Source organism: Thiomicrorhabdus immobilis (assembly GCF_021654855.1).
Lineage (GTDB): Bacteria > Pseudomonadota > Gammaproteobacteria > Thiomicrospirales > Thiomicrospiraceae > Thiomicrorhabdus > Thiomicrorhabdus immobilis.
On sequence record NZ_AP024202.1, the window covers coordinates 173,014 to 230,684 of the forward strand.

Sequence of the window (57,671 nt, forward strand, 5' to 3'; positions counted from 1 at the left end):
TCAAATCTTGAATATGAATCTTTTCTGAATATGGTTTGTGTTGCCATGATTTATTTTCTGAAAATGCGATAATGAGGCAAATCCATTACGGGTAATGGCGATTCGTTTGCCATTACTCTCTTGCATATCGCTTGGTAATGCTTAGCAATGCAAAACAGTTTACGTTTTCAAAATAGCAATTGGAAGCCTAAGGTAACTCTCTTATGAACACTTCGACAACAAATATAGCTGAATCGCTTTCGGCACCACTCAAAATCGGACTTCTGATTATCGGTGATGAAGTCTTGTCCGGCAAACGCCAAGATAAACATCTGGCGCAAGCCAATAGTCTGTTACAACCGCGAGGTTTGGCTTTGAGTTGGGTGAAAATTATTGGCGATGAACCTGGGTTTTTGGTGCAAACCTTGCAAGAGAGTTTTGCCTCCGATACCGTGGTCTTCAGTTTTGGGGGAATCGGCGCAACACCGGATGACCGTACACGTCAAAGCGCCGCTTTAGCTTTAGACTTGCCGATAGAACGTCATCCTCAAGCTGTGGCGGAAATTGAAGCTCAGTTTGGTGATGCGGCGTATCCGCAACGTATCCATATGGCCGAATATCCAAAAGGAGCGGAGATTATTCCGAATTTCTATAATCGTGTTCCTGGGTTTTCAATTCGACATCATCATTTCATGCCTGGTTTTCCGATGATGGCCAAGCCGATGATGGAGTGGGTGTTAAATGAGTATTACCGTGATTTTTATCGAAGCCCAACCGTAGAAATGGGGATTAAGATTATCAATGGTCAGGAGTCGGAGTGGGTGGAGTTTATGGAATCTTTTGAACAGGCGTTTCCAAACTTGCGCCTATTTAGTTTACCGAGTATTCTTAACGATGATACTCGAACGATGGATTTGGGTGTTGAAGGCCAGGTTGAAGAAGCCCAAGCGGGTTGTGAAGCCATTATCGCGGAAGCCAACAGACGCGGTGCTAAATGGGAATTATTGTAATTCTCTTTTTTTCCTTAGAACTCAGGGTCGCTAAGTGTTGTCATGGATGAACTGAAACGTTTAAGAAAAATCCTAGGAACGAGTCATGCCGTTATCTTTTATTGGAAAGCGTTAGAAGATTGGCCGGTAGAATTCGTTTCGGACAGCATTGAGCAATTTGGCTACCAAGCCGATGACTTTTTAAGTGGACGCATCACTTACTCCCAAATCATCCATCCTGATGATTTATCTCAAGTTAGCTCCGAAGTTGAACTTTTCACAGCAAACCATATAGATGAATTTTGCCAAATCTATCGAATATTGGACTCCAAGGGAAAAACTTGCTGGATTGACGACCGTACCGTGATTGAGCGCGATGCATCAGGGCAACCACAGCATTATTTGGGTACAATAGTGGATATCACCGAGCAAAAGAAAAATGAAGCTTGGAGCGACTTACTAAGCCGGGTGATTAACGAAAGTACTGATGAATTTTATATTTTCGATGCTGAAAGCCTTAAGTTTGATTACCTTAATCAAGCGGCATTGCTCAATCTTGGCTATTCTTCCGGTGAGATAGCCAATCTTACGCCATTAGATATTAAACCTAACTTATCCAAAGAACTTTTTTTACAGCGTTTGACTGAACTTAAAGAACAACCTTGCGTGATTTTAAAAACAGAACATCAACGCAAAGACGGCAGTTTGTATCCCGTTGAAGTGAAGATTCAAAGTATTGATGTGCTTGGTGAAACCAAATATGCCGCGGTCGTTCGTGATATGAGCGAGCTTTACGCATTACAAGAAGAGCAGCAGAAAAAATTTGAATTCGTACAGAATGTCATCGACGGCATCGCTGAATCGGTGATGGTCATTAATCAGGACTATACCGTAGAATTGATGAACGAAGCGGCTCGTAAAAGCTCTACTGACAGTGTCATCGCCAACATTCGTCAACCCAAATGTTATGAAGTCTCCCATAATCGGAGTACGCCTTGCGATGGTTTAGAGCACCCCTGTCCTTTGAAAGCGGTATTGCAAAGTAAAGAGCAGGCATCGGTAATTCATAACCATGGTTCCCAAGAAAATCCTGAGTATGTGGAGTTGATGGCCAAACCATTGATCGATGCAAAAGGTGAGGTGTATGCCATTGTTGAGTCCGCGCATGACATTACCAGTTTGATTCAGACACAGAATGCATTGATTCATAAAACCACACAGCTCAATTACCAGGCCACCCATGATGAATTGACGGGATTGGTGAATCGCCAGGTCTTTCAAGACCGTTTGGAACATGCGCTTCAGCAAGCCAAACGCCAACAGAAATTGGTGGTAGTCGTATTTGTCGACTTGGATAAGTTTAAGCAAATCAATGACGGTTTAGGACATCAAGCCGGTGACGAGGTGTTGACAGAAGTGGCAAGCCGTCTACAAGGTTTGTTACGTTCTTGTGATACGGTGGCCAGAATGGGCGGTGATGAGTTTACCCTGGTGCTTGAGGATTTACACGACCTGCAAAGTGCGGAGCGTGTGTTGCAAAAAGTGCAAGAGGTGTTTGCTGAACCGATTTCAACCTCTTGTGGGGATGTTCTCATTACCTTGAGTTTGGGGGCGGCCGTCTATCCCAATGACGCAATAACTCCTTCCGAATTGGTGCGTTTAGCGGATTTGGCGTTGTATGATGTGAAGTTTAAGGGGCGGAATGGCCACCGTTTCTATCATCAGCTTAAAGCGCTGACCTACCTCTAAACCACCGCTCCGTTAACAATCAATCTTTATCATTGAATTTAAGTAACCCAAACCAAGAATCGATCAAATGCATTATCAAACAATCATATTGGGCGCAGGGGCTTCGGGCTTGATGTGTGCCGCCACCTCAGGCTACCAAGGAAAATCCGTTTTGGTGATTGACCATGCGCCTAAAGCCGCCGCTAAAATTCGTATCTCGGGGGGCGGAAAATGCAATTTTACCAATCTGGATGTCTCTCCCAGTCACTACCTCTGCCAAAACCCGCATTTTGTTAAGTCGGCTTTGTCGCGTTATCCTTCGGCGGCTTTTATTGAGTTGGTTGAACGTCACGGTCTGGAATATGAACAACGTGAGCTGGGCAAGCTGTTTTGTAAAGAGCGCGCTTCGGACTTGATTCAAATCTTACGCACCGAATGCGATTGGGCCGGCGTTGAGGTAATGACACATTGCGCCATAGACCAGGTTGCATTCACCAATCAACAGTATCTGATTAGTACCTCGCATGGAGAGTTCACAGCCGATAAATTAGTGGTGGCTACCGGCGCCTTGTCTTTTCCAAAACTTAAAGCCAGCGGAATCGGTTATGAAATCGCCAAGCAGTTTGGTTTAAATGTCATCCCAACCTCACCAGGCCTGGTGCCTTTGGTTTTTGAGGGTAAATGGCAAGAGCGTATTGCCGCCTTAAGTGGCTTGGCTTTGGATGTGAATGTTTCATGTGGAACACATGCATTCAAAGAAGCCATTTTGTTTACCCATACTGGTTTGAGCGGACCAGGGATTTTGCAAATTTCAAACTATTGGCAACTGGGCAAAACCATTGAGATTGATTTGTTACCAGGCCTGGTGGTTGTGGAGGAGCTTAAAGTCTTGAAGAAATCGGGACAACCTGTTCAAAAATGGCTCAATCAATATTGGCCAAAACGGTTTACCCAGGCCTGGTTAGAGTGGTTTCCGATTGAAAACCAGTTGTCCAATGTACCGGATGAGATGTTAATCGATTACGCACACCAACTCACCCATTGGACGCTTTATCCCAGTGATACCGCTGGGTACGATAAGGCAGAGGTTACTTTGGGTGGTGTGGATACCGATGAAGTCTCCTCCAAAACCTTTGAAGCCAAAAAACAACCCGGTCTGTATTTTATCGGCGAAGTGTTGGATGTGACGGGGCATCTGGGCGGCTACAACTTCCAGTGGGCTTGGGCGTCCGGTGTGGCTTGCGGGTTGGCTTTGTAAAAAGTTATAAGAGGAGGCCATTCCCTCAAGCTTGTGCGGGGCGGAATATGGTATCAGCCATTATTCATGTCGTAAGGCATCAATCGGGTTTAGACGTGCGGCGTTTCTGGCGGGCAGGTAGCCAAAAATGATCCCTACGGCGGCCGAGAATAAGAATGCCATAATGATGATGTTTATATCCAGTATTAACGGAATCTCCATCACGTCGCTGAGTATGGTTGAGGTGACAATCGCCACCACAATGCCAATCATGCCTCCCAGTGAAGACAAAGCCATCGCCTCGACTAAAAACTGCCATAACACCTCTTTTTCCAAAGCACCAATCGCCAAACGAATACCGATTTCGCGAGTACGTTCGGTTACTGAAACCAGCATGATATTCATGATGCCGATACCTCCGACCACCAGGCTTACCGCGGCCACCGCGCCTAACAGCATGGTCATGACTTTAGTGGTGCTGGTCAGGGTTTCGGTGATTTGTCGGGTATCTAGAACCGAAAAATCATTTTTTTGATTATCGCTGAGGTGGCGACGGTCTCTAAGCAGTAAGGTGATGGCACGATTGACGACATTGGTATCCACATTGGGTTTGACGGAAACGCGAATCATGCTGATATCGGTATTTCCTGAGATTCTGCGCTGTAAGGTTTTGAGCGGCACAATCACCATATCGTCTTGGTCGCTTCCCATCATTGACTGTCCTTTGCCTGCAAGCACGCCGATGATTTGGCAAGAGAAGGTATTTAAACGTAGCTTTTCTCCAATAGGATTGGTATCCCCCAAAAGCTCTTTGACGATGGTTTGACCGATGATACAACTCGACTTACCTGAGATGAGTTCATTGTCGGTAAATTCTCGCCCCTGTTTGAGCTCCCAATTACCGGTGATTAAATAATCGTTATTGGTGCCCACAATGGAGGTCGACCAGTTTTTATTACCAAATACCACGGTATTACTGGCATTGGCGGTGGGCGCGACCGCGGTAATGGAGTTGATCTCTTTGCGAATGGCTGCAGCATCGCTCTCTTTGAAACGTTTTACACTGATTGAGTCTCGGTTTGGGCCGCGTTGTCCTGGACGAATCATCAGTAAATTGCTTCCCAAACTGGAGATTTGCGCGGTCACTTGTGCGGTGGCGCCGTTGCCGAGGGTCACCATGGTAATCACTGCCGCCACGCCAATAATGATGCCGAGCATGGTTAAAATGGAGCGCATCAGATTACGGCGGATTTCTCTAAGGGCGAGTAGAAAGGCATTCCAAATCATGCTGAATCCCCTTGTTGTAATTGATCGCTTTCAATTTCACCATCTACAAAATGAATGATGCGTTTGGCATAAGCGGCCATTTCCGCTTCATGGGTTACCATCAATACGGTAATCCCCAACTCTGTATTTAAAGCGCTTAACAGTTCCATGATTTCATGGCTTCGGGCGGTATCGAGGTTTCCGGTTGGCTCATCGGCCAACAATACTTGCGGGTTGCTGACCAAAGCACGGGCAATGGCGACACGCTGTTGCTGCCCACCAGAGAGCTCTCCGGGAGAGTGGTCTCCCCAACCTTCCAACCCCACTTTTTGAAGTGCTTGCTGGGCGGCCTGATGTCTTGCCTGGGTGGCTTCTCCACGATAAATCAGTGGCAGTTCGACATTCTCAAGCGCGGATGTACGGGCTAATAGGTTGAAACCTTGGAACACAAAGCCTAAATAATGGCGGCGCAGTAAAGCGCGTTGATCTCTATCCAGGTTTTCAACCGCTATGCCCTGAAAGAGGTAGCTTCCCGATGTGGCCGTATCTAGGCAACCGAGTAAGTTCATTGCGGTGGATTTGCCCGAGCCACTTGGCCCCATAATGGCCACAAACTCGCCTGGATAGATTTTTAAGGAAACATCCTTTAAAGCATTAAACGCGTTGCTACCTTCACCATAAACCTTGGTGATGGCTTGAAACTCGATTAACGGGGTTGCGGCCGGATCGTGACTCATTTTGTGGGAACCTCAACGCCAACAATAATCTCGTCCCCTTCATGTAAGTCGCCTTCTAGAACTTCAATTGAAGAGCCGTTAGAGTCGCCTAGCTTGATGGATACCGATTTAAGTTCGTTATTGACCATTTTCCATATCGTTTCAGAGCCATCTTTGCTTTTAGATTTAACCAGGTTCTGGTTCGAGCGACGTGGGCGGGGCATTAGAGATTGCACAATGCTGGTCTGTTGCTGTTGGGTATTGATCAAGTCAGGGGTGAAGCGCAGTGCCGCCATCGGGATCAATAGGATATCCTTTTTCTCTTTAACCAAAATGTCGGCCGATGCGGTCATGCCCGGGCGCAACTTCAAGTCTTTATTGGACACGCTCAACAAGGTGGCGTAAGTGACAACGCCATCAAGGGTTTCTGCCCCAAAACGTACTTGTTTGATTACCGCGGGAAACCGGGTGTTAGGGTAAGCATCAACCGTGAATATTGCGGTTTGTCCTTGATTGACTTGGCCAACATCCGCTTCATCCACGTTCACTTCCAGCTCCATCGAGGTCAAGTCTTCGGCCAGGGTGAACAGAACGGGAGCGGTCATGGTGGCGGCGACGGTTTGCCCCGCTTCAATGGAGCGTTTTAAGACAATACCATTAATGGGTGAAAGCACTTTGGTTTTGGCCAAGTCCGTTTGATTTTGATCTAAATTGGCTTTAGCTTGTTCCACTTTTGCCAGAGCTGTGCTTTTGGCGGCTTGAGCGCGAAGTTGTGACGCTTTTGCAGAGCTTAAATCGGTTTTTGATGGCGCTTTACCCGCAGAGAGCTTATACACCTCCAAGAGGCGGGCATAGTTGGCATTGGCTTCTTGCAAGGTGGCTTCAGCTTCTAAAACGCCCGCTTCGGCCACTTGTAGCGACGCTTTGGTTTGCAACACTTGAGCTTGCAGCTTATCGGTGTTGAGTTCGGCCAGCAGTTGGCCTTTAGTGACTTTGTCGTTGTAATCAACCAAAACTTTTTCAACGGTTCCGGACAGTTCACTCCCCACATCGACTTTATTGGTAGGCTGCAAGGTACCTGTGGCAGAAACGGTCGCACGGATGTCGCCAATTTTTACCTTGGCGGTTTTGTAAATGGGGGCGCCACTTTGTTGCGGGAATAGCCATGTTTTCAACCCGTAACCTAAGGCGATCAATACCACAAACGCGAACACCCAATAGCCTTTTTTAAAGCGGGTTTTAGGAGATTTTTGCAATAAAGATTGCAATGCGATTTTATCGTTGTCTTGATTGGTCGTTTTCGTGTCATTTGGGGCGCTATTCATTTTCCGATTCCTCTGACTGTGGCGATGAAGCCACTTGCATTTGTTGCCATGCCCAATCTCCCATAGTGGCTTTGGTAAAGCTGATGGTGTATTCCAATAACGATTGTTGAGCATTTAATTCTTGTTGCTGAAGGCCTAAACGGATTCTTTGTGCGGTAAGCACTTCAGAAAACGCGATTTGCCCACTTTTGTACTGTAATAAGGCGAGCTCTTCTTCGCTTTTTGCCAGCGATAGCGCGGTGAGCGTTTTTTGTAGGCGCTGCCGTGCATTGTGCATTTGCGATTTTGCGAGTTGCACTTCGGATAAAGCGTTTAATACCGTGGTTCGATAACTTAATAAGGCTTGTAAAGCTTGCTCTTTTTTAATCTCAATATCGGATTTTATTTGCCCATGGTCAAACAGCGTTTGTGAAAGGCTGGCACTTAAACTCGCAATCAGTGTATTGACCGATAACAGGTCGCCAAGGTTGCTGGCGGCATTGCTTAGGCTACCGGCTAAAATGAAACTGGGATATTGGTTGGCTTTAGCGATGGCTTCTTGAAAAGCCGCAGATCTGGCACGGTGCTCGGCCGCTCTTACATCTGGGCGCTGGCGTAAGATTTCCAATGGAAGTTGGTCTGTTGCAATGTTGGGTATTGGCGCTAAGCCTTGTGTCAAAAACAGCGTTTTGGGGAGTTGCTCAAGACCTATGCCCAACAAACCAGCGAGTTGGTGCTGGCGTTGCAAAATGGCAGATTGGTATTCTGGAATCGTCGCCGCTGTTTGTGCATAGCTACGGTGTGCTTGTTCAACCGCAAGCTGGCTTTGTAATCCGGCCATGGCTTGCCACTCCACCAACTGTTGGGTCTCTTGCCAGTTCTTCAGGCTGGACTGGACTAGCTGTAATAGCTGTTGTTGTTGTCTTAAGGAGAAATAGGTGTTGGCGAATTCTGCACTTAGAGAAATAATCAGGTCGGTATAATCCGCTTGTACCGCTAAAAACAGTTCTTTAGCGGAGTTGCTCGCATTTTGCTGTTGTTTGAACACATCAATTTCCCATTGAGAGTCCAAAGCTAAAGAGTATTTGCCGGTTTGTTTTTCGGTTTCATTGGAATATTGATGGCGATAACCTGCTGATAATGACGCAGAAGGATAGCGACCAGCATCGGTTTTGTTTTGATAGGCACGAGCTTCACGAATGGCGGAAAGTGCTGTTTGGCTGTTCGGGTTGGCAGCAATGCATTGTGCGATCAAGGTGTTTAATGTCGGGTCATTAAATTTTTGCCACCAGCCTTGCTGAAGTGTTTTTTGTAGTTTGGCATCCTCAATAGGTTTTTGCGTTTGCAAGTCACTATAGGTCTTGTCGAGTGCGGGAAGGGTGGGTTGAACCGTGCATCCAGTTACCCCGCCAATAATCAGTAAAGCTAAAACCTGACGCAACATACCATTCCTTTCTGTTCTAAGTGATTGGGATTCCGCTATTCAAAACATGGTCTTAAGTAGTTGGTGAATCACTGAAAGTTATACGCCTTAAGTATAATTGAGTTCATTGGAATTTAAAGCATTTAAGTCTGTCAAAAATATGAAAATATTAAACGGCATCAATTTATTGTCCATGCTTGGCGTGAATTAAAAACCGATCCGATTTTTCGCATTCATTGTGCATACTAAAAATTGACTGTAGATAGGGTTATAATAGAAAAATTGTTACTAACGAAGACATTTACACGGATGAATTTATTGAATTTAGATGAAGCGCAACGTGCGCCTTTTGCACGTATTGCCGCAGGTTTAATCCGCGATAAGGGTATCGATCCTCGCGAGATATTTTTGAATGTATTGGAAAGCCAAGAAGCCCCGGAGATGAATTATTGGATGACCATGGTGTTGGTGCAGGAGCATTTCGTTTCCGCGCAACAAGAAGTGGCCAAAGATGCGGCTGGCGAAGTGGTCAAACCTTTGCAAGCAGCTTGTTTGTTGCAAAACGTGGGTATGGTTGCGGCGTTACTGGAGCTGGGCGGTTTTAAAGGCAGTGTGACTGATAGGGAATTTCAATTAAGCGCACGCATTGCGTCTTCACATGAAGACCAGGCCATTTTAGGGTTGTTAATGAAGTATGCTCAAGAAAAAGACGTTTTAGAACCATTTATGCGCACTTTACAGGGCTCGACACTACAATAAATCCAATGTCACCAGGCCTGGTAGATATTCGATTAGTGTAAAAATGATTAATAGGTAAAAACTATCAACTTGGTTGAAACAATCAATTTCCTTTATTAAAGGTCTTTCAGTAAACTAGGCATCAAGTTAACGAAACAACTCGTTAAAAACTAAATTTTAATCAACTAACGAACAGCGTAAAAAGTTTGTTCCAGTAGGAGTAGAAAATGGCATTAGTAAACAAAGAAGGTCAAAACGTTCCAGCAGTTACATTCCGTACTCGTCAGAATAATGAGTGGGTAAACGTGACTTCAGACGATATTTTTAAAGGTAAGACGGTTATCGTATTTTCACTACCAGGTGCATTTACGCCAACCTGTTCATCAAGCCATTTACCACGTTTTAACGAACTAGCTCCAGTATTTACTGCAAACGGTGTTGATGAGATTGTGTGTATGTCGGTCAACGATACGTTTGTAATGAACGCTTGGGCAGAAGACCAAGAGTCTGACAACGTGACTTTAATCCCAGACGGTAACGGTGAGTTCTCTGAAGGAATGGGTATGTTGGTTGATAAAACCGATCTAGGTTTTGGTATGCGTTCATGGCGTTATTCAATGTTGGTGAAAGATGGTGTTATCGACAAAATGTTTATTGAGCCGGAAGTAGAAGGTGACCCGTTTGAAGTTTCTGACGCGGATACCATGCTTAACTACATCAACCCAGAAGCTAAGCCACCACGTGTTGCGACAATCTTCACCAAGCCTGGTTGCCCATTCTGCATTAAAGCGAAAGCGATGTTGAAAGATAACGGCATTAGCTACGAAGAGATTACGATTTCTAACCACGGGCCAAGCTCTAAAACGCTACGTGCGGTTGCTCAGGCAAGTACGGTTCCGCAAGTATTCATCGAAGGTGAGCACATTGGTGGATCAGATGATCTAGAAGCGTTTTTAAGTAAATAAGCATTGTTGTAAAGACAATTTAAAACCTACCAGGCCTGGTAGGTTTTAAGCTAGAATAATTTGTATTGAGTATTTTAAAAAGCCGTAATGACAACTTACTATCGGCTTTTTTTATTGGTATGAGTCTCTTTTTTTGAGCAAAGGAATAACCATGAGTTTTGATTACGATGTAATTGCGATTGGCGCCGGTAGCGGCGGTTTATCAATTGTGGAGCGTGCGGCAGAATACGGTAAAAAATGTGCAGTGGTAGAAGCCAAAAAGCTTGGTGGAACTTGCGTAAACATCGGTTGTGTACCTAAAAAGGTGATGTGGTTTGGAGCGCACATCGCTGAGGCTCTGCGCGATGCGCCGGACTTTGGTTTTGATGTTGAACAAAAGGGATTTGATTGGGCGACTTTGGTTGCCAAACGTGAGCAGTACATCAAGAATATCACGACTTGGTATGATGGCTATATGGCTGACAAAGGTGTGGATGTATTGCATGGTTGGGGAAGTTTTGTCGATAAAAACACGGTGTTGGTCGATGGCAAGAAGTATACGGCGGAAACCATTGTCATTGCCCCAGGCGGCACCCCATTGATTCCACAAGAAACAGAAAATGCGGATTTAGGAATCAGTTCCGATGGTTTCTTTGCCTTAACCGAGCAGCCTAAGAAGGTCGCTGTTGTCGGTAGTGGCTACATTGCCGTTGAGTTGGCCGGCGTGTTCCAAGCATTAGGCACCGATACCACTTTGATTAGCCGTAAAGATTTAGTCTTGCGTGGTTTTGATGACATGATTCGTGAAACCTTAACCGACGCGATGTTGGAGAGCGGCATCACCAAAGAGTACCATTTTGCGGTGAAAAAACTAGAGCGTGCCGCAGACGGCACCTTAACAATTTACAGCACGGATGGTCAAGAGATTCACGGTTTTGACCAAGTGGTGTGGGCCGTAGGGCGTACGACCTTGGTTGAGCCGTTGGCATTAGCTAATGCGGGGCTTTCTGCAAATGGTCGTGGCTTTATTGATGTGGATGAGAATCACAAAACAGCGGTAGACAATATCTATGCGATTGGTGATGTCACTGGTCAGCCGCAATTAACGCCGGTGGCGATTCGTGCGGGTCGTTACTTGGCGGAGCGTTTATATAATAATAAACCTCACCTAAAGTTGGATTTGAGCTCGGTGCCGACCGTGATTTTCTCGCACCCTCCTGTTGGGACGGTTGGTTTGGCGGAGCATGATGCCCGTAAAGAGTACGGTCATGATAATGTTAAGGTTTACACGTCGTCGTTTACGCCAATGCGCTACGCTTTCACTCAGCACCAAATTAAAACCGCTTTAAAATTAGTGGTGGCGGGTGAAGACGAGAAGGTGGTCGGTATTCACATTGTGGGTGATGGTGCCGATGAAATGTTGCAAGGTTTTGCCGTTGCCGTGCAAATGGGTGCGACTAAAGCGGATTTAGACGCCACTATCGCCATTCATCCATCAAGCTCGGAAGAGTTGGTGACCATGCGTTAATCCATTGATTTAGTTTGGATTGATTGTTAAAAGGCCGTATATCATCGATATACGGCCTTTTTTAATGCCTGGTCAATTTAACCCCGTTGGCTATCATTTCACAATGGTCATAAACCTTGTTCTGAGATAAAAAGTGGTTAAGTGTAATTGGCCTTATTCCCTGATATAGTATCAAGATGCCCTTAACAAAATTCTTGGAGTGCACAATACCATGGTGACACATTTTCCAATACAACAAATCGAATCCGGCTGTGCGCATTGTGGTTCCACTCTGCCGTTTGATTTTACGTTTGCATTTCAGCCAATTGTGAACTTACGTCGACAGCAAATTTTTGGCTATGAAGCTTTGGTTCGCGGTGTGAATGGTGAGAGTGCGGCGAGTATTTTGAGTCAAGTCGATGATGATAATCGTTATGCCTTTGACCAAGCTTGCCGAGTAAAAGCGATTCAGTTGGCCAGTGAACTTAAGCTGGACAAAATGTTAAGTATCAATTTTTTACCCAACGCTGTTTATCAGCCTGAACATTGTATTCAAAGTACCTTGAGAGCCGCAAAAGAGTGCAATTTCCCGGTCGAAAACATCATGTTTGAGATTACCGAATCGGAAGAGGTGCTGGAAGCGAGGCATCTGACGAAAATTTTTAACTACTATCAAAGCCAGGGGTTTGTGACGGCCATTGACGATTTCGGGTCAGGTTATGCTGGTCTAAATCTATTGACGAGTTTTATTCCAAATATTATGAAACTGGACATGGAGTTGGTACGAAATGTGGATAAAGATCGTGTGAAGCGCATAATTAACCGTAATTTGATTGCTACTTGTAATCAGTTGAAAGTCACCGTCTTGGCGGAGGGTATAGAAACCGTGGAAGAGGCGCGTTTTTTTAAAGATTTAGGTGTTTACCTGATGCAAGGTTATTATTTTGCCAAACCTGGATTTAAAAGTTTACCAGAGGTTTCACCGTCACAATTTGATCCAATATTGGAGACGCCATTTTTTTAGCTGGAAGAGGTGGTTTCAAAGAATTTTGTATACTCTAGTGACTTATTTTCAATGCTGCCGCCGATGTAATATTCAAAATCCACTTCATGACAGCTCTGCACTTGAACTTTGAGGTTGACGGGAACCATGGTGTTGGCTGATTTACGTTCAAAAGTGATTTCCACGACATCATTGGCTTTTAAGGGAACCGCAGATAAAAATCCAATGCCATGAGAGGATAAATTAATAATGGTCGTATAAATAGTCCGGTCTTTGTTGATGAGAATAGATGGTAAATGAGTAGGAAGGCGAGCTTCACGACGCCGTTCTACATACTCTTGACTTGTTTTAGGAGGCTGTAAAATATTTTTTTCCATAATCTCCATAAATCCATTTTATTGTGTCATTGACTGGCATTCTAGCAAATAAAAGTCATAATAAAAACCATAGTATAAATAAGTATTATTCCGCACTGGTTTGTTTTGTTGATTAACTCATTAAGCGACTGATAATTCATCAAATAATGTTAAATATTCCTGGCTTGGCTGTTCAATACGGACTCCAATGTGGCTTTCGTGACTATAGGTGAAGCAGTGTCTGATTTCGGCTTTAAATTGAAAGGGTTTGACTTCCTTTTGATTGGTCGCGCTGTTGGGGATATCAAAATGAATTTCAATACGACTGTGTATGTCAGCCGTTTCAGAGCTGACAAACCCTATGCCATGTCGAGAGAAATCGGTCATGGTCGCGTATATGCTTTTATTGTTAATGATCATGAGAACTGGACGGCTTGATGGAAAACGGATGTTTTTACGTTTTTCGGTGCGAGGAGTGTTTGTCATTGAAAACCTTTATCTTTTTTGGATTCAATTTTCATTATAGGCCTATTTTTTGATAATCCTAATAAAGCGTTTTTGTGCTCTATTAATGGAGTTTTATGTGTTTACTGTTTACCTTTTACAGCTTGATTTGAAACGGATGGATTACGTTTTCATTAACTATCCAAAATTAGCCTGGGCTATAATCTAGCTCAATAAGCTTAAAAATTGAGGATTTTAGATGGCAATTAGAAAATATAAATCGATCGAACCGCAGTTAGCCGACGGTGCTTGGGTAGACGAAAGTGCCGTAGTAATCGGTAAATGTGTTTTAGGTAAAGATGTCGGGATTTGGCCGAATGCGACTTTACGTGGTGATGTGAATGATATTGTGATTGGCGACCGCTCCAATATCCAAGATGGCGCAGTGGTGCATACCACTCATGAGAGTGAAATCTCTAAAGGTTCAAAATGCATTGTCGGCAAAGATGTGACTGTCGGGCATAACGCGGTACTGCATGGCTGCATTATTGAGGATGAGTGTCTGATTGGCATGGGGGCGGTTGTTTTGGATAATGCGGTCGTACAAAAGCATGTTTTGGTTGGTGCCAACAGTTTGGTGCCGTCAGGTAAGGTGCTGGAGAGTGGCTATCTTTATGTGGGATCTCCGGTGAAACAAGCCCGCCCGTTAAACGAGAAAGAGTTGGCCTTTTTTAAATATTCCGCCGAGCATTACGTAAAGCTAAAAAATGACTTTCAAGCTGAGCAATAAGGCCTGGGTTAAACGATTCAACTACGCTATTCAATGACGAAATTACACACGGAATTTTTATGATTTCACTGCAGCATGAACTTTGGGCACAACTGATTTTAATTTTGCTATTTAGTTTTTTGACAGGGTCTGAGTTAAGAGGTTATCAGCAAAAGTTTCATGCAAAAACCCAGCAACTTTTTGTGGGTACGGTCAGGACGATGAGTCTGACAGGGTTGATGGGGAGTGTGTTTTATCTAGTCAATGAGTGGTTGTATCTATTAGGTTTTTTGGCCTTGTCGATGCTGTTTGCCCTGTTGTACTGGCAACGATTGAAGCTCCATAATAGCAGTTTATTGAGCTTTTTAGTTTGGGCGTTAACCTATAGTTATGCCCCGTTGGTCATGACTCAACCGCTTTGGGTCGCCTCTGCGGTTTTTGTGACCATCGTGCTATTGCTCAACTCAAAACAGATGCTGAATGAATTGGCTCAAAAAGTCTCCAATGAAGAGTTGAGCACCTTGGCGAAGTTGGTGTTGTTGAGTGTTGTGATTCTGCCGTTGTTGCCTCAAGAAAACATCAATCACTGGGTTCCGGTTTCCCCATTTAAGGTTTGGCTCGCCGTTGTGGTCGTGTCATCGGTCTCTTACCTTGGTTATATCTCCCAAAAATATTTTGTTAAAGAGCAGGGGTTGATGGTCACCGGTATGCTTGGTGGACTGTATTCGTCTACCGCAACCACCGTGGTTTTAGCGCGAAAGTCGAATGAGATTCCACGTTTGAGTTACAAGATGACCGCCGCGATTATTTCGGCAACAGGTCTGATGTACCTACGTTTATGGGTCATAGTGGCGTTATTCATGTGGTCGGTGGCGGTTGAGCTGTTTCCGATTATGTTGACTTTGGCGGCAACCGCTTTTGTCTTGGCCTTTATCTATATCCAGGTTGAAAATCGTAATGGGGTCGATAAAACAGTTGATAGCAGCCGCGCACAAAACCCTTTGGAGTTAAAAGTCGCGTTTGTCTTTGCAGGCTTGTTTTTGGTGATGGCGGTGGCCACACAGTTGGTCATGCATTACTTTGGTGATGCCGGGGTGCGTTATCTATCATTAATTGTCGGCTTTACCGATATCGACCCATTTGTATTGTCGATATTGAATGGTGAATACCAGGTACAAGGGCGAGTGATTGGCAGTGCGATTTTGATTGCAGCGGGGTCAAATAACCTCTTGAAAGCGAGTTATGCTTTTGTATTAGGAGAGCCTAAAGCGGGACGTTATTCAGCATTATGGTTGGTTTTATTGGGGATTGTCACCATCGCGATAGGTTGGAACTTTCAATAAATTGATGGCGTAATATTAAAGAGGGTTACTAATAGTGGGTTATTAAAAAAACCAGGGCCGATAACGTTACCAGGCCTGGTTATTTGGGATGAAGCCATTTTTTATTTCAACTTGCCAGTTAAGCTGTGATGCTTTCTCTGACCTGCTGGATAACCGGTGCGGTTTCAGGGCGAACCCCTCGCCAAATATAAAAGGCTTCAGCCGCTTGACCGATCAACATTCCCAGACCATCCATGGTCTTGCAACTGGGTTGGGCTTGTTTAGCCCACTCCATAAATACAGTTGGCTTGGCACCATACATCATGTCATACACCAAACTGTGTTTGCCAATCAATGCAGGTGAAATGGGCGGTATTTTGCCCTCTAGACTTGCCGATGTACCATTGATGATGATGTCATACTCCTGCAATGGAATCTCTTCCCAGCCGCTACCGGTTATGGGTGTTTCGGTATGAAAACGCTCACCTAAAACCTGGGCGCGTTTTGCGGTGCGGTTAGCGATATGTACCAGGCCTGGTTGCTTTGCCAATAATGGTTCTAAAATGCCTTGTACCGCGCCGCCCGCTCCTAAAATCAGGACTTTTTTGCCTTTGAATGGCGTTTGGCCGTTGATTTCGATATCGTTGACCAAACCGATACCATCGGTATTCTCGCCGGAAATCGTGCCATCAGCATTGAAGGTGTAGGTGTTCACCGCGTGTGCGGTTTGGGCGCGACTGCTTAAATCATCGGCAAATTCAAACGCATCCAATTTATATGGTACGGTGATATTGATGCCTTTGTAGCCTTGGTTTTTAAGGTTCTCAATCTCCCATCTGAATGAGGTCTCTTCAGAGTCAATCAAAATCGCCTCATAAACCAAGTCTTGTTGGGTTTGCTCGGCAAACAAACGATGAATCAAGGGTGACTTAGAATGGCCGATGGGGAAGCCGACTACCGCATATTTATCTGTCATGACGATTAACCTTGCTGCACTTCTTTTAACCAAATGGCGGCAAGTTTGGCGTAATAGGTCAAGATGCCATCCGCACCAGCACGTTTACAACTTAATAGGGTTTCTAAAACCACCGATTTTTCGTCAATCCAGCCATTTTGTGAAGCGGCTTTGAGCATCGCATATTCACCACTGACATGATAGACAAAGGTCGGTGCTTTAAACTCATTTTTGATATCGCGCACAATATCCAAGTAAGGAATCCCTGGTTTGACCATCACCATATCCGCACCTTCGTTCAAATCTAAGGAAACTTCATGTAAAGCTTCATTGCGATTGGCCGGGTCCATCTGGTAGGTGTATTTATTGCCTTTACCCAGGTTCCCTGCTGAACCGACCGCATCACGGAAAGGGCCATAATAAGAAGAGGCGTATTTAGCTGAGTAAGCCATAATACGGGTATTGATATGGCCATGTTCTTCCAACAGTTCTCGAATCTCGATGATGCGGCCATCCATCATATCGGATGGTCCGATAACGTCTGCGCCAGCTTCGGCGTGTGACAAGGCCTGTTGCATCAATGCATCGATGGTGTCATCGTTTAAGACGTAACCGTCGTCGTCAATGATGCCGTCTTGCCCGTGTGTCGTGAATGGGTCTAGAGCCACATCGGTCATTACGCCTAATTCAGGGCAAGCCGCTTTGACGGCACGTACCGCACGTTGTGCAAGGCCTTCCGGATTATAGGCTTCTTCAGCGGTCAACGATTTGGCTTCCAGCGGGGTTACCGGAAAAAGTGCAATCATTGGTATGCCCAAGGCATGAATCTCTTTGGCTTCCTCCACTAAAAGGTCTATACTCAGCCTCTCAACTCCTGGCATAGATTTTACCGGTTCACGGCTATTGTGGCCTTCGATAACGAACATCGGCAAAATCAGGTCATTGGTGGTCAATACGTTTTCGCGCATTAAACGGCGTGAGAATTCATCTTTACGCATGCGACGCATACGGGTGATAGGGAATTGGCGATCAATCATGGTTTGCACCTTGTTACATTAATATGTCAGAGTAAACTGAATATGGAATCAATTGTGTATCGAATGATACCTGTCACAGCGTTAAAAATAAAGGAACCTGATTGTGGATGATTTAATGGAGTACGTTTTTTTTGATGAAAGTTTAGCCAAACGTTTTCAATTGTATTGTGAAAACCTGGGAGTCAAAACTGAATTGGAGGCGGATCTTACTCATACGGATGATGATTCTTTCACAATCAAGATTGTTGATAACTTAACTGAAGCCGTCACTGAGCAGATTGAAGAAGAGTATGGCGAGATGCTGTTCGGTGAGCAAGCGTCAATGATTGAGGGTAATGATGAAGCGGGAGCGATAGCGGATGCATGTGGTGTGCAAGTTCAGCTGCAATCGGGACAATTTACAACAGTTGCCATTCATCCTGAGATTATGAATAAGATTTTATCGGTACTTTCCATTGATGAATTGCAACAATTCTTAAGTCAAGTCGCTGAAGATATTGAAAATCCTAAAATGGGGCCTATCTGCTCTCGTAAAGACTTACCTACTATATAGTGTGTTTTTATGGATGATTATCAATCCTTATAGAAACTTGGCTTAGTGCTTATAAAAAATTTATATAAGAGATTCCTAATTTTTCTTGTGTTTAGGCTTGCAGTTGCTAATTTTAAATTTTATTATAGCCTGCTAGCAATAACTGTATTAGCCCTGGTTGTGGATTCAACTATTCGGCAATCCAGGCTATTTGGATAATGTAAACTCTTGAATCTGGGGTGTTACTCGAAGAAGTAAGGCCATCAAGGAGCAATAAATGACAGATCAAATCGTAGAAAAGGTTGCAGTTCAGACTGAAGACAGTCGCAACCAAGGTCGTCGCGCCTTTTTAAAAGGTAGTGCGGCTGTAGCTGGTGGAGTGATGTTCACTAAAGCAGCTAGTGCAGCAGAAGGTGCAGGTTATGATGCTAAGAAAGCAGTAGCCCCTTATGCTGGTAAAGAAGAAATCACAACTGTATTACAGGATCAAGCAGCTCGTAAATCTTTAGGTTTCGGTGTTCGTAAGTATCCTTACGGTATGCCTTCTCCTTTCGAGAAGGAAGTACAGCGTCGTACTCTTGAGTGGTTAACTCCAGATTCAATGGCGTCTATCACAATGACTCCATTGCACCAGTTGCACGGTATCATTACTCCTAACGGACTTCACTTTGAACGTTTCCACGGTGGTGTACCAACAATCAACCCTGATGAGCACCGTTTAGTAATTCACGGTCTTGTTGAACGCCCATTGATCTTCACTATGGATGATCTTAAGCGTTTCCCTTCAATTTCACGTATCCACTTTGTAGAGTGTCCTGCTAACGGTGCGATGGAATGGAAAGGGGTTCAGTTGAACTCTGTTCAATGGACTCACGGTATGATGTCTTGTGTTGAATACACGGGTGTACGTCTATCTGACCTACTAAAAGAAGCGGGTATCAAGCCAGAAGGTAAGTGGATCATTCCTGAAGGTGCGGATGCATCTGGTATGTCACGTTCAATCCCTCTTGAATTAGCTATGGATGACTGTTTCATTGCTTACGCACAGAACGGTGAAGCGTTACGTCGTGAACAGGGTTACCCAATCCGTTTAGTTGTTCCTGGTTGTGAAGCGAACATGTGGGTTAAATACCTACGTCGTATCATGGTTCACGATGTGCCTATGCAGCACCGTGAAGAAACTTCTAAGTACACTGAATTAATGCCTGATGGAACTGCGCAGCGTTTCTCATGGTACATGGAAGCTAACTCAGTAATCACTTATCCTTCTCCTGACTTTAAAATGCAAGGTCCTGGTAAATACTACGTTCGTGGTTTAGCTTGGTCTGGTCGTGGTAAAGTTGCTCACGTTGATGTTTCATTCGACGGTGGTAAAAACTGGAAAGAAGCACACTTTACTTCACCTGTATTAGATAAAGCTTGGACTCGTTTTGAAATCGAATGGGACTGGGATGGATCTGAAGCATTCCTAATGAGCCGTGTTACTGATGAAACTGGTTATGTACAACCTCCTATGCCTCAAATGCGTAAGATCGAAGGTACTAACAACGTTTATCACCGTACAGCTATGGTTACATGGCGTGTACACGCATGGGAAGATGGTAAAAACGGAGGCATGATCGAAAATGTTCAGTACTAAACAAACTTTAGTTGTAGCTTCTGTTACAGCATTATTCTCAGGTTCTGTATTAGCGATGTCTGGTTCTTCAGACAGCAATTCAGCATCTGGTGCAAAAATTGATGGTAAGTATGCGGCGGATTATGCAGAAATTATCAAAAAAGCTGACGGTAAATATTTAGATAAAGCCGTTATTGAAGCGATTTTAGGTAAAGATGCATCTCACGGTCGTGATGGTCTTGTTGGTAAATTAGATCCAGCTAACCCTTACTCTTTTGAAGTTGATGACAGCATCGACGGTGGTAACCACGGTAACGCTCAGTGTAAAATCCCTGCAGCATTCACTGAAGTTCACGACAGTGCTAAAGCTAACTACTTCAACGATTCCAAATTCGTAGCTAACGGATTTGGTACTCCTATCGCTGAGTCTGCTTTACAGAAGTGGAACATCACTGTAGACGGTGACGGGAAAGGTCTTCCTGCTGCTGGCGTTGGTATGACTGTAGAAGAAGGTGGAAAAATCTACGTTCAGTTCTGTGGTATGTGTCACGGTGAATTCGGTGAAGGTGCTAAAGGTTACCTACCTCTAGCGGTTGAAGAAAACTTAGTTACTTCTGACTTCTATGATCCAGCTCCAATGAAAGCAGTAGGTAACTACTGGCCATACGCGGTAACAATCTTTGATTACATCCGTCGTACAATGCCTTTCTGGACTCCAAACGCACCTTATATCGGTGATGCTGGTTACCTAGGTATGACTGGTTATATCCTTCAGTCTAACTACATCAAAATTGATGATGAAGGTAATGAGTTGGATAACGATACTTTCTTCGATTCAGCTATGCTGATGAAAATGAACAAGTATATGCCTAACCAAGGTAACTTCTTCTGTGACCACCGTCCTGTTATCCACAACGATCGTTGTATGACTAACTGTGACAATGCACAGGTTGGTGATGGTAAAGGTGATATCCATAACTATCGTCAAGCACGTAAACTACCTGATGGAACTCCTCAGTATAACGTTCCTCAGCGTATGCATGAAGATAAGCCTGGTGTAGGTCACGCTGGTATGTAATTTTTAGTGGCCGAATGGCCGCTAAGAATTACTAACTCATCGTTGGGAAATCATCACTTACATTTGTAAGCTCAGATTTCCCGCCTTGATTTAGTAAACTTAGCAACCATTCACCGCACTAAAATGACTTATCGAAAACCCGCGATTACTTTTTGTAGTCGCGGGTTTTTTTATGTCTTATTTTTGTTTTCTACTATTTCTGTCTGATCTTATTCGTGAATGCTAAACAAATAGTTGCGATAATCCATTCTAAAAAACCGCATGCTTTCTCTTGTTGTGGTGAAATTTCAAATAACCAGGCCTGGTCAGTTTATCTATCTAATTTCATTAGAAAATTTAATGGCGTTAATCTAATTATTTGCGGATAAATAATTGAATTCTAATATGTATTGCGTGTAAAATGCGTTATTCCCGATCGGCTATAACGCCTGACGAAAAAGTGAATAAATATGCGCAAAGAATTGATTGATCCATTTAACCGAAAAATTGAGTATGTACGTGTTTCTGTGACGGATAAGTGCAACTACCGTTGCGGTTATTGTATGCCGGAACAAGGCGTGCACCCAGATGGCACCCATACAGAGTATTTATCGTATGAAGAGCTAGCTCGTATTATCAAAGCCTTTGTAAACTTGGGTGTAGCCAAGGTTCGTTTAACTGGTGGTGAGCCATTGGTGCGTAAGAATTTGGCAAGTTTAGTGGAAGAGATTAGCCAATATGACGGGCTTGAAGATATCGCCCTTTCGACCAATGCTCATCACTTAGAAAGAGAAGCAGAGGCGTTAACCAAGGCTGGAATTACCCGTTGTAATATCTCGATTGATTCTTTGCGTAAGGAACGCTTTAAGAACATCACTCGTGGCGGCGATTTGGACAAGGTGCTTGCTGGTGTTGATAAAGCGCTAGAGGTGGGCATGAAACCGGTTAAATTCAATATGGTCGTTATGAAAGGTACGAATGACGATGAGATTGAGGCGATGGTCGATTACGGCTTACAAAAAGGTGTGGAAGTACGCTTTATCGAAACTATGCCGATTGGTCCTGCAGGCGTAAGCATGATGGATCAGCACTACCCTGCAGATAAGATCCTTGCAAGAATCAAGAAGCATGTTGGAGCAGATTTAATCCCAGCCTCAGGTAAAACCCATGATGGGCCATCACGTAACTTCTTGATTGCTGGAACCAATACCAAGATTGGTGTCATCTCCGCAGTATCACAACACTTTTGTGAAACCTGTAACCGGGTTCGACTAACTGCAAAAGGGGTTTTAGCCTTGTGTTTAGGTCAAGAAGACTCGGTTGATTTACGCACCCCGTTAAGGAATGGCGTTACCGATGAAGAGTTACAACAAATCATCACCGATGCGATGTTGAAGAAACCGGAAAAACACTTCTTCAATGAAAACGTACACAATATCGAATTTAGACAAATGGTTCAACTAGGCGGTTAACCGCTGTTTTGAGTAGGATAGAAAAATGGTCAATGTATTATATTTTGCAAGCTTTAGAGAGATGCTTGGTAAAGCTAATGAACAAATCAATGCTGAATACAACACGGTCGGCGCTTTGATAGAAAGTCTGGCAACACGTGGTGAAAACTGGCAAAAAGCACTTTTGGAAAACCAAAATCTACAGATTGCGGTAAACCATGACGTCGCACAAAGGGATACCTTGATCAAGGCGGGTGATGAAGTGGCCTTTTTCCCTCCGGTTACTGGTGGGTAATTGAATGAGTGATTTACCACATATCAAAATCCAACAAGAAGATTTTGATTTGACTACCGAAGTGGCCGCTTTAAGGGCTGGGCATAAAGACATAGGGGCGGTGGTCAGTTTTGTAGGTACTGTACGCGACATCAATGAAGGTGATGAAGTCAGTATCCTTGAACTTGAGCATTATCCGGGGATGACTGAAAAAGCGCTGGAAAAGATTCGACTTGAAGCCCATGAAAGATGGGCGTTGGAATCCAGCTTAATCATTCATCGCATCGGCAAAATGTACCCGACTGACCAGATTGTCTTGGTTGCTGTCTCAAGTCGCCACCGAGAAAATGCATTTTACGCCGCACACTTTATTATGGATTATCTTAAAACCAATGCCCCTTTCTGGAAGAAAGAAACCTTGCCAAATGGCGATGAGCGTTGGGTTGATGCACGCATCAGTGATAAAGAAGCTGAAAACCGTTGGGTAAAATAATCTACAATTAAAGCCAATAATATCGGCGATTACAGCATCCTGGGTACTTTAGATAAAGTACTCAAACGAGTTAATTAATACGATCTGTCTTTCCCTGCTTTAGCAGGGATTTTTTTATAAAGCGAGTTCTGAGAACCTACTATGAAAACTTTTGATGAAGCCTTGCATTACTTGTTGGCGCAAGTTAAGCAAACAGAGAACACAGAAACGATCTCCATTTTTGATGCCTTAGGGCGTGTCTTGGCTGAGCCAATTGTTTCACCGTTGAATGTTCCTCCGCATGACAATAGCATGATGGATGGTTATGCATTACATAGTTATGATTTGGAACATAATTCTGTATTTGAAGTCAGTCAAAGAATTCCCGCTGGAACCTCTCCAATGCCGTTGAAACCGGGAACGGCCGCACGTATCTTTACTGGTGCACCTATCCCCGAAGGAGCCAATATGGTGGTGATGCAAGAGGAAACCGAGCAACTTGCCGATAATGAAATCAGAATCACTGCAAGTCATAGTAGTGCTGGCCAGAATATTCGAGTAGTGGGTGAGGATATTCAGCAGAATACCACGATTCTAAAAGCAGGGCATAAGCTACGACCTCAGGATTTGGGGTTGATCACCTCGATTGGTTTTAATCAAGTCACCGTGTTTAAACCTTTAACGATTGCAACCTTCACTACTGGCGACGAGTTGCTAGAACCCGGAGAGGTTTCCCAGCCGGGTAAAATCTATAATGCCAACCGTTATGTGTTAGCAGGCCTGGTGCCGCAACTGGGCTTCAAATTGATTGATTTAGGCCGCGTTGACGATACCATCGATGCAACGGTGGAAGCGATGAAAAAAGCCGCCTCTATGGCGGATGTGGTGATTACCACCGGTGGCGTTTCAGTGGGTGAAGAAGACCATATCAAGCCTGCGATAGAACAACTGGGTTCATTGGATATGTGGAAAGTGAAAATGAAGCCCGGTAAACCGATCGCTTATGGTGATATCCAAGGTACCCCTTTTATCGGTTTGCCGGGTAATCCTGTGTCAGCCTTTGCGACTTTCAACCTGTTTGCACGTCCTTATCTATTAAAGATGCAAGGGGCTAATGTCCTTAAGGCAAAGCCCATCTGGCTTGAGGCGGATTTTGAATGGTTGAAGCCTGGTTTTAGACGTGAGTTCGCGCGTGCAAGGTTGGTCAATAAAAATCAAATAAGTGTGGTGGAAATCTATCCTAATCAAGGTTCTGGTGTCCTGACTTCGACCGTTTGGGCGGATGGCTTTGTGGTGATTCCTGAGGACAACCAAATAAATAGGGGCGATAAAGTCGCTTTTTACCCTTTCAATCCAGTGGATGAATAACATGACAGAACAACTCTTAACCCATTTAGATGAAAAAGGCCAAGCCCGTATGGTAGATGTGAGTGATAAGGCTTATACCGAACGTTCTGCGACGGCTTGCGCGACCATTTTCATGCAACCAGAAACCTTAAGCATGATTGTAGAGGGTAAGCATAAAAAGGGTGATGTGATGGCTACGGCACGTATAGCAGGGATTATGGCGGCAAAACGCACACCGGATTTGATTCCCATGTGCCATCCGTTGATGATTACCTCGGTAAAAGTCGAGCTCACCCCAAATCTTGAGAAAAGCAGTGTCGAGATTGAAGCGACTTGCAAAACCGTTGGGCAAACGGGAATTGAAATTGAAGCCTTAACGGCGGCCTCTGTAGCGGCCTTGACCCTTTACGATATGTGTAAAGCGGTTGATCGCGGTATGGTAATCGATCAAGTGAAACTGTTAGAGAAGATTGGCGGCAAGTCAGGCCACTGGCAACGGTAAAACGATAATCGTTATAACGTTTAACGGCTAAAAAACCCGCAAATTTTGCGGGTTTTTTTATGTTTGATTGATATTAAAGCAGATTGGTTTCTTCGTTATTGTGTTTAAAATTATGCTTGGCTTGATACATGTGTTGGTCTGCTAAATGTATGATTTCTTCGGCTGTTGGATATTCCACAGGGCCGGCCTGCATATAACCGACACTGATGGTTAATTCGGGTTCGTGTTGTTGGATTTCCTCAATCAAGCGTCGACTATAAATTTCAGATGCCTGGTTTTCAGTGCATTGTGGCAGTACGATACAGAACTCATCGCCGCCATAGCGAAAACACTGGTCTTCTTCACGTGAAACTCGATTAATCGCACTGGCGACGGTGCGTAAGATTTCATCACCACGCTGGTGTCCCTCTTCATCGTTAATCTGTTTAAAGTCGTTGATGTCCAGATAGGCTACCGAAACCGGCTCCAAACGACGTTGTGCGGCACGTAATATCTGAGTCAGGATTTCATTTAAATGGCGAACATTAAGTAGCCCTGTTAAGGGGTCGGTTCGTGAAACCATCTCCAACTGGATGGTACGTTCCTTAACCTTTTTCTCCAGTTCAATCGCATAGTCTTCAGATTTTTCTTTAGAGCTTTCAATTTCAGAGATCAAACTGCGAATATAAGTATCGAACACCAGCGAAATATCAAACATGAACAGTTTTTCTAAAGCCGATTGGACGAGAATACACTGCTCCGGCTGGTTGATAAAGAGTGTCTCTATCAGCTCCATCAGGAGTTTTTTGAGTTGTTGTACTGCGGAGAGATATAGCTTTGGTTCAACTCCGATACGTTTATGCACCATGCCTATGCGAAGCCGGTTGTTAACATATTCGATGTCGTAGAAGCCACTGAAAAGGTCAATGACATATTTGCGTTGGGCTGTCCGTAGTCGACCTAAAGTATCGGCATCCCCGATCAGTAAGGCGATTTCTGGAACATTGGTTTGCAGTTCATAAAATTGTTTTACTAGACGGTCAATTTCCAATTCGATTTGCGGTTTCACTCCGCTGAGAATTTCGGCATCTTCAACACTGATATTGAACAGCGTTTTGCGGTTTTCTATTTCAAGCTCAGTGATCCGCATTTGTTCAAGTAAGGTTTGATCAGTTCTATTCATAAATGCTCTCGTATAAAACAATTTGTAGTTATCTAACTTGAATGGCTGTTTTACTAGTCTGTTGAGCCATATGGCCACAAACCTAATAAGTTATGAGGACAGGATTTTAATTATAATGGTACGATAACTTAAAAATGTAAAGTGCTAATTCATTACAGCTTATAGTCTTAAGTCAATCAACAATCATTAATCAGATGTGGCTACAAACCTTTGAATTGGGATAGCGAAAATGAAAAGTCCAATCAATTTAGATCAGGTCGATTATTCAAATACAGAAAATTCATCGGTTGGTTCATGGTCGGTTTATCTATTACGTTGTGCCGATAATAGTCTGTATTGCGGTATCACCACCAATCTCAAAAAACGCCTCCGCCAACACAATGGCGAACTGGTAGGTGGAGCCAAATACACCAAAACCCGCCAGCCATGCGAGTTGGCTTATTGCGAAACTTATGACAATCGTAGTGATGCCTCTAAACGTGAATATGAGATAAAACAGCTGAGTAAACAGGCAAAAGAGCGCCTGATTTTAGATGCGATTGCTGTATGAATTTAATGTTTCCAGGCCTGGTGGGTTTTATGCCTGGATTTTAGATACAAAAAAACCCGCGTATAAGCGGGCTTTTTATTGGCAATGCTAAAGTCGATTAGCTACGTTTTGGCGCACGACGCGGCTTGCCTTTGTCTTTGCTCGGTGCGGCTTTATTGCGAGTTAAACGCTTACGCGGTTCACTTGCACTACCACCGGAAACTTCACGAATTTTAAGTTGCTGTCCACATACCCAAGCTTTGCTCAAATCTTCTCTAGCCGCTTTTGGCATATCAGATGGCAAATCAACCGTGCTGTAAGTATCTTCAATATTTAACTGACGGATAAATTCGCTGTCTAAGCCGGCTTCGTTGGCGATACAGCCGACGATGTTGCCTGGACGAACTCCGTGTTGATTCCCCACTTCAATGCGGAAACGTGTCATACCTTCATCAGGTGTTGCCGAACGTTCACGACGTGGTTTACGCTCTGGACGTTCGCCACGCCCCCCGCGATCGCCACGGTTACCGCGGTCATTTCTGTCGCTACGACCTCTATCATCACCGGCGTTACGTTCCGCACGTGGTTCACGGATCGGTTTGTCTGACATAAAGAATGGAATGTCGCCTTGTAACAGACGCGCTAAACCAGCCGCAATTTCAACTGCAGGAATGTTCTTCTCGGTTTCAATCTGTTCAATCATCTCTTGATAGAAAGCGGTGTCTTCTAGTTGAGTTGCTTCAATAATGCGAGACTTGAATTTTTCTACACGGCTGTCATTGATGTCTTGTGTCGAAGGCAAGTGCATTTCTGGAATCTTGCTTTTCGTGGTGCGCTCAATTGAGCTTAATAAACGACGCTCACGTGGGGTAACGAATAATACCGCTGTTCCTGAACGACCCGCACGACCTGTACGACCGATACGGTGAACATAAGATTCATTATCTTGCGGAATATCATAGTTGAACACGTGGCTGATACGCGGCACATCTAAACCACGGGCAACCACATCGGTAGCGACTAAGATATCAAGTTTGCCTTTCTTAAGTTGGTCAACGATACGTTCACGTTGGTTCTGGGCAATATCACCATTCAAAGCGGCCGCAGCATAACCACGTGCTTCTAGGCGTTCTGCCAGGTCAACAGTCGCTGTTTTGGTACGTACAAAGATGATTGAACCATCAATCTCTTCTTCCGCTTCTAAGATACGGGTTAAGGCATCCAGCTTGTGGCCACCGCTTACCAAAAGATATTTTTGTTCAATCGTCGTTGCGGTTGCAGTCTGTTGTTTGATAATAACCTCAGTTGGGTTATTTAGGTAATTGGTCGCAATGCGGTGAACTTCTTTAGGCATAGTTGCCGAGAAAAGTGCAATTTGACGGCTTTCAGGCGTTTGCTGAAGAATCCACTCAACATCGTCGATGAATCCCATGCGTAACATTTCATCGGCTTCATCCAAAACAAGTAGCTTTAAGGTATCAAGTTTTAAAGTTCCTTTACGGATGTGGTCCATAACGCGGCCAGGAGTTCCCACCACAACGTGTACACCACGGTTTAAGGCACGGATTTGTGTGCCATAATCTGAACCACCGTAAATAGGAAGGACGTGAAAACCTTTCATATGGTGTGCAAAACCTTGAAACGCTTCAGCAACCTGAATCGCTAACTCACGAGTAGGCGCCAAAACAAGGATTTGCGGGTTTTTTTGTTTGATGTCGGCTTGCGATAATGCAGGTAGAGCGAAAGCGGCAGTCTTACCTGTACCGGTTTGCGCCATACCTAGAATGTCATTACCTGTCATTAACGCAGGAATCGCTTGTGCCTGGATTGGTGAAGGTGTTTCATAGCCAATGTCAGTAATGGCTTTAAGTACTTCAGGGGTTAAGTTTAAATCTTTGAATGTTACATCAACAGTCATTTAGGGGTCCTTTTCTCATATTGAGAATGAAGTGCCCTTGAATAAATAAGCGTTTTTTCGGGTGAATAGCAAACAAAGCCACTTAACAAACCGGAGATTTGCTTGGCGAAAGGTCAAACTATTAACGAAAGTAGTGAGTCGTTATTCTGGGGCAAATTGCTTTAGGGAAAATTCCCTACAATAGAGCACCTTTGCATCAGAATAATCAGATCGCTTGATATTTTAGCAAGCGTAGGCAAATGGCTCTTTGAAGCATGATTTTTGTTGTGGCGTTTTTTTATCAGAAAGGCCGAAATCATTGCGAGTGCGCGGATTCTACTAAAAACCTAATGAAATTGCAAACTTACATTGGTCTTATTGCCAAAATAAAAGTTACCAGGCCTGGTAATTGTCTTTTTTTGTTAGAAGAAAAGAGGAGGGAAGGCCGCTTTGTTTACAATTGTAAGCAAAGCGGAAAAGGCGGGTTACCAAGATTTATAAGCTAGGAATTTTCCGTTCATGGTGACAACAACTCGATCCCCTGCAGGATTCTCTTCTTTGTCGATATCCATAGAGAAGTCAATCGCACTCATAATGCCATCGCCAAACTTTTCATTGATCACCTCTTTCATGGTTGGACCATATACACCGACAATTTCATACAGACGATAGATTAATGGATCGGTTGGAATGACTTGATCCCATTTCTTGGTTGGAAAGGCTTTTAAAGCTTCGGTTACTTCAGTGCCTAAACCTAACAGTTCGGTGACTTTTGCAGCCGGTTCCGGATCAAGATGGTTCATGCCTAAGCAGGCAGAGGTTACATAAACTTCACCTAATCCAGCGGCTTTGGCGATTTCACCCCAGCCAATTGATTTTTCGTATTTTGCTAAAACGATTGCTTCGGTCATTTCTACTTTAGACATCATAAGAGTGTTCTCCAATTGTATTGAAATTAAATAGTCGAGAGTAGTATTGCAAATGCTGTGCCATATTTATTAAGTGGTTGATATATATAGTAAAAAGCATTTTTTGAATGTTTTTAATGTTAACAAATGTTAACAATTTAATAAATATCTTTAAGATTGTTAACAAATATTTACCTTTTGTATGGCTGTTATTAATTAATTACATTAACAATCTAGTGTAACTATCTGTATTGGTTGGTAATATTAAAAAATGGCATCTAAGAAGCTATAGGAGAGGTAAGTTTTCGATAACCGAAAGTCTAAAAAAACTTAAATTAAATTCTTAGGAGAATTACATGTCTGAATTAATCATTCCATCTTGCTTACGTCCAATCGATACAGACGGCTTAAATAAATTAGGCGAAGCCGGTAAAGCAGCGCCTGATACGATTAAAACGCTTAAAAGTAAAACCGTTTTGGAAGGTCAGTTTAAAAACTTGAACTATGTGCGTGACTTAGAACCGATTGTTGTCGATGAGCCTCCTGTGCTACTTGGTGAAGATACTGCACCAAATCCATCTGAAATGGCATTGCTTTCATTAGGTTCTTGCTTGTCAGTCGGGGTACAGGCTAACGCGACTAATCGCGGCATCCCTTTGACTAAGCTAGAAGTTGAACTAGAAGGTGATATCAATATTACCGCAGTATGGGGTACCGGTGATTTGGATCCAAACAAAAAACTGGGTGTTACCGAAGTTAGAGCTTTCTTCACGATTGAATCACCAGGCACGCCAAAAGAGGTCTTGGAAGAGTTGGTGGCGCATGCGATGAAATGGTCTCCAGTAGCAAACACTTACTTAAATGCGGTAGATATGTCTGGCAAATTGGTCGATTAGTTCTTACCAGGCCTGGTAAGAACCAGGCCAATCTGACTTGAAAAGGAGTCAAACTCATGATTAGTCAAATTGTAAAAAACGATTTAAAACCGCTTACCCTATCCATTGACCATGGAAAATATACCACCGAAATTTTAGAAAAATTGGGTAAAGCGGGCGCTTTTCGACACCATATCCCTTCACAAAATAACGGCAAGCTCGACTTGTTTGGCACCATTGCGGACATGGCCGTGGTTTCAGAAGAGTGTATGTCTACCGGGTTTATGATGTGGGCACAAACCGTCTGTGCTTGGTATATTGAAAACTCAGACAATGAGTGGTTAAAAACCGATATTCTGCCAAAAATGGTAGAAGGTGAATGTTTTGGAGCAACTTCATTATCTAATCCGATGAAGTACTTTGCGGGTATTGAAGATTTGAAACTGTCTGCAGAAGAAACGGAAGACGGTTTTATCATTAACGGAACCTTGCCTTGGGTATCGAATCTATTGGAAGGTTCTAAAAAGCATTTCTTCGGCTCTATTTTTACGGTCCATGGGAAAAATGGTGAAGAGAACCGCGATGCGATGGCGCTTATTCCTTGCGATTTGGAAGGATTGACCATGAAGCAAATGGTGCAGTTTGTCGGTATGGAAGGTACCGGTACTTATGCGCTCATTTTCGATAATGCGTTTCTACCTAAAAAATACTTGTTATCCGATCCCGTACAACCTTTGCTTAAAAAGATGAAAGCCGGTTTTATTCTTTTGCAGACAGGCATGGCTGCAGGAGTGATTCAAGGTTCAATCAATGAAATGAATAAGTCCAACTTGACCTTGGCAGAAACCAATGCGTTTTTAGATGATTCACCAGAAGAGTTGCAAGAGGAATTGGAGGACGCTATCGAGTTTATTCAGGACTTGTGTGAAGCGCCCTATACAGAAGGTGAGGATTATATCAAATCGGTATTAGAGGCACGTTTACTCGGTGCTGAACTCTGCAAACGTTCAGCTGACTCGGTCATGCAACATGCGGGAGCTAAAGGTTATATTGTGGATGCAGCGGCTCATCGTAAACAGCGCGAAGCCTATTTTGTAATTATTGTGACCCCTTCGATTAAGCACTTAAGAAAAGAAATCGCTAGACTTGAAGAAGCGGCGTAGGAGGAATGATGAGTCAGCCATATCAAAAGTATATTTGTAAAACCTGTGGATTGATCTATGACGAAGAGTTGGGTGATCCAGATTCAGGATTGGCTCCTGGTACACGATTTGAAGATATTCCTGATGATTGGTATTGCCCTTTGTGTTTAGTGAGTAAAAGTGATTTCATTTTGGTGGATACCGCTAAAAAAATTGCTGGTGGCGAGCAAACAAAACGAAAGGTTAGTAGCCAGGCTGATGTGTTGATTATTGGATCGGGTTATGCCGGATGGCAAGCTGCGGAAGCGATTAGAAACGAAAACTCCAGTGCCGTAATCACTCTATTAACCGCTGACGATGGCGCGGTATACCCTAAACCCGCTTTATCGATGGCTTTGAGTCAGAATAGGACTCCAGAGGATTTGACCGAGGCGACCGCCAATCAAAAAGCGGCTGAACTGGAGTTGGGTGTGAAAACCCGTACCAAGGTGATGTCTATCAATACTAAGCGTAAAAAAGTGATGACAACCACCGGAAGTTTTAGTTATGACAAACTGATTTTAGCTACAGGTGCCAAAGCCATGGCGCCACAAATCGAAGGTGATGCTTCTCATGAAATTGTTACTATCAATGATTTAACGGCTTATAAAAAGTTTTATAAAGCCTTGCAACAGACTAAAAAAGTCACCCTGATTGGCGGAGGTTTGATTGCTACTGAATTGGCTGAAGATTTGCGTTCGTTTGGTGTGGAAGTGGATATGATCGTTAGGGGCGCCCATTTGATGAGTCAAATCATGCCTGAGGCGATTTCACATAATTTAGAAGAGAAGTTAAGAGCGCGCGGTGTGAATTTGATATTTAATTCCGAAGTCAAAGAGATGAATTTTTCTGAAAATGGCTATACGCTTAAAACCGACCAAGGCGAAACCTATGGTGCGGAATTGGTTTTAGCGGCTATCGGTATTGCTCCGAATATTGATTTGGCAAAAAAAGCCAAACTGGATACCAATTTAGGAATTTGTATCGACCAATATTGTCAAACCAGTGAAAAGGATGTGTTTGCAATTGGGGATTGTGCCGAAGCGGATGGCGTGGTTCAAGCCTATCTGGAGCCGATTCGACGTCAAGTGAAAGCACTGGCATCTCATCTTTATGGCAGTTCCGAAGAGTGTTTCAAAGTATTGCCAACCTTGATTAAAACCAAGACTCCCAGCCTATCTATTATGTTAAGTCCGCCCTTGCATGCAACCCATGGGCAGTGGGAATTGAATATGAATGTCGGTGAAAATCAGCGGTTACACTATACCGTTGATGGCAAAGTCTCGGGATTTGCTCTCAGTGGTGAGTTTGTTACTTCTGCTAACAAACTTTACCAGGAACTTTATTCCGCTTAATTATCCATTACCTGTCCTAATAACTCTCCAAGCCAGCAAGCCCTTTATTTAAAGGGCTTTTTTTATGCAGATTTTACATCCCCAATTTTTGTAAACGATAGTTAAATTGACGGGGAGTCATATTGAGTAATAGAGCCGCTCGGGTTTTATTGCCTCTTGCCATTTCTAGCGCCTGTTGCAAGCGCTCCTTTTCATTTTCAGAAACTTTCCAGTAAGCCCTTTTTTCATCAGGGCCAGGAATGGGGTCGACAAACTCATGAGTAGCATAGCTTTCAAGCTGCGGTGCTGGAGCGGCAATGGGTTGAGGTGATGGCACCACATTTTGTGGAATGGTCGCTGGCTGTACGTTTTCAATGTGAGTGGCGACAAATGCTGGTTGTGTAACAGCGGCAGGTGTGGTGCCGCCACGCACAATACCCCGTTCCTCTGAGATGATATGGTTAATCAGTTTTGAGGAAATCAAGCGGTTCTTATCGGCCAAAAGCACGGCACGTTTAATGATGTTTTCTAATTGACGAATGTTCCCAGGCCAGTCATAGCGCTCCAAAAATGCCATGGCTTCAGGATCAAAAATCGCGCTTGCCGAATATTCTTGGTTTGCTTGGTTGAGGAAGTGTCTGGCCAATAGTCGAATATCGCCTTCACGTTCTCTTAGAGGAGGCAACTCAATTGGAAATACGTTTAGACGATAGAATAAATCGAGTCTAAACGCCCCATTGTTGACTTGTTCGTGCAGGTCTTTGTGTGAGGCGACGATGATGCGGATATCGATTGGAATCGGTTTGGTGGCGCCTATTCTGGTTATGGTTCGGTCCTCTAGCACTCGCAATAATTTGGCTTGTAATCCCAAGTCCATATCACCAATTTCATCTAAGAATAAAGTGCCGTGATGAGCCAATTCCATTTTGCCTTGTTTGGCTTGGATGGCGCCTGTAAAAGCCCCTTTCTCATGCCCAAATAGTTCAGATTCAAGTAAATCCTCGGGAATGGCGGAGCAGTTTATCGCGATAAAAGGGCCATCCTTACGATGGGAGGCCAAATGGAGCATGCGTGAGAATCGTTCTTTACCGGTTCCGGATTCACCTTGAAGCATAACCGTCACCGAGGTGTTGGTCGCACGGCCAACTTTATTCAAAGCCGCCATTAAAGCCGGGCTTTCGCCAATGATTCCGTACTGGCTTCCTTGGCCTAAAGCCATGGATCTTAATTGCTCGTTCTCTTCTTTTAAAATTTGGGTTTGGCGTTGAATCATCGCGTTGACGGCCAATATTTCACTAATGAATAGCGCAATCAATTTGAGTAAGCCAAGGTCTTTGTCGAGCGAGCGGCGGGGGTTGGCCAAGCGGTTTACAGCCAGTACACCAATGACGATGTTGTTTCGAGTGATTGGGGTGGCAATAAATGAAACCTTGCCTTCTGGGAGGGTCGAACGGTCTACGGTGCGGAACAGGTAGTCGTCTTCTTTATCGATGTCAGAAACGATGGTAGGGGTTCCTGTGTACATAACCTTTCCTGAAATCCCTTCACTTATCGCAAAGCGACTGCGGGAAATTTCATCAGCGGTTAGGCCGTAAGAGTAAGCGGTATGTAGATAGCCGGTATCGCCATCCTGTAATAGGATGCGTCCACGATTTAAGCCCATTTGTCTTGAAATCAGACTGAGAATGGTGCGTATTGCCTTGTCAGGATCGTAGGCATTTTCAATCTGTTCGGCAGCCTCTTTAATGACAACATATTCAGTGTGATTGGCTATATCTAAATGTTCGACTTTTTTCACAAAAATTCCTGTAATTCAAGGGCTGATTGATGCTGTGATAACATTTTAAATTTAAAGGATAATTGGATTTCATAGTATCATTTTGTTACTTAAACATGAAGTTAGCAGGGGGTAAAGATGGGTATTTCATGTTCGGATTATGATTTATTGGAAATTGCCTCAATGAGAGGTGAAAAATTATCTTTATTTTTTGAAGATGTAGACAAAAATCAACAGGTTATAGAAGGTGTTGTTGACACCCTTTATACTAAGAACGGAGAGGAGTTTGTGGTATTGAAAAATGGTGATGAATATCCTCTCAGTCAATTGCGTTCTATTAAAAAAATGTAACGGATATCAAAAGAATTACGTCAGTTAGGTGCTGACGTAATTCAATGTTGTAATCAATCAAGTTTTTCGTTAAAAATTGATATTAGTCCAAATCCACAGTTTTTGAGTGTCTTTGTTGCTGGCTGTATCAGAAGAAAAATTGGCGTATTTGATACCGGCTAGGTAGTTTTTACCGAATTTTTTCGCTACCAGTAAATCGGTTTCCGAACCAATGCTGTCACTGTTTTTATCAGATTTAAAGTCATGGTAGATCGCCGCTAATTTGACGCCTGAAATCTTAGTGCCGAGTTGGGCATAAGTATCTACTAAACCTTTTACCGGAGTGGTTAAAAACTTATCTGCCCAACCGTTGTAAAGGTGCAGGGTCGCTAGAGGTGTTTGAAATGAAGAGGTTCCATCACCACCAAGCTTTTCTTGAGCAATCATCGCGCTGACACCACTAAATTTTGTGCCCAATTGAAAATGATAGTAGTCACCACCGGTCGCACTTGGCGCATCGGCATATTTGGATTGATCGGCGAATTCCGCTAGGTAACTTAAGCCAACCCCATCCGAAACCTTTACTTCACCTTTGATGCGTGCCCCAACCGTTTGGCTATCTGCTGTGCTATCGAGTTTATCGATAAAGTAGCCGTAACCGGTTAAGGTCGTCTTTGGCATGATTTTATAATCAAGTTTTACGGCGTGAGTTGCCATTGGAATCTGTAGGCCAAGAGGATTGTCCTGCTCCGCAATGTAAGCGTAATCCAAGGTCAGGCCATCGACTTCTTTCATTAAGACATGGGCACCATTGTATACCTGCTCTGTTTGACGCCAGCCAACATTTCCTAAGAAACGGTTGTCCATGATGATGCGTTGTTTACCCGCTTTGATATTCGATTTGGAAAAGCTGTAATCTATCCAGGCCTGGTTCAAGCGTGTGATAGCCGGGTCTAATACAATTCCTTTATCAACGGTTGGATTCGCATCCGGTCCTAAAGGCACTTTATATTCATCACGACCGCCAATGGCTTCCGTGCCAGACATTTCCACAAATGCGCTAAAGCCCTTGAAATCGCCTGTCTTATAGCCAATACGGGTTCGTTCGGTAATGGCGGTTCCAGATGGGGCACCATCTACGTCAACGGATTCATAACGAACGGTAATATCCACATTCGCCTTACCGCTGGTTAACGCTTCAGTAAAACTATCTGATGCAACTGCTGATTGTGAGCCGAAAAGAGCGCTAGTGATTGCTAGAGCAACTGGCGTTAAGATTTTTTTGGTTTTCAAAGACATTTTCATTGTCATGTTGGTTTCCTTTATTAAAATTTTATGGGCTGTACTTATGTTGGAAATACAAGCCTCATGAGTAATATCAACGTCTTTGTTGTATATCGTTTTTAGGGTGCTCACTGTTTTGCAAAGAGCGAGCGATCTTTGGAGAGGAGGGTTAAGTGCTATTCAACACGCCATGAATAACGTTTGATTAACATCACGGCAATGGCATCAAGCATATAGCCGATGACACCGATCACCACCACGATTGCTGCAAGAGAGTCATAGTCCAGGGTATCTCGAGCATCGTTGATTGCGTAACCTAAACCAGAGGTTACACCCAGGTATTCAGCTGGAACCAATACAACCCAAGCAACTCCTATCGCCAAACGAATCCCGGCAAATACATCTTGTGCGATGGCTGGCATAATCACACGTCGGAGCATTTGAAAACCATCCGCGCCTAGGTTTTTAGCCACGCTGAACCAATTAGGGTCAATACGTTGCACGCCGTGAGCGGTACCAAAGACGATTGGCCAAACGGTTGCCATAATCAATAGAAAGATAATGGCGTTATCCCAAGTTTCAAACGCTAATACGGCAATCGGCATCCATGCTAATGGGCTGATCATGCGTAAAAATTGAAAAGGCATATTCGCTACCTGGCGAACCGAAACGAAGTAACCGACAAGTACACCAACGGGTACACCGATCACAATCCCCCAGAATAAACCGATAATGATTCGGTATAAGCTAGAGTAAATGGTTTCCCAAATCGAACCTGTTTCGATTAGATAAGCCAGGGCGGTAAAAGCTGGCCCTGGTGCGAATCCCGCAAAGGCTTCTGTATCCGGGTTGGATTGAATGAGTATGCCTCCAATCCACCAAAGTAACAGTAGGATTCCCATTCCCCAAACCGCATTGGAGAAGTTTTGGACGCTATCAGGAAGTTTCTTAAAGCCAGTGTGCAACTGGCCAAAAGAGAACGAGGGTTTGGATGCTATTGCTGTGCTCATAATACAAAGACCTCTTCTCGTTCAGTTGGGTTGTTTGGATTGACTCCAGGCACCTTGTCCCAAACCTGGTACTTATCCATCGCATTCTTAACATACTCATAGTTCACCAGGTCTTTGACCACAAAATCGGTATCAAGGTCTTTTAGGAAATTGGTGTTACCTGCGACTAAGGTATCCTTAAGTTCATCAATGATGAATTTAGTGGCCGATGGGTAAGGGTAAGGGTTAAAGTCGATTCGACCGACACCCCAGTCTTCATGTTTAATCGCATCTGGATCGGCATAGTGCTCAGGAGCATAGTCTGTCATCGCTTTTAAAACCACTTTAGCTTTCATTGGCAGGTATTTTTTACCTTCGCGTGAAAGCATGTGAGCCACTTCTTCTTTATGCTCTTGAGCATATAAAGCTCCACGTACGACCGCATTCATTACTTTTTGAGACCACTCTTTTTTCTTGTCTACATGTTCATCGTGCATACAGACAACACAACAAGGATGGTTTTTCCAAACGTCACCGGTAAAACGTAACATTTTCGCGCCGGCTAAAACCTCACCTGCGGCATTGAATGGTTCCGCAACAATGTAGGCGTCGATTTTCTTAGCCGCTAATGCCGGTGGCATATCTGGTGGCGGCATGATTTGTAGGTTTACTTGGTTTGGCTTAAGAGGATCTGTCTGGTCTTGGATGACAGGTTCTAAACCAGCGTTTTTCAGCGCCATTTGTAGAACGATGTTGTGCATCGAGTACCAATAAGGAATGGCAATTTGTTTACCGCCCAACTGTTCAAACTTTTCAACCCCGGTGTGCTTGCCAACGACTAAGCCTGAACCATTGGTGTGCGCCCAGCTGGTGATTTTTACCGGGAATTTGTTGTTGTATCGCATCCAGATTGGAATCGGTTTTAGAAAGTGCACCAAGTTGAACTTTTTAGCCGCGAAACCTTCAATCAATGGTGACCATCCGCGAATAAGGGTGGGTTTCTCAGCTTTTAAGCCTTCGTCTTCAAAAAATCCCATTGCGTGAGCAACAAGCAAGGCGCTTGCATCGGTGATTGGAAGATAACCAATGCGCACCACTTCGTCTTCTGGCATTTCCATATTGGCGAAAGCATCTAGAGGTAAACTCATTGCCGCCGTCAATCCTCCAGCGGCAGCCATGCTGTCCAGGATGAATTCTCGACGTCCTTTTGCAGGGTTAAATTTATAATCTACTTTTGCGGATTCTTCTGTAATATCACAAAGTTGGCACATGGTAATTCTCCTTAAAGGCAATAAATCGGGTAATTAAAATTAAGAGGCTTTTTGTTCTAATTCGGCTTGTTTTGCTTGGTCGATTTTTTCAAACTCAGCAAAAAGCTGTTCTTTGAGCTCGATAAACTTAGGTGCGCTACGGTCTCTAGGGTATTCGACAGGAACTTCCAAGGAGCCGACGATTCGACCAGGGTTGTGGTTCATAATGACGACTTTATCAGCCATCGCTACGGCTTCTTCGATGTCATGGGTAACCAGCACCATGGTGATGCCTTGGTCATGACAAATTTGAGCCACTTCAGTTTGCAGTTGGGCACGGGTGAAAGCATCTAAAGCAGAAAAAGGTTCATCCAGTAGCAGCACTTCAGGCTCCGCAGCTAAAGAACGGGCTAGGGCAACCCTCTGTTGTTGGCCACCAGAAAGCTGCTGGACATTTTTATCTTTATGCTCTGTTAGCCCAACCATATCAAGCAGGTTCTCAACGCGCTCTTCATTGCCTTTGTAGGTTCCTGAAAACACGAGAGATAGAGCCGCATTTTCCCTAACGGTCATCCAAGGGTATAAAGAAGGTTTTTGAAACATCATGTTCCACTTGGCATTGGGTTTATATACCGTATGGCCGTTGATGCGGACGGCGCCTTCTGTTGGTATCAACAGTCCTGCCAACATTTGTAAAAGGGTCGATTTACCACATCCGCTTCGCCCAATTAATGCGGTTAACTGGCCTTTAGGAATGGTTAGGTTGATGTTGTCCAATGTTGGAGAGGTCTGTTTTTTATTGTAGTAATGGGTGAGATCTGAAATCCAAATATTAGAAGCTGACATAAATATTCCTAAATGAGTTTTGATTATTGAACGGTATATTGCACTTATACGGCCAATATTAGAAATAGATATGAAAATCAACTGGTTAGGGTGTGTTTAAGTTTAAATGTAAGAATTTAAGCTTAAAACTGTTCTAAAATGTATACAAAGTTAGTCAAAATGGTGCGTGTTATGTATTTTTTGGTAAGGGATAAAAGGGAATAAACTTAAAAATGCAGATAAACAGCGGGGTCGGAGTGAATAAGAATGTAAGGAATTGTAAGAATTATTTGCTATGGTTAACTAAGAAGTTCTGTTCGAACTCTAGGGCAGGACAAGGTTTGCTGTAATAGTAGCCTTGAATCAATATATCTTGATGTTGTTGGCGAATGAACTCGGCCTGTTGTTGGTTTTCAACACCTTCGGCTACGATGTTCAATGATTTGGTCTGCGCCAAGCGTACAATGGATTCGACAATCGCCATATCATCAGGATTTTCAGGTATATGGCGAATGAAACTCTGGTCTATCTTGAGCTCGTGAATTGGCAGTTTTTGTAGATAGCTCAAGGATGAGTAGCCTGTTCCAAAATCATCAATAGAGATGTGGAAACCTAAGCTGACTAAATGTTGGATTTTTTGCAGAGCCAAATCGGTATTGCGGATCAATACCCCTTCGGTCAGTTCGAGAGTGATGTTGTTGGGATTGACCAGGGTGAATTTGACCAGGCCTATGACCAGTTCTACAAAACTTTGCTCATGGAACTGGATTGGACTGATATTGATTGAGATTCGAATATCGCCATATTTTTTGTTCCAGGCTTTGGCCTGCAAAAAGGCTTTGTGCATCACCCATAGGCCAATTTTGATAATCTGTCGACCTTCTTCGGCAACGGGGATGAATTGGCCAGGAGGAACAAGTCCCAAGCTTGGATGGAACCAGCGTAATAGCGTTTCGGCACCAACGGTTTTGCCTTGTGAATCGACCTGGGCTTGGAAATAGAGTTGGAATTCATCATCCAATTCAGAGTGATTGAGTGCTTGTAGCATCTCTAGACGTTGTTTGGCGACCGCGCTGAGTTTGTCTTCAAACAGGTAAGCCTGATTGCCGCCTAGGTTTTTGGCCTCATGCATCGCGAGGTTGGCATGACGAATGATTTGATCGATATTTTCGGTTTCAAGCCCTCTGTTAAAGAGATAAACCCCGATACTTGCGGTGATGTGTAATGAACGATTTTTGATGTTGTAGCGATCAGCCAGGCTTTCTCTGATCTTGTGCGCTAAACTCAAGATATGGGTCGTGGTTTCGTCGAAATCTTGACTGACTTCTTTTAGCAGGATTGCAAACTCATCCCCATCCAAACGTGCAACTAAATCGTCGGTCGAGGTTAATGCCGAAATCTTTTGCGAGACTAAAATCAATAATTGGTCTCCAATCGCGTGCCCGAGGGTATCGTTGATCATTTTGAAGTTGTCTAGATCAAGCAATATCAACCCTGAAAAACTTTGCGATTTGGGTTGGTTGTTCAGGGTACTGACTAGGTGATTATTAAGTAATGTACGGTTTGCTAGGCCGGTTAATTCATCATAGTAAGCTAGACGTTCAATTTCATTACGGGCTTCTTGAATATCGGTAATATCTTGTAAAACACCGATAAAGTGTTCGATATTACGGTTCTCATCGGTCATCATCGAAAGACTCAGTACCGCGTGGTATTGAGAATTGGCTGAAGGGGTGAGTTGTACCTCTCCGCTCCAGCATGACTCGTCTAATAGCGCTTTCATAACCGAATCGAAAGGGACTCTAAACACCACCTGTTTTTGTAACCATTCGATATAAGTCATGCCTTGCAATGTTTCAGGCGTTAAACCGGTATAGGCAGAAAAGGCAAAGTTCGGCTGGGTAATATAGCCATGGGCATCGGTAATGAATTGGCCAGCGTAACTGGCATCCATTAGTTTGCTTTGCGCTTCGGCTTGTATTTGCAATGATTGATCCTGGATTAGAATCAATAGGCTTTCGGTTTTTTGTGCAAGCGATTGGATTTTATGGGCTTTGATGATGATCGGTATCAGGCAGGTTTTGCTATTTGTATCGGACTCACATCTTATCCATAACAAAGGGCTGGAATGAATCTCTTTACTCAGTAAATTTTCTTTTAACCACTGCTCAACATCAAACTGAATTCGGTCCCGTTTATGGCTGTAGACCTCAAGTTGTTTAAATAAGGAATCATTTTGATTGGAAAGCTTAATATAAGATTGGGCTTTCTGGTTGATTAGGTGAGGTTTGAGGTTCAATGAAAATAGAATCAAACCATCATGAAAGCTGTCGGCAATTTGCTGTTTCTGATTTTTATGTGCGAGACTTAGCTGTTCAATTAGCGAATTCATCTCGGGCTCAAATTGCGGTAATATCATGTATTTAGAGGATTCTTAATAAATTAATAAAATCTATAATACATAAATAAATGCGGGTCGCAACAACAATTATTGTGTAGGTAAGAGATTATTGTTCTAAAAATTGTTTTTCAAATTTTTTGGCAGGGCACGGTTGGCTGAAATAGTAACCTTGAATCAATATATTAGCCGACTGTTGTTGAATGAAATCAAGTTGTTCCTTGGTTTCGACCCCTTCGGCGACAATACGTAAATCTTTGGTTTTTGCAAGGTGCACAATAGATTCGACAATGGCAACATCTTCTTTGCTGTTAGGAACTCGTGAAATAAAGCTTTTATCGATTTTGAGTTCGTGAATAGGTAATCGCTGGAAGTAACTTAATGAAGAGTAACCGGTACCAAAGTCATCAATTGAAACCTTAAACCCAAGTTCGACGATGCGTGCAATTTTTTCCACGGCATTTTCTGTGTCAGAGATCAGAATCCCTTCGGTAAGTTCTAAGGTGATATTCTTGGGGTCTACCTTGGTTTCTATCATGATGGAAATGACATTCTGAATAAAGTCGGCTTCATGAAACTGGATAGGACTGATATTGATTGAGAGATTAAAGTCTGGTTTTATGCGTGTCCAAGCTTTAGCTTGAATAAACGCGTGGTACATAATCCAAGCGCCCAGTTTAAGGATTTGCTGGCTCTCTTCGGCAATTTCAATAAATTTATTGGGGGGTATGAAACCAAGTTCGGGATGTTCCCATCTGACTAAGGTCTCGGCACCATGCAGTTGGTTTCCAGATCCTATTTGAGCTTGGAAGTAGAGCTTGATTTGGCCTTTTTGGTAGGCAAAGGTTAAATCGTGTTCGAGTTGACGGCGGCTTTTTATCTCGGCACTTAAAGCGGGTTCATAGATATAGATATTATTTTTTTTCTTAATATCTTTGGCTTTACTGGCGGCTAAATCCGCTTTGATAAGCAAGCTGTCCGCATTTTCGTTCTCTTCGCGAGGGTAGACAACCAAACCGATACGGGTCGAACTGTGGAGCGTTAATTCATCGACTAAAAAGTGCTGGTTGAGTGCTTTGGCTATTTTTTGCGCTAATTTCACCGCATTGCGAGTCGCTTCTTCAGTATCCGCCGCTCGATCCTGGGTCGCAACCACAAATTCATCCCCGCCCACACGGGCGATATTGTCTTCTTCACGAAGAACGGATTTTAAGCCTAAAGCCACTTTCTTAAGGAATTGGTCGCCTGTTCTTCTGCCAAAGGCATCGTTAATGCTTTTAAAGCGATTGATGTTGATATATAACAGCGCGCTATAGGAGTTGTGACGGCGATGATTCTTAATGGTCGAATTGATGTATTCAATGGCAAGCTTTCGATTGGCAAGCCCTGTTAAGTTGTCATAAAAAGCCATGTGTTCGATACGGTTATGGGCTTCTTTGATATCGGTGATGTTTTGCAAGTTAACAATGTAATGCTCGATGTTGTATTCTTTATCGGCAATCATTGAAATACTCAATACCGCATGGAACACCATATCTTTGGTTGGGTGTAATGTCACTTCACCACTCCAAAACTTCTGTTCCAACAAGGTTTTCAGGATACCGTTGGTATCATTTTTCAAATCGACTTGCTGTTCCAGCCATTGCATCAGGGTCATTTTCTGCAACGTTTCTTTACTGAGTCCGGACATGGCGATGAAGCTGTCATTAGGTTTAATGATATAGCCCTTCTCATTGGAAATGAACTGTGCGGTATAGCTGTTGAACGCGGCTTGCATTAAACGTTTTTGTCCATCGGCTTCAGTATGAACACTACGGTCATAAATGACCAATAATAGGTTCTTGATTTGCCCCTCTTTATTCAGCATCGCTTTGGCACTGAATAATAGAGGAGTGCTCTGCAATGTCAGGGGATCGCTGTACCAAAGTAAGATTTCAGTTGGGTCTTTTGAAATCGTGTTTTTAATCTCGTTGAGCCAATGCTCTAGTTTGAACGACAGGGTGGCTTTTTTGTTTTTGTAGAGTGAGAGGCGACGATTTTCTGGATGAAACTTCTCATCGATTGAGAGTAGGAGTTTGGCTTGTGTATTGATTGTGTGGATGTCGAGTGAAGGTTTGAACACAATTATCCCATCATGAATGGCATCAAAGATTTCACGCTTGTTTTGCCGTTCTTCACGAATTCTTTCTAAAGAGTTTTCAAGCTCAGTAAGTTGGGAGTTAGTGTCCATTAAAGGAATGACATCCTATCAATAATTAGTACAAGGGCTAATGATTCTAGCCGATGTCTTGCTAGCATAAAAGCCCTATTAATGCTTAATATGGGCATTAGTCTGGTGAATTTTAATTCTCATAGATGACGCCCGGCAACCACGTCACAAGCTCTGGCCAAATAGCCAAAACACCAAGCATTCCTAACTGTATGAGAATAAAAGGAATTGAACCTTTGTAAATGTCTGTGGTCTTCAATTCTTGAGGGGCAACACCACGTAGATAAAAAAGTGCAAAACCGAATGGCGGAGTTAAAAAAGCCGTTTGTAAGTTGATGGCAATCATGATGCCAAGCCAAATCGGATCAACTCCCATCATCAATAAGATGGGGGCGACGACCGGTACAACCACATAGGTGATCTCGATGAAGTCTAAAAAGAAACCTAACACAAACATCAGCGCCATCACGATGAGCATGGCGGTAAAGACCCCGCCAGGCAAGTCGGTCAATAGTTCGGTAATCAAATCATCGCCACCCAAGCCTCTAAAAACCAAAGAGAAAAACGCCGCACCAATAAAGATTAAGAATATCATGCTGGTGACTTGTAAGGTGTTCTGCATGACTGTTTTTAGTGTTCTTAGGCTTAATTGTTTGTTGACCAGAGCTAACAGTAAAGCCCCTAAAGCCCCTAAGGAGGCCGCTTCGGTTGGGGTTGCGTAGCCACCTAAAATCGAACCCAAAACCAATAAGATGAGCAATAAAGGAGGCAGCAAGCTTTTTATGACACGACTGACCAGGCCTGGTGCCACGGGTTCACCTTGATGGCTTGGAATGCTTTCAGGTTGACTGATGGCTTTGAATACAATGTAACCCATATAGGCCACAACCAGTAGTAAGCCCGGTAATAAAGCACCTACAAAAAGGTCGCCAACAGAGAGGGTTTCGGGTGAGAAAATACCTTGGTTGAGTTGAGCTTGTTGATAAGAGGATGACAGAACATCCCCCAATAAAATCAGTACGATTGATGGCGGAATGATTTGCCCTAGGGTTCCCGAAGCGCAAATGGTGCCGCTCGCGACTTTAGGACAATATCCTTGCTTGAGCATGGTCGGTAAAGCCAGTAAGCCCATGGTAACCACGGTTGCGCCCACAATACCGGTGCTGGCCGCCAGTAATGCGCCCACGATAATCACGGCGATACCTAATCCACCTTTAACACCTCGCATGACTTCTTCCATGGTCTGTAGCAGGCCTTCGGCAATCTTAGATTGTTCCAGCATGATGCCCATAAATACAAAAAGCGGTACAGCAATGAGGTTGGCGTTGCTCATGATGCCAAAGATGCGATTGGGTATGCTTTGTAAAAACGCCATGTCGAAAGCGCCAAAAAGATTGGCCACCAAAGCAAATAACAGCGAAACCCCGGCTAGGGTGAATGCGACCGGAAAACCGGTTAACAGAGCAATAAAAACTAGGGCAAACAGAACTAAAGCTAACCATTCCATTATAGTTTCCCCTCCGTTTCAATATCGGTATCAATATCCGATTCTATCCTCGGATGAGGGTCTGAGAACAAGGTTAAACCGGACTTGGCTAAAACCGCCAAAGACTGCAGAATGACCAAGCCAGCCATAATGATGATCAAGGTTTTTAGCATATATAAATAGGCTAAACCACCCGCTTCGCCAGAGGCTTCTCTAATCTGCCAACTGGTGCTGACATATTCCCAACCCGACCAAATGATGAATGTCATTACCGGCAGGGCAAATAACAGCGTCCCCAAAAAATTCACCCAAGCTTTTTGATTCTCATGCATCTGTGAGTAAAAAACGTCCACCCTAACGTGTTTATCTTGTTCATAGGTATAAGCGATGCCGAGCATGAATAAAATCGCATGGTTATACATAATGCTCTCTTGCAATGCGATGGAACCGGAATTGAAGCCGTAACGCAAAATGACCACCAATGCGGTGATAAGTACCAAAGATAAACTTCCCCAGGCCACCAGTTTTCCAAAATGTTTTTGAAAACGGTTTTGCATAAGGACAAATTGAGTAAGAAATTGGGAAAAATTCGATAACGGCATGTTTTATATTTTAATATCGTTTAAGTAGTCCTTATTATTTTAACGATTTTATGCCGGGTTTAGCGAATTTATATTAATAGTCGCCAGTTCTGCTTGAAGAAAGGGGGGGCGGTAATGTGTCGTTTCGGGGTTGTTTGGTAGATATGCGGCTGTAAATAAGCCTGGTTTCAATCCTTTGACAGCGGAGAATGACCAGGCCTGGTGGGTTTGATATTCGATTTTACGGTTATTCTAAAAACCACATCACATCATAAATGATTCGGGTGCGAGTGTTCATGATGGCAATGTCTTCACCAATACGGATGCGAACATAATCCCTCGGAAGAGGAGGTAGGTGTCGTTCCAACTCATAAGGTAATCGACTATAGCTTATATTGTGCGGTAAGGCTTGATGTCGATGGAAGTGTCGATATTGGCGTTTTTGCTGGCCTGGAGGCATTCCATGCGGGTGAGGCTTACGATAATTATAGGTATAGTATTGCTTGATTCTCATTCTATCTGCGGTACTAAAATACAAGCTGACTTTTGTGTTAGGCCCGACATTATGATGGCTGGAAACTTGCACTGATTGGCGAGTCACACAACCTGTGGAAGCCAAGACGGCTGTACCGAGAAGTATGATAGAAAGTGTTTTCAACATGGTAAACCTCCATGAAATGCGTTTGTCATCTCTAGATTATCACTAAACAGTCTACCAAAAGTTGAATTAAATCATGAAATAAGCTTTCTTAACTGTGAATAAAAAATTATTGGGGGGTATCGAAATAACTCAAGCGAGTTTTTCCTAGAAAATGAAATTAGCGGTAAAATGGCTCCATTATTTTCCGATATAACCGTTAAGAGCCATTCATTGCAAAACCCTAAAATCGCCAAGGTTGCCGTTCCAGGACCTTTTTTATTTCCCCTTGATTACCTTCTCGATGCCGAGCAAGATCTGTTAACTACGGATTGCGCCACCGAAATTAAAGCGGTTGTCGGTGGGCGAGTTTGGGTGCCCTTTAGAAATAAGAAAGTGATTGGCATGGTGATGGAGATTAGTGAATCAGCCGATTACGAACTCAGCAAAATCAAGCCGATTGAAGAAGTGATTGATATTGAACCTCTGTTTGATGCAACCCAGCTTGGTTTATTGAATTGGGCGAGCCAGTATTATCACGAGCCAATCGGTGATGTGATGTTGGCGGCGTTGCCAAAACGCCTAAGAGCCGGTGAAAACGCTGAGATTAGCGGTATGCAGTATTGGCAGCTTTCGGCAGAGGGGCGCAGTAAAACCTTAGAGGATATTTCCCGTCGTGCGCTTAAACAGCGCCGAGTCTTTGCGCAATTCTTGGATCAAAAGTTGAAGTCGGAATCTGATTTGAATGCCGAACTGGAAAATTGGCGTAGTGCCGTCAAAACGTTCACTGAAAAGGGCTGGTTGGAAACCGCTCACGGCCCCTGTTTAAGAGAGTCCAACTATGCACCCGCACCGAATCATACTTTAAATGATGCCCAAAAATCCGCGGTTGATGCGGTGTTGGAATCGCAGCAAATTCAAAAGCGATTTCAAGCCTTTTTATTGGAAGGCATTACCGGAAGCGGTAAAACCGAAGTCTATTTAGGCATGATTGAATCCATGCTGAAGCAGGGCAAGCAAGTCTTGGTTTTGGTTCCTGAAATTGGTCTGACACCGCAAATGGTGTCGCGTTTTGAAGCTTTCCTGCAAACGCGGGTCGCGGCGTTGCATTCCAATTTAAATGATTCCGAACGCCATTGCGCCTGGCACTTGATTCGTACCGGGCAGATTCAAGTCCTGTTGGGTACACGGTCAGCGGTTTTCACGCCATTTAAAAACCTGGGTTTATGCATTATTGATGAAGAGCATGATCTCTCTTATAAACAGCAGGAAGGGTTTCGCTACTCAGCACGAGATTTGATGGTGCAGCGGGCTTATCGTGAACAGATACCTGTGGTGTTAGGCTCGGCCACCCCTAGCTTGGAAACCCTGCATAACGCAAAAACCGGGCGTTATACACATTTGCACTTAAAACAACGCGCCGGTGTGGCCAAGCTGCCCAGTTTGAAGCTGTTGGATATTCGTGGCGAAAAAATACAAGAGGGGGTTTCCAGACCACTCAAAACCGCCATGACCCAACATCTACAAGCTGGTGGTCAAGCCCTACTGTTTTTGAATCGCCGAGGTTTTTCACCGGTATTGATGTGCCATGATTGTGGTTGGCAAGCGGCCTGCCCGAGTTGTGACGCCAATATGACGTTCCATATGATTTCTGGGCAAAATGCCGATGGCACTGTGGCCGGTTATCTGCAATGTCACCATTGCGATGAACAAATGGCGAAACCACACTCTTGCCCAAGCTGTGCAAGTGAAGAGTTCGTCAATGTGGGTCAGGGAACCGAACGTTTAGAAGAGACCATTAAAGAGTGGTTTCCAGATAAGAAAGTCCTCAGGATTGATCGGGATACCACTCGTTTAAAAGGCTCGATGGCGGAGTTGACCGGTATCGCCCAGCGTGGTGAGGCGGATATCTTAATAGGCACACAAATGTTGGCCAAAGGGCATCATTTTCCCAATGTGACCTTGGTGGGATTGTTGGATATCGATCAAGGCCTGTTCAGCGCCGATTTTCGTGCGGCGGAAAGAATGGCGCAACTCATCTTGCAGGTATCGGGGCGAGCCGGGCGAGCTGAAAAAGCCGGTGAGGTCTTGATTCAAACCCATCATCCTGACCATCCGTTATTAACCACTCTTATCCAACAAGGCTATGATGCTTTTGCCACCAAAGCCTTGCAGGAACGTCAAGATGCGTTGTTGCCGCCGTTCAAATATCAAATTTTGATTCGTGCCGAAGCGACACATCCAAACGACGGCATGCTGTTTTTAGAATCCTTGAAAGCGGGGCTGCAAAACTATTGGCAGCAGTGGCAAGAAGCCAAAATGGTAGAAGCCGATATCGATTTTTGGGGGCCGGTTTCCGCCCCGATGCTTCGTCGTCAGGGACGCTACCGTTATCAATTGATGCTGCAATCGTTAAATCGAGGTGACTTGCATCGTCTTATTAGCGAGATGCAACCGCATATCTACAATAGTCCATTAAGCCGCAAGGTACGCTGGAGTATTGATGTCGATCCGCAAGAGATGTATTGATTCTTCCTTTTTGGGTTGGATTGTTAAGTTTTTCAACGGCTATTTTGTTGTTCTTATGTCCTCGAATTTAGCGTTCTCTTCATGCTTTTTACCTATTTACCAGGCCTGCTTTTTATAATCAATAAATTTTATATGGTTATAAATTTATTGCTTTTCGTGTTTGGATTCATACAATGGCTAAATAATAATAAAACTCATTTAGCTCAATATTAGAATCAATCAAGTACACAATGCAAACTAGGACGAAATTATGAAAACCAAATTACTGACAATCGCTTTGTTAAGTGCAACGATGAATAGCAATGTATTTGCTAACGAAGCCATATCGGCGAATGTGGAAGAAGCACGCAATTTAGTAAAAATGTTTGGCGGTCAATTAAAGCCTGAGCTTCAAAAGGCGATGAAATCGGGTGGGCCGGTTTCCGCGGTTGAATTTTGTCACGCCAGAGCACCTGAAATCGCACAGACGGTCGCAGAGAAAAGTGGTTGGAAGGTTAACCGTGTGAGCTTAAAACCGCGTGGTGCCACCGCTTCACCTGATGCTTGGGAAACCGAGGTGTTAAAGCGTTTTGACGCGGAAAAGACCGCAGGTGTAGAGGTGAAAACGATGGAGTTTTCTGAAGTGGTTCATGATGGCGCTAAAACAACTTTCCGTTATATGAAACCGTTGGGAACGGCAGAAGTGTGTTTAGTGTGCCATGGTACAAACTTGACCGAACCAGTTAGACAAGCGATTGCAAAATACTATCCACAAGACCAAGCGATGGGCTTCAATAAAGGCGATATTCGTGGAGCATTCAGTTTTTCAAAAGCGGTGAACTGATGAAAACCTTTATTGCTTCAATCATGGTGTTATTGGCGTTTTCTGCACAGGCAGAATCCGAGCAAACACAATCAATCGAACCACAGACTTTACATGTTCAAAGCTTTGAAGATCAGTGGGAAAAACCAATAGAGCTTAATCAACAGGTGAAATGGCTGGTGATTAGCCAAGCCAAAGACGCGGGTAAAGTGGTTAAGGAGAGTTTCGATACCTTACAGCTCGCCGATTTGAATCAATATCAATTGCTTTATATCGCAGATATCTCTGGAATGCCCGGTTTTGTTACCAAGATGTTTGCGTTACCTAAAATGCGTGATAATGCATTCAGAATGGCGTTGATCAAACAAGAAGGTCTGCTAAATAAAATGCAAATAGCAGGGTTGGATAAAGAGTTTGTGACGGTGCTGACTTTGGATGGCTTGAAGGTTAGGAATACCCAGGTATTTAGAGATCAAGCCACGTTTACCAGCTTCTTGCAAACTCAAGTGCTGAAAATCGCAAAATAAAGGTTTTGGCTAGCGATTAAAAAGGCCGGTACCTGAATGGGGTATCGGCCTTTTTTGTTTTAAATGGCAGAGAGAAGGGGCGTTATTTCTTGAGTTGTTTTGAGAACTCATCGAGTGAGATTTCGACATAGCCGGATTTGTCGCGGTTAGGTCCTTTAACGACTTCTTGCGCGGCCCAGGCGTGACCGTGAACCACTTCGTAGGTTGCCGGTATTTTATTGTCCTTGTGACTGCGCAACGCTTCATAGGCGTTGAGCATGGCGGAAAAACGCTGTTTACCCATTAGGCCATTGTTACGCTGTTTATTGGCATTGGTGGCACCAATTGCCTTAAGGTCTTTTAGAATCCCCATCGGTTGGTCATAGGTTAGGGTGAAAATTTCCATATCCATAACCGGTTGGCCAAAGCCATTGCGAATCAAGGCATCACCAATATCGTGCATATCGATAAAGTTATTTACATGCTCGTAGGTTGCATCGGCGGTTTGCCAGGCCTGCTTAAGTTCTTTAAGGGTATCCGGGCCAAAGGTGGTGAACATCAATAAGCCTTCTGGACGCAATACCCGTCTAAATTCAGCAAAAACCTGATCTAAATCATCACACCACTGCAGCATTAAATTACTGACAATCAAATCAACGCTGTCATCGGCAAAAGGCAATTGGTTAACATCGGCATTCACCGCCGTAGCCGCTTGGCGGGTGGCGATGGCTTTAGTAAGTTTGCAGTTGCTCAAAAACTGGTTGAATGGCTTAGGTAGGTTCGGCCAGCGAGGTGCTTGTAAACGTGGTTGAGCCATTTTTAGCATGCTCGGCGAGAGGTCAACCGCAAACAGTTGGGCGTGAGGGTAGCGTTTGATTACTTGTTGGGTCAGCAGGCCGGTGCCAGCACCTACATCTAAAATGGTATTCGGTCCGATAGTGGTCAGCGCTAAACGCTCATCAATGCGTTCCGCCACGGTTTTTTGCAAAATCGCGGCATCATCATAACTGGGAGCGGCATGGTTGAAGTGTTGTTGAATATGTTGGCGGCTAAAGCTTTGCATGGATTACGCTTGTGTTAAAAATTTCAGGATATACTCAGCGGTTTCGTCAGGCTGAGAGAAAAACGGGATATGGCTTCCGCCTGGAATCACTTGGATTTGGGCATCAGGTTGCAATTCACCGAGGTTTTCACGAATCTCTTGTGGAATCAAAGGGTCGCACTCTCCCAACAACCAAAAAGTAGGCATGGTCAGCTGTTTGAGTTGTGCACGGTTGTCCATGTCTTTTAACAATATCAAGCCTTGGTTCAACGCGACCAGGCCTGGTAATTTGCGAGTGGACATGTGCTCACCCAACGCCTTCATCAATGCACGGCTGTTTGCAGAGCCTTGCAATTGCAAGCGCCAAAATTTCTTCAAGACACCGCTGACTTCAATGCTGATCGCCTGAATGAAGTCACCAATGATTTGCGGGCTAACCGAGCGTTGCCAACCATCATTTTGAGTGAAGCGCGGTGTGGTGGCCAAACAGATTAAACTCAAGACCCGGTCGGGATGTTGCAGGGCGATTTGTTGAGCCAAGAGTCCCCCTAAAGACCAGCCTAACAAATGGGTTTTCTCTGGCATGGCATCGACAATCGCCTGAATCCAATCGGCTTGAATATCATGGCTGTTGGCTAAGGCAGGACTGTCGCCATAACCGGGTAAATCAATCAGCGTTAGGCTATAGTCTTTACCCAATTTTTCTGTTGCCCAGCTTTCCCAAACACGGCTTTCCGCACCCCAACCGTGAATCAATGTGAGGTTGGGGTTGGGCTGATGGTGTTCATCAAAAGAGGGAATGACAAGCGTGTTTAATTTCATGCGGGTATTTTAGCGTTTTTTGCACAGATTGGTGTAAGGCATTGCACTTTACAAAGCGGCAAATTCATTTCGCGTGATAATTGGCATAAGCAAAAAGCCACCAGGCCTGGTGACTATGTATAAATCAAAGTACCTTGGGGTTAACTTAAATACTGAGTTTCACCTGACTTTTTTGGTCGTCTTTGCCGATGACCGGGTCGCACAGGATAATTTGGTTATTGGACGTTCCCAAATTCATCAGGTGGCGTTTAATCACCTTTTGACGTTCTTCCGCCAGTTTAAGCAGCTCTTTATTGCTGATCTCGATATCCGGTACGACGATTTTCTGGTTATTCTTTTGCTCGCTTTGCTGTTTGATCGAGGCTTCTAACGCTTGCTGTTTCAACGCGAAACGGTCGCGTTCAGAAGCGCCTTCACACAGTTTGATTTGAATTTTTCTACGTTCTGTCAGGAGTTTATTCAGTTTATTGAGGTAGGCCTGCATTTCGGCAGAAAGCGTAGTCGTGCCCGGCGTGAAATCAACCGCCTGAAGGGTGATGTTTGAGCCTTTGTCGAGAGCATATTGACCCACCAAGGCAATCGCGCCGAAAGGCTGTAAAGCCAGTAGTAGATAAGTGCGGGAAGCGGCGGCAAGTGCTTTACCCAAAGCGGTATTAATCACATCATGGATTTTAAAACTGGGGTTATTCAAATCACCTTGAATGGGAAGGGATAGGGCGATATTGTCATTTTTATCCTGTAGTAAACTCAACCCGGCCTGCAACGGAACTGGAAAGCCTTTTTCTATGGCTTGGGTTTTTTGGTTGTCAACGGACTTTATCTTGAATTTATTGAGTTTGATATCGTTTTTAGCGTCGATGGTATTGTTATCAATTTTGGTGGTGAGTTTGGCGCTTAACTGACCACTTTCAATTTTATAACCCAACTTCTGTTCCACAAGGGGGGAAAGATCGTTTAATGCCAAACCGTCCAGATTGCTTGAGGCATAAAAATGCTTGGTAGGTTGCAGTGGTGTCAAATCCCCTTTACTGCTGAGGCGGCTGAACTCATCAAACGCAACTTTTAATGAAAAGTCACTGGTTTTCTGCGGTTGTTGGCTGGCGATTCTGCCCAAAGCAAACTGTTCAAGTTTTAAGGTTTTTTTCAAAGCCGGTTTGGTTTGCTCAAGAGTGACATGAACCGGGTTATTGCCCGATAACTTGATTGACGCCAAGCTATAGTGGAATGGCGCTTCCGGGTTTTGTGCGGCCTCAGCAACGGCGGTTTGTTTGTTGACACCGGTCGGTTTTGGTGTGTCAGCCGACTCGGCTAACGCCGCCAAAAGCGTTTCCAGTTGGGTGATTTTGTTGTCCTGGGTAACTGAGAGATGGGTTTCACTGTCTCTAATCGCTAGATTACCTAAAGTTAACCGTTTAGCCTTATTCTGTTCTTGATAATGGGCGTTGTTGAGTTGGATCTGACTAACCGCCAATAGGCCTGGTAGCTTTTTATTTTGAGCGATTGCCAAACCTTGAAGTCGAATATCTTGCAAGCCGATATCTTTTAGGTTAATGATATTCAATTCTGCAATATTCAGTGTTCTGGCTTTGGCGATTGTTAAGTTTTGCTGTCGATTAGCCAAGCTGAAGTCGGCAATTTCCAGCTTACCTTTAGAGTCGAGCGCCATAGCTTGATGGTTTTTAAGGTTTAAGGCACCTTGCCAGTTCAGTTGGTTAAGTTGTGCCTCCAACTGCGCTTGGTGGGCGCTGAGATTCGTGAGTTCAACCCCTCCATTTTGGGTTAAGGCTAAGCCATTTTCGTTTAGGGAAATCTGGTTGTTTAAGGTGGCCGATATATCCGTGTTTAAACGCATTTTCTGATTGGCGTCGTCAAGCTGCAAGCCCTTAAGATTGAGTTTCTCCGCTAGAGTGATTTGGGTTTCTTGGCTTTTGTTGAGTGTAAATTTTCCGTTGAGATTGGCCTGCTTGAAGGCGATTTCAAGCGGTTTGGCTTGGCTCGTATCACGGAATTCCAACCCCTTGATGCTTAAGCTTTTATTGCTGTTAATATGAAGTGTTTCACCAAGCTGAATTTGGCTTTGGCCATTTAACGCGATTTGTTGGATTTGAGCGATAAAAGGCGCTTGATTGAGGTTGATGGCATCGGCTTGCAATAAACCGTTTAAAGCGATTTTCGTGTCGCCTGTAGCTTGTGTCGGCTGGGTCAGATACAAATCACCTTTCCAGCCAAGTTGTCGGATCTTCGCTTGGTTTTCATCTTGAATGAGTTGTATGTCTTGCAGGGCAATCTCACCTTGTTGAAACAGTTTGATGCCTTGTTTGCTTTGCTCAAGGGTAAAGGTGATGTTGCTGTTTAGGTTACCGTTAAAAATCAAGTCTGATTGCGGTACAAAGTGTTTGAAATTGGCTAAGTTAATGCCGTGTGCTTGCAAGGTTCCAACGATTTTTGGGGTGTCGGCAAACAGATGTAGCTGCAGATTGGCTTTAATCGGTTGTTGGTTAAGGGTACTTTTAATAATTAAACGTGCATAGTCCTCTTTGGACCACGCGTGTAAGGCATTCAGGGTTAGATTTTCGATATCGAATTGGGTGGTCTGTTTTTGGTAGTGCAGTGAGATTTGAATCTGCTTTAAATCAATATTATCCAGGCCTGGTAAAAAACTGAAATGGCTGGATTTCTGCTTGGCTGTAGCATCGCTTTTTTTGGAGCTTAACGGGATTCCTGCTAAAAAAAGCGCTTGGTCTTGATTGAGTTCAAATGGCAATCGGGCATTTTCAAAACTAAGCGATTCAATCCAAATGCGTTGTTGAAACAACGAAATCACATCCAGGTTTACGCCCAATAGCCCGATTTGGGCAACCGCTTTCTCGGTATCCGCTTTTTGAAACAGTTGTAAATCGTGAATTTGTACGACACCTTTAAGCGGATTCAGATCAACTTTGCTCAGTTGAACCTGCTGTATGCCATAAGGTTTGGCGTAATCGAGAATGAGTTTTTGGGCGAGTTGCTGTACCAGATAAGGCAATGCCAAAATAAAGGCGATAAGTAGCACGATAATGCCACTTTTCCAACGATTGCGAGTTACCCAAAAAGCCATTTTATTTATCTCATGCTGTTCTATACGCGGATACAAGGTAGTCATTATTTGAATGTGTAAATAATGAATGCTGAGTCATAAGTATAACGCAACTTTTGCACTATAGAATTACTTGGTTAAGTCTTTGAGATTATTTTAATGTTTGCTGTGAGCCAATCTGTCAGCTAAAGAGTCATTCATACAGAGGATGTTGATTGAATCGCTTTTAGGGCATCCAGCAACTGGTCGATTTGCTCTGGGGTATGGATTGCACTCAAGGTCACTCGGAGTCGAGCTTGGTTTTGGGGTACGGTTGGCGGACGAATCGCAGTCACCCAAAAACCGGCTTGTTTCAAAGCTTCACTCCACTCAACGGCGGTATCACTTTTGCCAAGCATAATGGGCTGAATCGCGGTATCGCTTGGCCAAAGCTGTAAGCCGATCTGGAGCGCTCCCTCTCTAAAATGCTTGATGTTTTGTTGTAAGGTTTCACGTGAAGCTTGGCCGTTTTTTACCAGTTTTAAGGCTTCACGAATGGCCAATGCATTGAGTTGCGGCATTGCGGTGGTGTAAATATAGGGTCGGGCAAATTGAATTAAGCTTTCAATCAAAACCGAACTGCCGGCCACAAATGCGCCTGAAGTACCGAATGCCTTGCCTAAGGTACCAACCAGTATGGTGTTTTCATCGGGCTGTAAACCAAAGTGCTCAAAACATCCTTTACCATGTTCACCTAATGCTCCAATTCCATGTGCGTCATCTACAAACAACCAGGCCTGGTACTTCTGTGCAAGTTGTTGCATGGCTTTTAACGGTGCGATATCGCCATCCATGCTAAACACACCATCGGTGACAATCATCGCTTGGCTGTGCTTGGCTTGCGCTTGTTGCAGACGACGCTCCAAAGCTTGCATATCCAAATGAGGATAGCGTTTAAAATCGGCTTCCGATAAACGTGCGCCATCGATCAGAGAGGCGTGATTGAGTTTGTCGGCTAGGATGATATCGCCAGCATGCATCAAGGTTTGTTGTACTGCTAGGTTGGCCATATAGCCGGTGGAGAATAATAGGGTTCTTTCAACGCCAAGCCAATCGGCTAATTCGTCTTCAAGCAGGTGATGGTGTAAGTGGTGGCCTGTGACTAAATGTGCCGCACCTGAACCGTAACTTAAGTCTTGTTGGGTTTGTAAGCCCTCGATTAAAGCCTGTTTGATTTGCGGGTGATTCGCCAGACCTAAATAATCGTTGGATGAAAAGTTGATACACTCAATGCCGTTGATGTTCATGTCGGGCTGTTGCGCCGAAAACACCAAAGGACGACGACGATAGAGGTAATCAGCCTCTCGTTGTTCTAATCGTGGTTGAAAACGTTTTTTGATAGACATGAAATAAATATCGGTTCAGTGTGTTGTCTGAACCGATTAACCTGATTAAGCGGTCAGTTCAGTGATTTGTTCGGCCATTTTTTTGGCTTTAGCTTCGGCTTTGACGTTTTGTTGCATTTGGATGCCCAGTTTTTTAAATAGCTGAATATCGTGGTCAGACTCTGGGTTCTCGGTAGTCAGTAACTTATCACCGTAGAAAATCGAGTTGGCACCGGCAAAGAAGCATAACGCCTGGGCTTCATCGGTTAAGGTCATACGTCCAGCGGACAAACGCACATAGGTTTGCGGCATGACGATACGTGCCGCGGCAATTACGCGGATAAATTCAAATGAATCGGTTTTCCCTTTCATATGAGCCAAAGGGGTGCCTTCAATCGGTACCAATAGGTTTATCGGTACTGAATTTGGATGCATACGCATGGTGGCGAAGGTGCGTAATAGCTCTGCACGGTCGGTGTGTTGTTCACCCATGCCGATGATGCCGCCAGAACAGACATTGATTCCCGCTTCTTGCACCTTGTCGATGGTGTCTAAACGGTCTTGATAGTTACGCGTGGTAATGATCTTCGGGTAGAACGCTTCAGAAGTATCCAAATTGTGATTGTAGTAATCCAATCCGGCTTCTTTAAGCTGTTTGACCTGATCATCATTCAACATTCCCAAGGTTAGGCAGGTTTCAAGCCCTAGATCTTTAACCACACGCACCATCTCTAACACGCGAGGAAAGTCTTTTTTGGTTGGGTTGCGCCATGCGGCTCCCATACATAAACGGGTTGCCCCACGCTCTTTGGCCACCAAAGCTTGTTCGATGACCTCTTGCACTTCCATCATCTGCTCTTTTTCTATGTCAGTATGGTTGCGGGCGCTTTGTGAGCAGTAAGAGCAGT

At 44.0% G+C, this 57,671-nt stretch carries 51 protein-coding genes (1 of these 51 running past the window's edge); 25 read left to right on the forward strand and 26 right to left on the reverse strand.

All coding sequences use genetic code 11. The features are described 5' to 3' along the window. The first annotated feature begins 203 nt into the window (after positions 1 to 203). The 3 genes from L6421_RS00660 (at position 204) to L6421_RS00670 (ending at position 3,954) form a co-directional block, all read left to right on the forward strand. A complete protein-coding gene (locus L6421_RS00660; protein ID WP_237262048.1) occupies positions 204 to 989 on the forward strand; it encodes a competence/damage-inducible protein A in 786 nt (261 codons plus the stop codon). 42 nt (positions 990 to 1,031) lie between these two features. Then, entirely contained in the window at positions 1,032 to 2,717 is a 1,686-nt protein-coding gene (locus L6421_RS00665; protein WP_237262049.1) for a sensor domain-containing diguanylate cyclase, read from the forward strand. A gap of 67 nt (positions 2,718 to 2,784) precedes the next feature. Next, a complete protein-coding gene (locus L6421_RS00670) occupies positions 2,785 to 3,954 on the forward strand; it encodes a BaiN/RdsA family NAD(P)/FAD-dependent oxidoreductase (RefSeq protein ID WP_237262050.1) in 1,170 nt (389 codons plus the stop codon). Between the two features lie 60 nt (positions 3,955 to 4,014). Here the strand turns inward: L6421_RS00670 and L6421_RS00675 are convergent, their stop codons facing one another. From L6421_RS00675 to L6421_RS00690, 4 genes are read right to left on the reverse strand one after another with little or no spacing between them, the layout of a single operon-like run. After that, complete coding sequence (locus tag L6421_RS00675) at positions 4,015 to 5,220, reverse strand: ABC transporter permease (protein WP_237262051.1); 1,206 nt, start codon at positions 5,218 to 5,220, stop codon at positions 4,015 to 4,017. Further along, positions 5,217 to 5,936: an ABC transporter ATP-binding protein gene (locus L6421_RS00680; RefSeq protein WP_237262052.1), complete on the reverse strand. Its 720-nt coding sequence runs from the start codon at positions 5,934 to 5,936 to the stop codon at positions 5,217 to 5,219. The genes L6421_RS00675 and L6421_RS00680 overlap by 4 nt, the downstream gene beginning before the upstream one ends. Further along, complete coding sequence (locus tag L6421_RS00685; protein WP_237262053.1) at positions 5,933 to 7,240, reverse strand: efflux RND transporter periplasmic adaptor subunit; 1,308 nt, start codon at positions 7,238 to 7,240, stop codon at positions 5,933 to 5,935. The genes L6421_RS00680 and L6421_RS00685 overlap by 4 nt, the downstream gene beginning before the upstream one ends. Further along, positions 7,233 to 8,663, reverse strand: a complete 1,431-nt coding sequence (locus tag L6421_RS00690; RefSeq protein ID WP_237262054.1) for an efflux transporter outer membrane subunit — start codon at positions 8,661 to 8,663, stop codon at positions 7,233 to 7,235. The genes L6421_RS00685 and L6421_RS00690 overlap by 8 nt, the downstream gene beginning before the upstream one ends. A 288-nt stretch (positions 8,664 to 8,951) precedes the next feature. On the opposite strand from L6421_RS00690, the gene L6421_RS00695 reads away from it, so the two are divergent. From L6421_RS00695 to L6421_RS00710, 4 genes are all read left to right on the forward strand, one after another. Beyond that, positions 8,952 to 9,401: a hypothetical protein gene (locus L6421_RS00695; RefSeq protein WP_237262055.1), complete on the forward strand. Its 450-nt coding sequence runs from the start codon at positions 8,952 to 8,954 to the stop codon at positions 9,399 to 9,401. A 206-nt stretch (positions 9,402 to 9,607) separates the two neighbouring features. Then, positions 9,608 to 10,345 (forward strand): glutathione peroxidase, encoded by a 738-nt coding sequence (locus L6421_RS00700; RefSeq protein ID WP_237262056.1) that lies wholly within the window; start codon positions 9,608 to 9,610, stop codon positions 10,343 to 10,345. A 151-nt stretch (positions 10,346 to 10,496) separates the two neighbouring features. Then, positions 10,497 to 11,852 carry a glutathione-disulfide reductase gene (gorA, locus tag L6421_RS00705; RefSeq protein ID WP_237262057.1) on the forward strand — a complete coding sequence of 452 codons (1,356 nt, stop codon included), beginning with the start codon at positions 10,497 to 10,499 and terminating at the stop codon, positions 11,850 to 11,852. Positions 11,853 to 12,063: 211 nt separating this feature from the next. Beyond that, the gene (locus L6421_RS00710) at positions 12,064 to 12,855 is read left to right on the forward strand and encodes an EAL domain-containing protein (protein ID WP_237262058.1); all 792 of its coding nucleotides are present in this window, start codon (positions 12,064 to 12,066) and stop codon (positions 12,853 to 12,855) included. On the opposite strand, the gene L6421_RS00715 is transcribed toward L6421_RS00710, so the two are convergent. Next, a complete protein-coding gene (locus tag L6421_RS00715; protein ID WP_237262059.1) occupies positions 12,852 to 13,211 on the reverse strand; it encodes a PilZ domain-containing protein in 360 nt (119 codons plus the stop codon). The genes L6421_RS00710 and L6421_RS00715 overlap by 4 nt on opposite strands. Positions 13,212 to 13,331: 120 nt before the next feature. Further along, positions 13,332 to 13,676, reverse strand: coding sequence for a PilZ domain-containing protein (locus L6421_RS00720; RefSeq protein WP_237262060.1), 345 nt, complete (start codon positions 13,674 to 13,676; stop codon positions 13,332 to 13,334). A 217-nt stretch (positions 13,677 to 13,893) separates the two neighbouring features. Between L6421_RS00720 and L6421_RS00725 the strand changes: the two genes are divergently transcribed. Both L6421_RS00725 and L6421_RS00730 read left to right on the forward strand, forming a co-directional pair. Further along, a complete protein-coding gene (locus L6421_RS00725) occupies positions 13,894 to 14,424 on the forward strand; it encodes a gamma carbonic anhydrase family protein (protein WP_237262061.1) in 531 nt (176 codons plus the stop codon). A gap of 59 nt (positions 14,425 to 14,483) precedes the next feature. Further along, the gene (locus L6421_RS00730) at positions 14,484 to 15,746 is read left to right on the forward strand and encodes an MgtC/SapB family protein (protein WP_237262062.1); all 1,263 of its coding nucleotides are present in this window, start codon (positions 14,484 to 14,486) and stop codon (positions 15,744 to 15,746) included. Positions 15,747 to 15,864: 118 nt separating this feature from the next. Here the strand turns inward: L6421_RS00730 and aroE are convergent, their stop codons facing one another. Then, a complete protein-coding gene (gene aroE, locus L6421_RS00735; RefSeq protein WP_237262063.1) occupies positions 15,865 to 16,701 on the reverse strand; it encodes a shikimate dehydrogenase in 837 nt (278 codons plus the stop codon). 5 nt (positions 16,702 to 16,706) lie between these two features. Then, positions 16,707 to 17,717 carry a porphobilinogen synthase gene (gene hemB, locus L6421_RS00740; protein ID WP_237262064.1) on the reverse strand — a complete coding sequence of 337 codons (1,011 nt, stop codon included), beginning with the start codon at positions 17,715 to 17,717 and terminating at the stop codon, positions 16,707 to 16,709. Positions 17,718 to 17,820: 103 nt separating this feature from the next. Between hemB and L6421_RS00745 the strand changes: the two genes are divergently transcribed. The 8 genes from L6421_RS00745 to moaC all read left to right on the forward strand — a co-directional run bounded on the left by L6421_RS00745 (position 17,821) and on the right by moaC (position 24,970). Then, complete coding sequence (locus tag L6421_RS00745; protein ID WP_237262065.1) at positions 17,821 to 18,270, forward strand: hypothetical protein; 450 nt, start codon at positions 17,821 to 17,823, stop codon at positions 18,268 to 18,270. Between the two features lie 256 nt (positions 18,271 to 18,526). Beyond that, entirely contained in the window at positions 18,527 to 19,888 is a 1,362-nt protein-coding gene (gene soxC, locus L6421_RS00750; RefSeq protein WP_237262066.1) for a sulfite dehydrogenase, read from the forward strand. After that, the gene (locus L6421_RS00755; RefSeq protein ID WP_237262067.1) at positions 19,875 to 20,945 is read left to right on the forward strand and encodes a c-type cytochrome; all 1,071 of its coding nucleotides are present in this window, start codon (positions 19,875 to 19,877) and stop codon (positions 20,943 to 20,945) included. Before soxC ends, L6421_RS00755 begins: the two co-directional genes overlap by 14 nt. Before the next feature lie 449 nt (positions 20,946 to 21,394). Then, the gene (gene moaA, locus L6421_RS00760) at positions 21,395 to 22,396 is read left to right on the forward strand and encodes a GTP 3',8-cyclase MoaA (protein ID WP_237262068.1); all 1,002 of its coding nucleotides are present in this window, start codon (positions 21,395 to 21,397) and stop codon (positions 22,394 to 22,396) included. Positions 22,397 to 22,421: 25 nt separating this feature from the next. After that, positions 22,422 to 22,670: a molybdopterin converting factor subunit 1 gene (gene moaD, locus L6421_RS00765; protein WP_237262069.1), complete on the forward strand. Its 249-nt coding sequence runs from the start codon at positions 22,422 to 22,424 to the stop codon at positions 22,668 to 22,670. 4 nt (positions 22,671 to 22,674) lie between these two features. Continuing rightward, positions 22,675 to 23,142, forward strand: coding sequence for a molybdopterin synthase catalytic subunit MoaE (gene moaE, locus L6421_RS00770; RefSeq protein WP_237262070.1), 468 nt, complete (start codon positions 22,675 to 22,677; stop codon positions 23,140 to 23,142). 141 nt (positions 23,143 to 23,283) lie between these two features. After that, positions 23,284 to 24,489: a molybdopterin molybdotransferase MoeA gene (locus tag L6421_RS00775; protein ID WP_237262071.1), complete on the forward strand. Its 1,206-nt coding sequence runs from the start codon at positions 23,284 to 23,286 to the stop codon at positions 24,487 to 24,489. Position 24,490: 1 nt separating this feature from the next. Next, entirely contained in the window at positions 24,491 to 24,970 is a 480-nt protein-coding gene (gene moaC, locus L6421_RS00780; RefSeq protein ID WP_237262072.1) for a cyclic pyranopterin monophosphate synthase MoaC, read from the forward strand. A gap of 73 nt (positions 24,971 to 25,043) precedes the next feature. On the opposite strand, the gene L6421_RS00785 is transcribed toward moaC, so the two are convergent. Next, a complete protein-coding gene (locus tag L6421_RS00785) occupies positions 25,044 to 26,132 on the reverse strand; it encodes a GGDEF domain-containing protein (RefSeq protein WP_237262073.1) in 1,089 nt (362 codons plus the stop codon). Positions 26,133 to 26,361: 229 nt separating this feature from the next. Between L6421_RS00785 and L6421_RS00790 the strand changes: the two genes are divergently transcribed. Further along, complete coding sequence (locus L6421_RS00790) at positions 26,362 to 26,682, forward strand: GIY-YIG nuclease family protein (protein WP_237262074.1); 321 nt, start codon at positions 26,362 to 26,364, stop codon at positions 26,680 to 26,682. Between the two features lie 97 nt (positions 26,683 to 26,779). Here L6421_RS00790 and L6421_RS00795 read toward each other — a convergent pair whose 3' ends face one another. Together L6421_RS00795 and cynS are read right to left on the reverse strand one after the other, a co-directional pair. Then, the gene (locus L6421_RS00795) at positions 26,780 to 28,579 is read right to left on the reverse strand and encodes a DEAD/DEAH box helicase (RefSeq protein ID WP_237262075.1); all 1,800 of its coding nucleotides are present in this window, start codon (positions 28,577 to 28,579) and stop codon (positions 26,780 to 26,782) included. A 464-nt stretch (positions 28,580 to 29,043) separates the two neighbouring features. Next, positions 29,044 to 29,487 carry a cyanase gene (gene cynS / locus L6421_RS00800; RefSeq protein WP_237262076.1) on the reverse strand — a complete coding sequence of 148 codons (444 nt, stop codon included), beginning with the start codon at positions 29,485 to 29,487 and terminating at the stop codon, positions 29,044 to 29,046. A gap of 335 nt (positions 29,488 to 29,822) precedes the next feature. On the opposite strand from cynS, the gene L6421_RS00805 reads away from it, so the two are divergent. The 3 genes from L6421_RS00805 to L6421_RS00820 are packed head-to-tail and all read left to right on the forward strand — an operon-like array spanning position 29,823 to position 32,877. Next, a complete protein-coding gene (locus L6421_RS00805) occupies positions 29,823 to 30,362 on the forward strand; it encodes an OsmC family protein (protein ID WP_237262077.1) in 540 nt (179 codons plus the stop codon). A 56-nt stretch (positions 30,363 to 30,418) separates the two neighbouring features. Next, entirely contained in the window at positions 30,419 to 31,504 is a 1,086-nt protein-coding gene (locus L6421_RS00810; protein ID WP_237262078.1) for an acyl-CoA dehydrogenase family protein, read from the forward strand. Positions 31,505 to 31,512: 8 nt separating this feature from the next. Continuing rightward, a complete protein-coding gene (locus L6421_RS00820) occupies positions 31,513 to 32,877 on the forward strand; it encodes an FAD-dependent oxidoreductase (RefSeq protein WP_375540379.1) in 1,365 nt (454 codons plus the stop codon). A gap of 73 nt (positions 32,878 to 32,950) precedes the next feature. Here L6421_RS00820 and L6421_RS00825 read toward each other — a convergent pair whose 3' ends face one another. Further along, positions 32,951 to 34,654, reverse strand: a complete 1,704-nt coding sequence (locus tag L6421_RS00825; protein WP_237262079.1) for a sigma-54-dependent Fis family transcriptional regulator — start codon at positions 34,652 to 34,654, stop codon at positions 32,951 to 32,953. 117 nt (positions 34,655 to 34,771) lie between these two features. Here L6421_RS00825 and L6421_RS00830 point away from each other — a divergent pair, with 117 nt between their 5' ends. Then, the gene (locus tag L6421_RS00830) at positions 34,772 to 34,984 is read left to right on the forward strand and encodes a Rho-binding antiterminator (protein ID WP_237262080.1); all 213 of its coding nucleotides are present in this window, start codon (positions 34,772 to 34,774) and stop codon (positions 34,982 to 34,984) included. A 69-nt stretch (positions 34,985 to 35,053) separates the two neighbouring features. Here the strand turns inward: L6421_RS00830 and L6421_RS00835 are convergent, their stop codons facing one another. From L6421_RS00835 to L6421_RS00875, 9 genes are all read right to left on the reverse strand, one after another. Then, entirely contained in the window at positions 35,054 to 36,274 is a 1,221-nt protein-coding gene (locus L6421_RS00835) for a hypothetical protein (protein ID WP_237262081.1), read from the reverse strand. 149 nt (positions 36,275 to 36,423) lie between these two features. After that, entirely contained in the window at positions 36,424 to 37,257 is an 834-nt protein-coding gene (locus L6421_RS00840) for an ABC transporter permease (RefSeq protein ID WP_237262082.1), read from the reverse strand. Continuing rightward, positions 37,254 to 38,507: an ABC transporter substrate-binding protein gene (locus L6421_RS00845; protein ID WP_237262083.1), complete on the reverse strand. Its 1,254-nt coding sequence runs from the start codon at positions 38,505 to 38,507 to the stop codon at positions 37,254 to 37,256. The genes L6421_RS00840 and L6421_RS00845 overlap by 4 nt, the downstream gene beginning before the upstream one ends. A 39-nt stretch (positions 38,508 to 38,546) precedes the next feature. Then, positions 38,547 to 39,332 (reverse strand): ABC transporter ATP-binding protein, encoded by a 786-nt coding sequence (locus L6421_RS00850; protein ID WP_237262084.1) that lies wholly within the window; start codon positions 39,330 to 39,332, stop codon positions 38,547 to 38,549. Positions 39,333 to 39,597: 265 nt separating this feature from the next. After that, complete coding sequence (locus L6421_RS00855) at positions 39,598 to 41,703, reverse strand: putative bifunctional diguanylate cyclase/phosphodiesterase (RefSeq protein WP_237262085.1); 2,106 nt, start codon at positions 41,701 to 41,703, stop codon at positions 39,598 to 39,600. Between the two features lie 115 nt (positions 41,704 to 41,818). Continuing rightward, positions 41,819 to 43,939: a sensor domain-containing protein gene (locus L6421_RS00860; RefSeq protein WP_237262086.1), complete on the reverse strand. Its 2,121-nt coding sequence runs from the start codon at positions 43,937 to 43,939 to the stop codon at positions 41,819 to 41,821. A gap of 112 nt (positions 43,940 to 44,051) precedes the next feature. Continuing rightward, on the reverse strand, positions 44,052 to 45,425 hold the full coding sequence (locus tag L6421_RS00865; protein WP_237262087.1) for a TRAP transporter large permease: 1,374 nt from the start codon (positions 45,423 to 45,425) through the stop codon (positions 44,052 to 44,054). Beyond that, on the reverse strand, positions 45,425 to 46,006 hold the full coding sequence (locus L6421_RS00870) for a TRAP transporter small permease subunit (protein WP_237262088.1): 582 nt from the start codon (positions 46,004 to 46,006) through the stop codon (positions 45,425 to 45,427). The genes L6421_RS00865 and L6421_RS00870 overlap by 1 nt, the downstream gene beginning before the upstream one ends. Before the next feature lie 226 nt (positions 46,007 to 46,232). Continuing rightward, positions 46,233 to 46,646, reverse strand: a complete 414-nt coding sequence (locus tag L6421_RS00875; protein ID WP_237262089.1) for a hypothetical protein — start codon at positions 46,644 to 46,646, stop codon at positions 46,233 to 46,235. A 168-nt stretch (positions 46,647 to 46,814) separates the two neighbouring features. Here L6421_RS00875 and L6421_RS00880 point away from each other — a divergent pair, with 168 nt between their 5' ends. The 3 genes from L6421_RS00880 to L6421_RS00890 all read left to right on the forward strand — a co-directional run bounded on the left by L6421_RS00880 (position 46,815) and on the right by L6421_RS00890 (position 50,480). After that, complete coding sequence (locus L6421_RS00880; protein ID WP_237262090.1) at positions 46,815 to 49,151, forward strand: primosomal protein N'; 2,337 nt, start codon at positions 46,815 to 46,817, stop codon at positions 49,149 to 49,151. A 250-nt stretch (positions 49,152 to 49,401) separates the two neighbouring features. Next, the gene (locus tag L6421_RS00885) at positions 49,402 to 49,974 is read left to right on the forward strand and encodes a Tll0287-like domain-containing protein (protein WP_237262091.1); all 573 of its coding nucleotides are present in this window, start codon (positions 49,402 to 49,404) and stop codon (positions 49,972 to 49,974) included. Then, on the forward strand, positions 49,974 to 50,480 hold the full coding sequence (locus L6421_RS00890; RefSeq protein WP_237262092.1) for a hypothetical protein: 507 nt from the start codon (positions 49,974 to 49,976) through the stop codon (positions 50,478 to 50,480). Before L6421_RS00885 ends, L6421_RS00890 begins: the two co-directional genes overlap by 1 nt. Positions 50,481 to 50,562: 82 nt before the next feature. Here the strand turns inward: L6421_RS00890 and bioC are convergent, their stop codons facing one another. The 5 genes from bioC to bioB form a co-directional block, all read right to left on the reverse strand. Further along, positions 50,563 to 51,522: a malonyl-ACP O-methyltransferase BioC gene (gene bioC / locus L6421_RS00895; protein ID WP_237262093.1), complete on the reverse strand. Its 960-nt coding sequence runs from the start codon at positions 51,520 to 51,522 to the stop codon at positions 50,563 to 50,565. A 3-nt stretch (positions 51,523 to 51,525) separates the two neighbouring features. Then, complete coding sequence (gene bioH, locus L6421_RS00900; RefSeq protein WP_237262094.1) at positions 51,526 to 52,323, reverse strand: pimeloyl-ACP methyl ester esterase BioH; 798 nt, start codon at positions 52,321 to 52,323, stop codon at positions 51,526 to 51,528. Between the two features lie 145 nt (positions 52,324 to 52,468). After that, entirely contained in the window at positions 52,469 to 55,420 is a 2,952-nt protein-coding gene (locus tag L6421_RS00905) for a DUF748 domain-containing protein (RefSeq protein WP_237262095.1), read from the reverse strand. A 176-nt stretch (positions 55,421 to 55,596) separates the two neighbouring features. Beyond that, complete coding sequence (bioF, locus tag L6421_RS00910; protein WP_237262096.1) at positions 55,597 to 56,784, reverse strand: 8-amino-7-oxononanoate synthase; 1,188 nt, start codon at positions 56,782 to 56,784, stop codon at positions 55,597 to 55,599. A gap of 45 nt (positions 56,785 to 56,829) precedes the next feature. Continuing rightward, on the reverse strand, positions 56,830 to 57,671 hold the 3' portion of the coding sequence (gene bioB, locus L6421_RS00915; protein ID WP_237262097.1) for a biotin synthase BioB. It continues 178 nt past the right edge of the window; the window shows 842 of its 1,020 coding nt (coding positions 179-1,020); its start codon lies off the right edge, out of view; it ends in the stop codon at positions 56,830 to 56,832.

What these genes read in the sequence shown, in the direction of transcription:
- aroE (WP_237262063.1), bottom strand. Translation starts at nt 16,701, where the DNA reads ATGACAGATAAATATGCGGTAGTCGGCTTCCCCATCGGCCATTCTAAG.
- L6421_RS00855 (WP_237262085.1), bottom strand. Translation starts at nt 41,703, where the DNA reads ATGAATTCGCTAATTGAACAGCTAAGTCTCGCACATAAAAATCAGAAA.
- L6421_RS00840 (WP_237262082.1), bottom strand. Translation starts at nt 37,257, where the DNA reads ATGAGCACAGCAATAGCATCCAAACCCTCGTTCTCTTTTGGCCAGTTG.
- L6421_RS00695 (WP_237262055.1), top strand. Translation starts at nt 8,952, where the DNA reads ATGAATTTATTGAATTTAGATGAAGCGCAACGTGCGCCTTTTGCACGT.
- L6421_RS00845 (WP_237262083.1), bottom strand. Translation starts at nt 38,507, where the DNA reads ATGTGCCAACTTTGTGATATTACAGAAGAATCCGCAAAAGTAGATTAT.
- L6421_RS00715 (WP_237262059.1), bottom strand. Translation starts at nt 13,211, where the DNA reads ATGGAAAAAAATATTTTACAGCCTCCTAAAACAAGTCAAGAGTATGTA.
- L6421_RS00830 (WP_237262080.1), top strand. Translation starts at nt 34,772, where the DNA reads ATGGGTATTTCATGTTCGGATTATGATTTATTGGAAATTGCCTCAATG.
- L6421_RS00875 (WP_237262089.1), bottom strand. Translation starts at nt 46,646, where the DNA reads ATGTTGAAAACACTTTCTATCATACTTCTCGGTACAGCCGTCTTGGCT.
- L6421_RS00905 (WP_237262095.1), bottom strand. Translation starts at nt 55,420, where the DNA reads ATGGCTTTTTGGGTAACTCGCAATCGTTGGAAAAGTGGCATTATCGTG.
- L6421_RS00805 (WP_237262077.1), top strand. Translation starts at nt 29,823, where the DNA reads ATGTCTGAATTAATCATTCCATCTTGCTTACGTCCAATCGATACAGAC.
- moaE (WP_237262070.1), top strand. Translation starts at nt 22,675, where the DNA reads ATGAGTGATTTACCACATATCAAAATCCAACAAGAAGATTTTGATTTG.
- L6421_RS00860 (WP_237262086.1), bottom strand. Translation starts at nt 43,939, where the DNA reads ATGGACACTAACTCCCAACTTACTGAGCTTGAAAACTCTTTAGAAAGA.
- bioC (WP_237262093.1), bottom strand. Translation starts at nt 51,522, where the DNA reads ATGCAAAGCTTTAGCCGCCAACATATTCAACAACACTTCAACCATGCC.
- moaA (WP_237262068.1), top strand. Translation starts at nt 21,395, where the DNA reads ATGCGCAAAGAATTGATTGATCCATTTAACCGAAAAATTGAGTATGTA.
- L6421_RS00685 (WP_237262053.1), bottom strand. Translation starts at nt 7,240, where the DNA reads ATGAATAGCGCCCCAAATGACACGAAAACGACCAATCAAGACAACGAT.
- L6421_RS00720 (WP_237262060.1), bottom strand. Translation starts at nt 13,676, where the DNA reads ATGACAAACACTCCTCGCACCGAAAAACGTAAAAACATCCGTTTTCCA.
- L6421_RS00890 (WP_237262092.1), top strand. Translation starts at nt 49,974, where the DNA reads ATGAAAACCTTTATTGCTTCAATCATGGTGTTATTGGCGTTTTCTGCA.
- L6421_RS00785 (WP_237262073.1), bottom strand. Translation starts at nt 26,132, where the DNA reads ATGAATAGAACTGATCAAACCTTACTTGAACAAATGCGGATCACTGAG.
- bioF (WP_237262096.1), bottom strand. Translation starts at nt 56,784, where the DNA reads ATGTCTATCAAAAAACGTTTTCAACCACGATTAGAACAACGAGAGGCT.
- moaC (WP_237262072.1), top strand. Translation starts at nt 24,491, where the DNA reads ATGACAGAACAACTCTTAACCCATTTAGATGAAAAAGGCCAAGCCCGT.
- moaD (WP_237262069.1), top strand. Translation starts at nt 22,422, where the DNA reads ATGGTCAATGTATTATATTTTGCAAGCTTTAGAGAGATGCTTGGTAAA.
- L6421_RS00725 (WP_237262061.1), top strand. Translation starts at nt 13,894, where the DNA reads ATGGCAATTAGAAAATATAAATCGATCGAACCGCAGTTAGCCGACGGT.
- L6421_RS00865 (WP_237262087.1), bottom strand. Translation starts at nt 45,425, where the DNA reads ATGGAATGGTTAGCTTTAGTTCTGTTTGCCCTAGTTTTTATTGCTCTG.
- L6421_RS00665 (WP_237262049.1), top strand. Translation starts at nt 1,032, where the DNA reads ATGGATGAACTGAAACGTTTAAGAAAAATCCTAGGAACGAGTCATGCC.
- L6421_RS00700 (WP_237262056.1), top strand. Translation starts at nt 9,608, where the DNA reads ATGGCATTAGTAAACAAAGAAGGTCAAAACGTTCCAGCAGTTACATTC.
- L6421_RS00820 (WP_375540379.1), top strand. Translation starts at nt 31,513, where the DNA reads ATGAGTCAGCCATATCAAAAGTATATTTGTAAAACCTGTGGATTGATC.
- L6421_RS00710 (WP_237262058.1), top strand. Translation starts at nt 12,064, where the DNA reads ATGGTGACACATTTTCCAATACAACAAATCGAATCCGGCTGTGCGCAT.
- L6421_RS00755 (WP_237262067.1), top strand. Translation starts at nt 19,875, where the DNA reads ATGTTCAGTACTAAACAAACTTTAGTTGTAGCTTCTGTTACAGCATTA.
- L6421_RS00850 (WP_237262084.1), bottom strand. Translation starts at nt 39,332, where the DNA reads ATGTCAGCTTCTAATATTTGGATTTCAGATCTCACCCATTACTACAAT.
- L6421_RS00680 (WP_237262052.1), bottom strand. Translation starts at nt 5,936, where the DNA reads ATGAGTCACGATCCGGCCGCAACCCCGTTAATCGAGTTTCAAGCCATC.
- L6421_RS00775 (WP_237262071.1), top strand. Translation starts at nt 23,284, where the DNA reads ATGAAAACTTTTGATGAAGCCTTGCATTACTTGTTGGCGCAAGTTAAG.
- L6421_RS00790 (WP_237262074.1), top strand. Translation starts at nt 26,362, where the DNA reads ATGAAAAGTCCAATCAATTTAGATCAGGTCGATTATTCAAATACAGAA.
- cynS (WP_237262076.1), bottom strand. Translation starts at nt 29,487, where the DNA reads ATGATGTCTAAAGTAGAAATGACCGAAGCAATCGTTTTAGCAAAATAC.
- L6421_RS00870 (WP_237262088.1), bottom strand. Translation starts at nt 46,006, where the DNA reads ATGCCGTTATCGAATTTTTCCCAATTTCTTACTCAATTTGTCCTTATG.
- L6421_RS00675 (WP_237262051.1), bottom strand. Translation starts at nt 5,220, where the DNA reads ATGATTTGGAATGCCTTTCTACTCGCCCTTAGAGAAATCCGCCGTAAT.
- L6421_RS00885 (WP_237262091.1), top strand. Translation starts at nt 49,402, where the DNA reads ATGAAAACCAAATTACTGACAATCGCTTTGTTAAGTGCAACGATGAAT.
- L6421_RS00690 (WP_237262054.1), bottom strand. Translation starts at nt 8,663, where the DNA reads ATGTTGCGTCAGGTTTTAGCTTTACTGATTATTGGCGGGGTAACTGGA.
- L6421_RS00880 (WP_237262090.1), top strand. Translation starts at nt 46,815, where the DNA reads ATGGCTCCATTATTTTCCGATATAACCGTTAAGAGCCATTCATTGCAA.
- bioH (WP_237262094.1), bottom strand. Translation starts at nt 52,323, where the DNA reads ATGAAATTAAACACGCTTGTCATTCCCTCTTTTGATGAACACCATCAG.
- gorA (WP_237262057.1), top strand. Translation starts at nt 10,497, where the DNA reads ATGAGTTTTGATTACGATGTAATTGCGATTGGCGCCGGTAGCGGCGGT.
- L6421_RS00730 (WP_237262062.1), top strand. Translation starts at nt 14,484, where the DNA reads ATGATTTCACTGCAGCATGAACTTTGGGCACAACTGATTTTAATTTTG.
- L6421_RS00810 (WP_237262078.1), top strand. Translation starts at nt 30,419, where the DNA reads ATGATTAGTCAAATTGTAAAAAACGATTTAAAACCGCTTACCCTATCC.
- L6421_RS00660 (WP_237262048.1), top strand. Translation starts at nt 204, where the DNA reads ATGAACACTTCGACAACAAATATAGCTGAATCGCTTTCGGCACCACTC.
- L6421_RS00835 (WP_237262081.1), bottom strand. Translation starts at nt 36,274, where the DNA reads ATGACAATGAAAATGTCTTTGAAAACCAAAAAAATCTTAACGCCAGTT.
- hemB (WP_237262064.1), bottom strand. Translation starts at nt 17,717, where the DNA reads ATGATTGATCGCCAATTCCCTATCACCCGTATGCGTCGCATGCGTAAA.
- L6421_RS00795 (WP_237262075.1), bottom strand. Translation starts at nt 28,579, where the DNA reads ATGACTGTTGATGTAACATTCAAAGATTTAAACTTAACCCCTGAAGTA.
- soxC (WP_237262066.1), top strand. Translation starts at nt 18,527, where the DNA reads ATGACAGATCAAATCGTAGAAAAGGTTGCAGTTCAGACTGAAGACAGT.
- L6421_RS00670 (WP_237262050.1), top strand. Translation starts at nt 2,785, where the DNA reads ATGCATTATCAAACAATCATATTGGGCGCAGGGGCTTCGGGCTTGATG.